The 56,389-nt window shown below is 70.3% G+C and carries 54 protein-coding genes (1 of these 54 cut by a window edge); 8 read left to right on the forward strand and 46 right to left on the reverse strand.

Annotation, left to right across the window (positions count from 1 at the left end; translation table 11 throughout):
- Window positions 1–464: 464 nt before the first annotated feature.
- The 3 genes from HF323_RS04370 to HF323_RS04380 all read right to left on the reverse strand — a co-directional run bounded on the left by HF323_RS04370 (window position 465) and on the right by HF323_RS04380 (window position 3,666).
- Entirely contained in the window at window positions 465–1,307 is an 843-nt protein-coding gene (locus tag HF323_RS04370; protein ID WP_169581381.1) for a DUF4184 family protein, read from the reverse strand.
- A 39-nt stretch (window positions 1,308–1,346) separates the two neighbouring features.
- Window positions 1,347–2,651, reverse strand: coding sequence for a tyrosine--tRNA ligase (tyrS, locus tag HF323_RS04375; RefSeq protein ID WP_317450998.1), 1,305 nt, complete (start codon window positions 2,649–2,651; stop codon window positions 1,347–1,349).
- Window positions 2,652–2,712: 61 nt separating this feature from the next.
- Window positions 2,713–3,666, reverse strand: a complete 954-nt coding sequence (locus tag HF323_RS04380; RefSeq protein WP_169581383.1) for an aldo/keto reductase — start codon at window positions 3,664–3,666, stop codon at window positions 2,713–2,715.
- Window positions 3,667–3,719: 53 nt separating this feature from the next.
- Between HF323_RS04380 and HF323_RS04385 the strand changes: the two genes are divergently transcribed.
- Together HF323_RS04385 and HF323_RS04390 are read left to right on the forward strand one after the other, a co-directional pair.
- The gene (locus HF323_RS04385; protein WP_169581384.1) at window positions 3,720–4,106 is read left to right on the forward strand and encodes a MerR family transcriptional regulator; all 387 of its coding nucleotides are present in this window, start codon (window positions 3,720–3,722) and stop codon (window positions 4,104–4,106) included.
- Window positions 4,107–4,276: 170 nt separating this feature from the next.
- The gene (locus HF323_RS04390; RefSeq protein ID WP_169581385.1) at window positions 4,277–4,882 is read left to right on the forward strand and encodes a DNA-binding protein; all 606 of its coding nucleotides are present in this window, start codon (window positions 4,277–4,279) and stop codon (window positions 4,880–4,882) included.
- Here HF323_RS04390 and HF323_RS04395 read toward each other — a convergent pair.
- The gene (locus HF323_RS04395) at window positions 4,863–6,785 is read right to left on the reverse strand and encodes a PKD domain-containing protein (protein ID WP_169581386.1); all 1,923 of its coding nucleotides are present in this window, start codon (window positions 6,783–6,785) and stop codon (window positions 4,863–4,865) included. The genes HF323_RS04390 and HF323_RS04395 overlap by 20 nt on opposite strands.
- Window positions 6,786–6,994: 209 nt before the next feature.
- Here HF323_RS04395 and HF323_RS04400 point away from each other — a divergent pair, with 209 nt between their 5' ends.
- Window positions 6,995–7,591, forward strand: coding sequence for a hypothetical protein (locus HF323_RS04400; protein ID WP_169581387.1), 597 nt, complete (start codon window positions 6,995–6,997; stop codon window positions 7,589–7,591).
- A 27-nt stretch (window positions 7,592–7,618) separates the two neighbouring features.
- On the opposite strand, the gene argH is transcribed toward HF323_RS04400, so the two are convergent.
- From argH to infC, 18 genes are all read right to left on the reverse strand, one after another.
- Window positions 7,619–9,049, reverse strand: a complete 1,431-nt coding sequence (gene argH, locus HF323_RS04405) for an argininosuccinate lyase (RefSeq protein WP_169581388.1) — start codon at window positions 9,047–9,049, stop codon at window positions 7,619–7,621.
- Window positions 9,046–10,167, reverse strand: coding sequence for a heparan-alpha-glucosaminide N-acetyltransferase domain-containing protein (locus HF323_RS15700; RefSeq protein WP_317450999.1), 1,122 nt, complete (start codon window positions 10,165–10,167; stop codon window positions 9,046–9,048). The genes argH and HF323_RS15700 overlap by 4 nt, the downstream gene beginning before the upstream one ends.
- Before the next feature lie 13 nt (window positions 10,168–10,180).
- Complete coding sequence (argF, locus tag HF323_RS04415) at window positions 10,181–11,104, reverse strand: ornithine carbamoyltransferase (protein WP_169581390.1); 924 nt, start codon at window positions 11,102–11,104, stop codon at window positions 10,181–10,183.
- Window positions 11,101–12,315, reverse strand: a complete 1,215-nt coding sequence (locus tag HF323_RS04420) for an acetylornithine transaminase (protein WP_169581391.1) — start codon at window positions 12,313–12,315, stop codon at window positions 11,101–11,103. The genes argF and HF323_RS04420 overlap by 4 nt, the downstream gene beginning before the upstream one ends.
- Entirely contained in the window at window positions 12,312–13,211 is a 900-nt protein-coding gene (gene argB / locus HF323_RS04425) for an acetylglutamate kinase (protein ID WP_169581392.1), read from the reverse strand. The genes HF323_RS04420 and argB overlap by 4 nt, the downstream gene beginning before the upstream one ends.
- Window positions 13,208–14,365: a bifunctional glutamate N-acetyltransferase/amino-acid acetyltransferase ArgJ gene (gene argJ, locus HF323_RS04430; RefSeq protein WP_169581393.1), complete on the reverse strand. Its 1,158-nt coding sequence runs from the start codon at window positions 14,363–14,365 to the stop codon at window positions 13,208–13,210. Before argJ ends, argB begins: the two co-directional genes overlap by 4 nt.
- A complete protein-coding gene (argC, locus tag HF323_RS04435) occupies window positions 14,362–15,408 on the reverse strand; it encodes an N-acetyl-gamma-glutamyl-phosphate reductase (protein ID WP_169581394.1) in 1,047 nt (348 codons plus the stop codon). The genes argJ and argC overlap by 4 nt, the downstream gene beginning before the upstream one ends.
- Before the next feature lie 225 nt (window positions 15,409–15,633).
- Window positions 15,634–16,614, reverse strand: coding sequence for an NAD-dependent epimerase/dehydratase family protein (locus HF323_RS04440; RefSeq protein ID WP_169581395.1), 981 nt, complete (start codon window positions 16,612–16,614; stop codon window positions 15,634–15,636).
- A gap of 335 nt (window positions 16,615–16,949) precedes the next feature.
- Window positions 16,950–19,487: a phenylalanine--tRNA ligase subunit beta gene (pheT, locus tag HF323_RS04445; RefSeq protein WP_169581396.1), complete on the reverse strand. Its 2,538-nt coding sequence runs from the start codon at window positions 19,485–19,487 to the stop codon at window positions 16,950–16,952.
- On the reverse strand, window positions 19,487–20,536 hold the full coding sequence (pheS, locus tag HF323_RS04450) for a phenylalanine--tRNA ligase subunit alpha (protein WP_169581397.1): 1,050 nt from the start codon (window positions 20,534–20,536) through the stop codon (window positions 19,487–19,489). The genes pheT and pheS overlap by 1 nt, the downstream gene beginning before the upstream one ends.
- Window positions 20,537–20,593: 57 nt before the next feature.
- Window positions 20,594–21,487, reverse strand: a complete 894-nt coding sequence (locus tag HF323_RS04455) for an amino acid ABC transporter permease (protein WP_169581398.1) — start codon at window positions 21,485–21,487, stop codon at window positions 20,594–20,596.
- 58 nt (window positions 21,488–21,545) lie between these two features.
- A complete protein-coding gene (locus HF323_RS04460) occupies window positions 21,546–22,202 on the reverse strand; it encodes an amino acid ABC transporter permease (RefSeq protein ID WP_169581399.1) in 657 nt (218 codons plus the stop codon).
- A gap of 72 nt (window positions 22,203–22,274) precedes the next feature.
- The gene (locus tag HF323_RS04465; RefSeq protein ID WP_169581400.1) at window positions 22,275–23,183 is read right to left on the reverse strand and encodes a glutamate ABC transporter substrate-binding protein; all 909 of its coding nucleotides are present in this window, start codon (window positions 23,181–23,183) and stop codon (window positions 22,275–22,277) included.
- Window positions 23,184–23,312: 129 nt separating this feature from the next.
- Window positions 23,313–24,104 carry an amino acid ABC transporter ATP-binding protein gene (locus HF323_RS04470; RefSeq protein WP_169581401.1) on the reverse strand — a complete coding sequence of 264 codons (792 nt, stop codon included), beginning with the start codon at window positions 24,102–24,104 and terminating at the stop codon, window positions 23,313–23,315.
- 77 nt (window positions 24,105–24,181) lie between these two features.
- Entirely contained in the window at window positions 24,182–24,979 is a 798-nt protein-coding gene (locus HF323_RS04475) for an RNA methyltransferase (protein WP_169581402.1), read from the reverse strand.
- Between the two features lie 155 nt (window positions 24,980–25,134).
- A complete protein-coding gene (rplT, locus tag HF323_RS04480) occupies window positions 25,135–25,518 on the reverse strand; it encodes a 50S ribosomal protein L20 (protein ID WP_169581403.1) in 384 nt (127 codons plus the stop codon).
- A 32-nt stretch (window positions 25,519–25,550) separates the two neighbouring features.
- A complete protein-coding gene (gene rpmI, locus HF323_RS04485) occupies window positions 25,551–25,745 on the reverse strand; it encodes a 50S ribosomal protein L35 (protein WP_045297246.1) in 195 nt (64 codons plus the stop codon).
- A 72-nt stretch (window positions 25,746–25,817) separates the two neighbouring features.
- Window positions 25,818–26,507, reverse strand: coding sequence for a translation initiation factor IF-3 (gene infC, locus HF323_RS04490; protein WP_169581404.1), 690 nt, complete (start codon window positions 26,505–26,507; stop codon window positions 25,818–25,820).
- Between the two features lie 217 nt (window positions 26,508–26,724).
- Here infC and HF323_RS04495 point away from each other — a divergent pair, with 217 nt between their 5' ends.
- Entirely contained in the window at window positions 26,725–27,111 is a 387-nt protein-coding gene (locus tag HF323_RS04495) for a DUF1844 domain-containing protein (protein ID WP_169581405.1), read from the forward strand.
- Here HF323_RS04495 and HF323_RS04500 read toward each other — a convergent pair.
- The 7 genes from HF323_RS04500 to HF323_RS04530 all read right to left on the reverse strand — a co-directional run bounded on the left by HF323_RS04500 (window position 27,104) and on the right by HF323_RS04530 (window position 32,977).
- Entirely contained in the window at window positions 27,104–28,495 is a 1,392-nt protein-coding gene (locus tag HF323_RS04500) for an aminotransferase class V-fold PLP-dependent enzyme (protein WP_169581406.1), read from the reverse strand. The genes HF323_RS04495 and HF323_RS04500 overlap by 8 nt on opposite strands.
- A gap of 181 nt (window positions 28,496–28,676) precedes the next feature.
- Window positions 28,677–29,444, reverse strand: a complete 768-nt coding sequence (locus tag HF323_RS04505; protein WP_169581407.1) for an SseB family protein — start codon at window positions 29,442–29,444, stop codon at window positions 28,677–28,679.
- Window positions 29,428–30,174: a bifunctional 1-(5-phosphoribosyl)-5-((5-phosphoribosylamino)methylideneamino)imidazole-4-carboxamide isomerase/phosphoribosylanthranilate isomerase PriA gene (gene priA, locus HF323_RS04510; RefSeq protein WP_169581408.1), complete on the reverse strand. Its 747-nt coding sequence runs from the start codon at window positions 30,172–30,174 to the stop codon at window positions 29,428–29,430. Before priA ends, HF323_RS04505 begins: the two co-directional genes overlap by 17 nt.
- Before the next feature lie 55 nt (window positions 30,175–30,229).
- A complete protein-coding gene (gene hisH / locus HF323_RS04515; protein WP_169581409.1) occupies window positions 30,230–30,880 on the reverse strand; it encodes an imidazole glycerol phosphate synthase subunit HisH in 651 nt (216 codons plus the stop codon).
- Entirely contained in the window at window positions 30,877–31,485 is a 609-nt protein-coding gene (gene hisB, locus HF323_RS04520) for an imidazoleglycerol-phosphate dehydratase HisB (protein ID WP_169581410.1), read from the reverse strand. Before hisB ends, hisH begins: the two co-directional genes overlap by 4 nt.
- Entirely contained in the window at window positions 31,482–32,576 is a 1,095-nt protein-coding gene (locus tag HF323_RS04525; protein ID WP_169581411.1) for a histidinol-phosphate transaminase, read from the reverse strand. The genes hisB and HF323_RS04525 overlap by 4 nt, the downstream gene beginning before the upstream one ends.
- Before the next feature lie 14 nt (window positions 32,577–32,590).
- Complete coding sequence (locus tag HF323_RS04530) at window positions 32,591–32,977, reverse strand: LysM peptidoglycan-binding domain-containing protein (protein WP_169581412.1); 387 nt, start codon at window positions 32,975–32,977, stop codon at window positions 32,591–32,593.
- Between the two features lie 271 nt (window positions 32,978–33,248).
- Between HF323_RS04530 and lexA the strand changes: the two genes are divergently transcribed.
- Complete coding sequence (gene lexA, locus HF323_RS04535; RefSeq protein ID WP_169581413.1) at window positions 33,249–33,929, forward strand: transcriptional repressor LexA; 681 nt, start codon at window positions 33,249–33,251, stop codon at window positions 33,927–33,929.
- Window positions 33,930–33,986: 57 nt separating this feature from the next.
- On the forward strand, window positions 33,987–35,450 hold the full coding sequence (locus HF323_RS04540) for a hypothetical protein (protein WP_169581414.1): 1,464 nt from the start codon (window positions 33,987–33,989) through the stop codon (window positions 35,448–35,450).
- On the opposite strand, the gene metE is transcribed toward HF323_RS04540, so the two are convergent.
- Together metE and HF323_RS04550 are read right to left on the reverse strand one after the other, a co-directional pair.
- The gene (gene metE / locus HF323_RS04545; protein WP_169581415.1) at window positions 35,447–37,783 is read right to left on the reverse strand and encodes a 5-methyltetrahydropteroyltriglutamate--homocysteine S-methyltransferase; all 2,337 of its coding nucleotides are present in this window, start codon (window positions 37,781–37,783) and stop codon (window positions 35,447–35,449) included. The two genes, HF323_RS04540 and metE, sit on opposite strands and share 4 nt — an antisense overlap.
- Window positions 37,780–38,739 carry a methylenetetrahydrofolate reductase gene (locus tag HF323_RS04550; RefSeq protein ID WP_169581416.1) on the reverse strand — a complete coding sequence of 320 codons (960 nt, stop codon included), beginning with the start codon at window positions 38,737–38,739 and terminating at the stop codon, window positions 37,780–37,782. Before HF323_RS04550 ends, metE begins: the two co-directional genes overlap by 4 nt.
- Window positions 38,740–38,954: 215 nt before the next feature.
- Between HF323_RS04550 and HF323_RS04555 the strand changes: the two genes are divergently transcribed.
- Window positions 38,955–40,874, forward strand: coding sequence for a prolyl oligopeptidase family serine peptidase (locus HF323_RS04555; RefSeq protein WP_169581417.1), 1,920 nt, complete (start codon window positions 38,955–38,957; stop codon window positions 40,872–40,874).
- Here HF323_RS04555 and hflX read toward each other — a convergent pair.
- Window positions 40,871–42,397: a GTPase HflX gene (hflX, locus tag HF323_RS04560; protein WP_169581418.1), complete on the reverse strand. Its 1,527-nt coding sequence runs from the start codon at window positions 42,395–42,397 to the stop codon at window positions 40,871–40,873. The two genes, HF323_RS04555 and hflX, sit on opposite strands and share 4 nt — an antisense overlap.
- 149 nt (window positions 42,398–42,546) lie before the next feature.
- On the opposite strand from hflX, the gene HF323_RS04565 reads away from it, so the two are divergent.
- The gene (locus HF323_RS04565) at window positions 42,547–43,188 is read left to right on the forward strand and encodes a methyltransferase (protein ID WP_169581419.1); all 642 of its coding nucleotides are present in this window, start codon (window positions 42,547–42,549) and stop codon (window positions 43,186–43,188) included.
- A 12-nt stretch (window positions 43,189–43,200) separates the two neighbouring features.
- Here HF323_RS04565 and dapF read toward each other — a convergent pair whose 3' ends face one another.
- The 14 genes from dapF to HF323_RS04635 all read right to left on the reverse strand — a co-directional run.
- Window positions 43,201–44,073, reverse strand: a complete 873-nt coding sequence (gene dapF, locus HF323_RS04570; RefSeq protein ID WP_169581420.1) for a diaminopimelate epimerase — start codon at window positions 44,071–44,073, stop codon at window positions 43,201–43,203.
- 9 nt (window positions 44,074–44,082) lie between these two features.
- Window positions 44,083–45,033, reverse strand: coding sequence for a tRNA (adenosine(37)-N6)-dimethylallyltransferase MiaA (gene miaA / locus HF323_RS04575; RefSeq protein WP_169581421.1), 951 nt, complete (start codon window positions 45,031–45,033; stop codon window positions 44,083–44,085).
- Window positions 45,030–46,580: a tRNA (N6-isopentenyl adenosine(37)-C2)-methylthiotransferase MiaB gene (gene miaB / locus HF323_RS04580; protein WP_169581422.1), complete on the reverse strand. Its 1,551-nt coding sequence runs from the start codon at window positions 46,578–46,580 to the stop codon at window positions 45,030–45,032. Before miaB ends, miaA begins: the two co-directional genes overlap by 4 nt.
- Before the next feature lie 46 nt (window positions 46,581–46,626).
- Complete coding sequence (locus HF323_RS04585; protein ID WP_169581423.1) at window positions 46,627–47,505, reverse strand: ABC transporter permease; 879 nt, start codon at window positions 47,503–47,505, stop codon at window positions 46,627–46,629.
- Complete coding sequence (locus HF323_RS04590) at window positions 47,502–48,437, reverse strand: ABC transporter ATP-binding protein (RefSeq protein WP_169581424.1); 936 nt, start codon at window positions 48,435–48,437, stop codon at window positions 47,502–47,504. The genes HF323_RS04585 and HF323_RS04590 overlap by 4 nt, the downstream gene beginning before the upstream one ends.
- Window positions 48,438–48,535: 98 nt before the next feature.
- Window positions 48,536–49,279, reverse strand: a complete 744-nt coding sequence (locus HF323_RS04595) for a regulatory protein RecX (RefSeq protein ID WP_169581425.1) — start codon at window positions 49,277–49,279, stop codon at window positions 48,536–48,538.
- Window position 49,280: 1 nt separating this feature from the next.
- Window positions 49,281–50,330 carry a recombinase RecA gene (recA, locus tag HF323_RS04600; RefSeq protein WP_169581426.1) on the reverse strand — a complete coding sequence of 350 codons (1,050 nt, stop codon included), beginning with the start codon at window positions 50,328–50,330 and terminating at the stop codon, window positions 49,281–49,283.
- 313 nt (window positions 50,331–50,643) lie between these two features.
- Window positions 50,644–50,868: a DUF3046 domain-containing protein gene (locus HF323_RS04605; protein WP_169581427.1), complete on the reverse strand. Its 225-nt coding sequence runs from the start codon at window positions 50,866–50,868 to the stop codon at window positions 50,644–50,646.
- A gap of 38 nt (window positions 50,869–50,906) precedes the next feature.
- Window positions 50,907–51,215: a helix-turn-helix transcriptional regulator gene (locus HF323_RS04610; RefSeq protein ID WP_169581428.1), complete on the reverse strand. Its 309-nt coding sequence runs from the start codon at window positions 51,213–51,215 to the stop codon at window positions 50,907–50,909.
- A gap of 169 nt (window positions 51,216–51,384) precedes the next feature.
- A complete protein-coding gene (locus HF323_RS04615; protein ID WP_169581429.1) occupies window positions 51,385–51,846 on the reverse strand; it encodes a CinA family protein in 462 nt (153 codons plus the stop codon).
- Window positions 51,843–52,415 carry a CDP-diacylglycerol--glycerol-3-phosphate 3-phosphatidyltransferase gene (gene pgsA, locus HF323_RS04620; RefSeq protein WP_169581430.1) on the reverse strand — a complete coding sequence of 191 codons (573 nt, stop codon included), beginning with the start codon at window positions 52,413–52,415 and terminating at the stop codon, window positions 51,843–51,845. Before pgsA ends, HF323_RS04615 begins: the two co-directional genes overlap by 4 nt.
- Window positions 52,416–52,441: 26 nt before the next feature.
- Window positions 52,442–55,129, reverse strand: coding sequence for a DNA translocase FtsK (locus HF323_RS04625; protein ID WP_169581431.1), 2,688 nt, complete (start codon window positions 55,127–55,129; stop codon window positions 52,442–52,444).
- Between the two features lie 73 nt (window positions 55,130–55,202).
- A complete protein-coding gene (locus tag HF323_RS04630) occupies window positions 55,203–55,697 on the reverse strand; it encodes a GNAT family N-acetyltransferase (RefSeq protein ID WP_169581432.1) in 495 nt (164 codons plus the stop codon).
- Between the two features lie 78 nt (window positions 55,698–55,775).
- Window positions 55,776–56,389, reverse strand: partial view of a ribonuclease J gene (locus HF323_RS04635; RefSeq protein WP_169581433.1) — the 3' portion only. The gene runs 1,063 nt beyond the window's last position; 614 of the gene's 1,677 nt are visible here — the last part of the coding sequence; its start codon lies off the right edge, out of view — the gene reads right to left on this strand; its stop codon occupies window positions 55,776–55,778.

A 56,389-nucleotide genomic window follows, 5' to 3' on the forward strand; every position in this document is an offset into this window, starting at 1 on the left:
GGTCAGGACGAGGTTATTTGGCATTTGACAAGTGCACGCTGTTGAGTTCTCAAGGATCGGACGCACCCACCAACCAGCCACACAGACCAGCACAGCAGGGCAACTTCACAATCTTATCCTCTGGCCGGCCGCTCGTCAAATCGGCGAGGCGGCGGATCCGGAGACCCGAAGCCACGGTCGATCGACCGCGCATCCGGTGAGGATGCTCCCTCCGCCGACTCGGGAGTCGCACCTCTTGACGAGATGTTGGAGGGGGTGTTTTCCGCTTGAGGGGGCGGGGCCTTCGGCCTCTCCGCTCTTCCCTTTGGGGCGAACAAGAAAGACATTACGTGACGTCTGCGGCGCCGTCGAATCGGCATTGCATCCCGGGCGTGTCGCGGTCGCTCTGCCCACTGGCGAGGGGCGGACGAGGCTCCACCGCGACATGAGACCGTTCGGCGCCACCGCCGTGCGTGCCGGCTGGCTCACGCCTCCGCGCGAGTGCCCACGCGCTGCCGGCGCACCAGCTGAACCGCTACGCAGAGGACGAGTGTCGCCGCGCCCCACAGGGCACACGCCGGAGGGAGGACGCGGTAGGCCAGGTGGGCGACCGTGAAGTCATCGTCGAGGGGCCCGAACGCGGCGAGGCCGGCGACCCACGCGACCGCGAGGATCACCGGTAGCGACAGCCACCAGCACCACCGCGCCGCGTCGGGCACCACGCGCAGCGGCACGGCCGATACCTCGCGGCTCGCCAACCACAGCAGCATCCACACGCCGATGGTCACGAGGCCGAGCACGCTCGATCCGTGCTGCAGCCACTTGTACCCGGCGAGCGGACCCCACGGCTCGTCGAGGCCCGGGAGCACCTCCACGCCCCAGCGCCCTTCGTGGGTGAAGAGGTCCCACACGATGTGCGTCAGGACGCCGATCGCGAGCGAGACCACGAGAAGGAGCGCCGTCCGCGCATTCATCCGCCGGGGCCGATCGGCGGACGTCGACGTCTCGCGCTCGATCCCGAGAGTCGCCCGCGCCGAAGCGACGGCCCCCGCGTCCCACTCGACGGGAAACCGCGAGGCGAGCCACCGCGGCGACAGCTCGCGCACCGCGGGCCGGAGCAGACAGCGCCACACGAGCAGAAGCACGAGAGCGAGCGCGATCGTGGCAGGCAGCCAGACGAGGTCGTGGGTCCGTCCGTAGTGCAGCGGCAGACCCCGCACGAACAGCGGCAGGTCGGGCGACATCGCCCCGATCGCGACCGCCGCCGGCACGAGCGGCGTTCGCACGAAGGGGAGCGCCACGACCGCATGACTCGGGGTGAACGGCATGCGCCTCCGTCGACGTCGGGCGGCCGGCGGCCGCGGGGATCAGCGAGTGACGAAGACTCCGGCGAGCGTCTTCTTGCCGCGTCGCAGCACCGACACGCCACCGGGCAGCGCCCCGCTGATCATCGCGCTCTCGTCCTCGACCTTCGCGCCGTCCAGCGACACACCGCCCTGGGCGATCGCACGCCGCGCCTCGGACATGCTCGAGACGAGCCCGACCTCCACGAGCGCCTGGACGACGGACGTTCCTTCGCCCACCGATGCGTGCGGCAGTTCCTCCAGCGCGTGCCGGATCGTGGTCGCGTCGAGCGACGAGAGGTCGCCGTGACCGAAGAGAGCCTCGGATGCCGCGACAACGGCGGCCGTGGCATCCGATCCGTGCACGAACGTCGTCACCTCCAGAGCCAGGCGCTTCTGCGCGGCACGACGGAACGGCTCAGCCGCCACGAGGTGCTCGTACTCCTCGATCTCGGCGCGGGTGAGGAACGTGAACACCTTGAGCCGCGAGATCACATCGGCGTCGTCGGTGTTCAGCCAGAACTGGTACATGCGGTACGGACTGCACATCGCGGCGTCGAGCCAGATGGCATTGCCCTCGCTCTTGCCGAACTTCGTCCCGTCACTGTTCGTGATCAGCGGAGTGCCGATCGCGTGCACGTGAACGCCCTCGACGCGGTGGATGAGGTCCGTGCCGCTCGTCAGGTTTCCCCACTGGTCGCTGCCGCCGGTCTGCAGCACGCAGTCGTACTGCCGGTAGAGCTCCAGGTAGTCCATGCCCTGCAGGATCTGGTAGCTGAACTCGGTGTAGCTGATGCCCGCTTCGGAGTTCAGCCGGGCGGCCACCGCGTCCTTCTTCAGCATCGTTCCGACGCGGTAGTGCTTGCCGATCTCGCGAAGGAAGTCGATGGCACTCAGCGGGGCCGTCCAGTCGAGGTTGTTGACGATGCGCGCGGCGTTGTCGCCCTCGAAGCTCAGGAACCGCTCGACCTGCGAGCGGAGGTACCCCACCCACTCGGCCACCGTCTCGCGCGTGTTCAGCGTGCGCTCCGCCGACGGGCGCGGGTCGCCCACCAGGCCCGTCGATCCGCCGACGAGCCCCAGCGGCTTGTGCCCCGCCAGCTGCAGCCGACGCATCAGAAGCAGCTGCACGAGGTTGCCCAGGTGCAGGCTCGGCGCGGTCGGATCGAAGCCGCAGTAGTACGTGATCGGTCCGTCGGCGAGAAGGGCGCGCAGCGCCTCCTGGTCGGTGGACACATGCACGAGCCCACGCCACACGATCTCGTCCCAGACGTTGTCGAACGTCGGGTCGTTGGCGGGCGCGGTGGCGCTCACGACGGTTTCAGACACGCGGTTCAGGCTATCAGCGGGCGCGCGGATGCCTCGCCCGCTGCAGGGGGCGAGGCATCCGTCACTGCGGCTCGTCCAGACGCGCGACCTGTTCACCCGTGAGAGGAAGCCGGACGGCGTCGAGCGCCGCATCGAGCTGCTCGAGCTTGCTGCCGCCGAGCATCGGCCGGACCCCGTGCGCGACGTGCCAGGCGAGGACCGTCTGTCCTCGGGTCGCGCCGAGCTCGCCGGCGACCTCGTCGAGCACGGCGAGGCGTCGCTCGTTCCCCGGGTGGTCATAGACCTCGGGGATCTGCTTGCCCGGATTGTCGTAGGCCCCGGACAGCAGCGGTGTGTACGCCCACACGTCGAGTCCGTTCGCCTCGGCGAAGTCGCGCTGCTCGTCGCTGAGCACGCCGAAGCGGTGCTCGACCCCCGGCGGACGGGTTCCCGGGCGGACGCGCAGATAAGTGGCATTGAGCTGAAGGGCGTCGATGGGGATCGATCCGACGGAGCGCGCGTGCGCACGTGCCCGTTCGACGCGCCAGGCGGGGTGATTGGATGCCCCGACCCGCCGCACGCGTCCGGCGGACGTCAGCTCGGCGAGCGCGTCCACGGTCTCCTCGATGGGGGTGCTGCGGTCCTCCTGGTGCAGCCACAGCATGTCGACGGAGTCCAGGCCGAGGCGGTCCAGGCTTCCGGCGAACGCCTCGAGGACCGCGCGTCGTGACAAGCCGGCGCGCCGATCGGGCCACGAACCGGCCCACTGCGGCTCCGCGCCCAGCTTCGTGGCGATCCGCACGCGATCGCGCACACCCGGCCGGGCTCTGAGCCAACGCCCGATCACGCGCTCGCTGTCACCGCCCTGTCCGCTGGCGCTGGCCCAGAAGCTGTAGCAGTCGGCGGTGTCGATCCAGGATCCGCCGCGCTCGACGAATCGGTCGAGGAGCGCGAACGAGGTGGTCTCGTCGATCGTCGTCCCGAACATCATGGCGCCGAGGACGAGAGGCGAGGAAGGTGCGGTATCAGCGGTCATGCTGACACTCTGCAACCTGGAGTTCGCTCCAGGTCAAGGGCTAGTCTTCGCTCATGACCACCTACACGCCGGCCGAGGCCGCCGCGATCTCGGGGTTCTCGCTCGACACCCTCCGTTACTACGAGCGCGAGGGCATCCTTCCGCCGGTGGCCCGTACCGCGGGAGGGCACCGCGCCTACTCCGAGGCCGACGTCGGCACCCTGGGTTTCCTCAAGTGCCTGCGAGAGACCGGGATGCCGATCGAGAAGCTTCGCCGTTACGGCGAACTGTGCCGCGACGAGGGGACCCTTCCCGATCGCATCGCTCTGCTCGAGGAGCATGCCGAGGCGGTGCAGCGCGAGCTGGACGCCCTGCGCGCCCAGCAGGAACGGCTGGACGAGAAGCTCGCGTGGTATCGGGGCGAGCTGTCTGCCCGTCAGACGGCGGCGATCTCTTCGTAGGAACCGGTCATGTCGCCCTCCGAGTCATGTCGCCCTCCGAGTCGCGGAGGCAGACGCCTCGCGTGTGAAGGCGGGAGACTCATCTCCGCCTACTTGAGGCTCAGAGCTTATGCATATCAAGCCTTTAGGCTAAAGTAGGCGCAATCAAGTCCATGACCTGAAGGAGGGCGATGTTCGTCATCACGGCTGATCAGCGGGGAAGCCGCACCGGAGCCGACCTCGTCCCGAGCGGTCTGGCGGCGATCACCGGAGTCGGTGGCGCGCGCCTCGCGCTGGCGCCCGAGCGCACGGCCGGCGACGAACTCCAGGTCGCGGTCCCCGACGCGCGGGCGGCGCTGGAGATCGTGCTGCACCTCACCCGGACGGGCGCGTGGAGCGTCGGCGTCGGCGTCGGCGCTGTGGAGGAGCCGTTGCCCGCGAACGTACGCGCGGCACGTGGCGACGCGTTCCTGCATGCGCGCGAAGCAGTCGAGCGCGCAAAGCGAACTCCGACGCGTGTCGCGATCGTCGGGGGCGCGCAGGGGGCGGATGCCGAGGCGCTCGTGCGCGTTCTGATCGAACTGCGCGACCGCCGAACCACCGAGGGCTGGGAGGTTTCCGACCTCCTCGAGGAGGGCCTTTCGCAGCGGGATGCCGCCGCGCGGCTCGGCATCACCGAGAGCGCGGTCTCGCTTCGCGTGCGCAACGCGGGACTGCGCACCGAGGAAGCGGCGATCCCCGCCCTCGAGCGCGTCCTTCAACGGGTGGACGAGCTCCTCACTGCCCCTCCTCGGTGAGGAGGGCCAGCTCCCCCCGGATCTCGCGCAGCTCCTCCGACGGCGTCGACGCCGACGAGACCGCCGCCTCGGCCTCGGTCATCAGCGCGGCGAACGAGACGTCGATGCCCGACGGCAGCGTCACCGTGTCTTCCCAGGAGATGGCACCGCTCGCGAAGTGCAGCCACGCGCACAGCAGCTCCGCCCGCGCGAGCTCGCGCGCATCGTCTCCCCGCGGCGAGAGGATGCGGATCGCATCCGACGTTCCGGTGAGCGGGTCCGCCTCGGAGAAAACGGACGACACCGCCGCCACCGCACGCAGATAAGCCGACGCGGTGGCCGGATCGATGTCGGGCTGGCCGGCACCGGAGAACTCGTGGATCCACCAGCCGGCGCCGTGCCGCTCGATGGACGCACCCGTCACCACGACAGCGGCCGAGGCATCCGTCCGGGCACCGTCGTCATCGGCGACCGACACCTGCAGCGCCTCGACCCCCACCGATGCGAACTCATGCTCGACGGATGTCGCCGTCTCGGGCAGGGGCCGACCGAAGGGGCTCTGCGGCGCATCCGGAGCGATGCCGTCGCGCAGGAACGTGCGACCCCGTCCATTCGACCACGTGAACACGAGATCATCGGTTCCGGGATCGGTGGCGCGAGCCGTGGCGACGAGCGTAGCGCCGGCAGCCACCACGGCGTGGTCGCCGCCGGGAAAGGGCACCGTGCCGGGAACGTCGAGGACGAGGTCGGGATCCACGCTGGCGATCTCCATCGCCACCGCGTGCGCACCGACCCCTCCGTCGTCGTCGGTGGCGGTGACCGTGACCGTGTATGCGCCGTCGTCGCCGTAACCGTGGTCGACCCCCGCAGCCAGGTCGGCGATCGTCACCGCCTGCGCAGCAGACCCGTCGCCCCAGTCGATCTGCGCCGTGACGGTGTCGTCGCCGGGCTCGGACACCGTCGCCCGCACTCGCCCCACTCCGCCCTCGTCGGATCCGATCGTCACCGCATCGACTCTCGGCGGCACGTTCCGCACCGCGACGGTCTGCGACACTGTGTCGGCGAGACCTTCCACCTGGTCGTACGCCGTCAGCGAGACGACCCCTTCGAAGTCGTCCCGCACCGGGAAGCTCGCGTGCGGCCCGGCAGCAGCCCCCTGCCCCGGCAGCGACCAGCGGAATGTCAGCGGCGCCCCCTCGGGGTCGACGCTGGCGGACGCATCGAAGACGAGCGCTTCCCCCTCGTCGATCTCGACGCCGTCGCCGCCGAAGGCAGCCGTCGGCGGTGCGTTCTCGCACGGTGCGCCGACGTGCTGCCCGGGAACGAGACGATCCTCGGCGATGCCGCACACCCGCGCGGAGACGCGGGACGCATTCTGGGCGGCGCCGTCATCGGAGCGCCACTGCAGCGGCGGCGACGCCGGAACAGCGACCTCCCACAGAAGCAGCGCTCCCCGACCCGGCGTGGCCTCCGCGGCGACGCCGACCGGCGCACCGGAGTCGATCCATTCGCCTTCTGCCGACGTGCCCGCGAGGTCGAGTCCGGAGTATTTCGAGTACTCCCCGTGCGGATGCTCGATCCAGACGTAATCGGCGGCGGGCTCCGCGACGTCGTGCAGCGCGCGGAGCCATCCCGACGCGGCGGCCACGATGGTCGCGCCCGGTGCCGTGCCGACGACCATGACGAGGCCGGCCGTGCTCTCCGCGCCCGACACCTCAGCGGCGACGCCGTCGCCGACCGGAAGCCGGTAGATCCCCTCGGATGCCGCGACCGCGGTGTGATCGGCGATCAACGGGCCCTCGACGAGCGTGTCGGCGGCCGCCGCGCCTGTCCAGATCGCGATCAGCCCCGCCGTCGTCACGGCTGCGGTCAGCGCCGCGCCGGCGCGCAACGCGCTCGCGCGCGTCCCTCGTGTGCGTGACACGTACTCCCCCAGTCCCCTTTCGGCCCGCGCTCAGCGACGGACCGTCAGAACGACGGTGGGCGTGCGTCCTCGTTCGCGTCCCCAGACGCATGACGCGGCGCCCCCACGCCGTTCTCCCCTGCCGCACAAGGTACGCCGTTCGCGGCGGGACCGCCAGAGCGCCCTCGAATCTCGCAGGCGCGTCACAGGTGCGTGCGAAACTGATCCGCATGACCCTGGCCCCGGAGCTGATCGCGATCTCGATGTCCCTCCTCCTGTTCGCGACGCTGGGCGCGGCGCTGGTCATCGTCGCCCTCAGCACGCGGCGGCCTCGCGACATCCCCCTGCTCGTCGCCGGTGCGCTGGTCGTCCTGTCACTGGTCGTGGTGGTCGTGCTCCCGGTGAACGTTCCGCTCTTCGCCGCGGTCGGCATCGCCCTGCTCGGTGTTGCGGTGGCGACGGTGGGCGGGAGCCCGGTGACCCGGCGCGTGCTCGAGGCCGCCACTCACGGTCGCGTCGCAGAAGGCGACAACGGAGGCATCATGCTCCGGCCCGCAGCCGTCCCGGGTCTCGTGCCCGATGACGCGCCGGCGCGGGAAGTGCTGCGCGGGGGAACGACCATCGGCTACCTCGAGCGGCTGGGTGTCGCGCTCGCCATCGTGGTGGGCTTCCCCGAGGCGATCGCCGTGGTCGTGGCCATCAAGGGCGTCGGCCGGTTCTCCGAGCTCGCCGCCGCGGAGGCGCGCGAGCGCTTCATCATCGGCACCCTCGCGAGCCTGCTGTGGGCGTGCGTCGCCGCGGGTGTCGTCCGGCTCGCCGTATGGTGACGCGACGTCCGACGAGCGGAGACGGCGCTAGAGTCCGAGCGCGTGCGCGGCGGTCTGCACGCGCTCGACGAGGTGCGCCCGCTGCTCGGCCACACGCACGGGCGCGGTGCCGCCGGCGCCGGTTCGGCTCGCCACGGAGCCCTCGACCGTGAGGATGTCACGCACCTCGGGGGTGAGCTGCGCCGAGACCGAGCGCAGCTGTTCGTCACTGACCTGATGGAGCTCGATGCCGTTCTCCTCGCACACGCGCACCAGATGCCCGGAGATCTCGTGCGCGTCGCGGAACGGCACACCGCGTTTGACCAGCCACTCGGCCACGTCCGTCGCAAGGGAGAAGCCCTGCGGAGCGAGCTCGGCCATGCGCCGGGTGTCGAACCGCATCGTGCCGATCATGCCGGCGAACGCCGGCAGGACGGTCTCGAGAGTGCGAACCGAGTCGAATACCGGCTCCTTGTCCTCCTGCAGATCGCGGTTGTACGCGAGCGGAAGCGCCTTGAGCGTCGCAAGCAGGCCGGTCAGATTGCCGATGAGCCGACCTGCCTTGCCCCGCGCGAGCTCGGCGATGTCGGGGTTCTTCTTCTGAGGCATGATGCTCGACCCCGTGGAGTAGCCGTCATCCAAGGTGACGAAGCCGAACTCCCGTGTATTCCAGATGATGATCTCTTCGGCCAGGCGCGAGACGTCGATGCCGATCATCGCGGCGATGAAGGCGAACTCGGCGACGACGTCTCGGGAACTCGTTCCATCGAGCGAGTTCTCCGCGGGCCTGTCCAGACCGAGTTCGTTCGCCACGAGCTGCGGATCGAGTCCCAGCGTCGACCCGGCGAGCGCTCCACCACCGTACGGCGAGACCGACGCGCGCGCCGACCAGTCGCGCAGCCGCTCCAGGTCGCGGACGAGCGGCCACGCGTGCGCCTGAAGGTGGTGAGCCAGGAGAACCGGCTGGGCATGCTGCAGGTGGGTGCGTCCCGGCATCACGGCGTCGGGGTGCGCTTCGGCCTGCGCCACGAGCGCATCGACGAGACGAAGGATGTCGCGGGCGATGGTGCGCGAGTGATCCAGCAGGTACATGCGCACGAGCGTCGCGATCTGATCGTTTCGGCTGCGTCCTGCGCGCAGCTTGCCCCCCAGCTCGGGGCCGACCGCGCGGATGAGCGCCTGCTCCAGCGCACCGTGAACGTCCTCGTCGGAGGGTGACGGCCGGAGCGTCCCGTCGGAGAGCGCCCGCGCGAGGACATCGAGCCCCTCGTGCATCGCCGTCTCCTCGTCGGCCGTGAGGTAGCCGGCCGCGGCGAGCGCCTTCGCGTGCGCGTGCGAGCCCGCGAGGTCGTACAGCGCCAGGTCCCAGTCGAAGTGCGTCGAACGGCTCAGCTCCGCCAGCTCGGGCGACGGTCCTGTCGCGAAGCGGGCGCCCCAGAGCGCGCCCTCGTTGGTTCCCTCGCCCTTGCTGTCGCTCACGGCACCAGCCTATCGACGCTCCGACCGGCCACGAGGCGCGAGGAGCGATCGATGACCCACTCCAGCGGCCCCCGTCCGACGAGCAGCGCCCAGGCTGTGCACACGGCCACGGTGCCGAGGGCCAGGGGCCAGAAGGGCTCGAGGTCGCGGAAGCCCGCGAGGTCGCCCGGTCGACCGAGAACGGCCACCGCGACCGACGCCCACACGAGGAGCTGACCCACGTACGCGGTGAGCGGCATCGCGCCCACCGCGCGCAACGGCAGCACGACCCACACGAAGACGGTCCGGCACACGAGCAGGCACAAGCCCATCGCGGCGAGCGCGAACCCACCCGAACCCACGATCTCGAGGAGGCCGCTCGAATGCGGCTGCGCCGTCCACAGCGCCGAGGCGAACGAGGCTTCGTCCGAACCCGACGCGCCGGTGGCGGCATCCGCCCCATAGCCCAGCACCGCGAGCGCCGCGCCCACCGCGACCATCCGCACCTGGACCGCGGCGCGGGTCACCCCCGCGCGAGCGACGCCGAGGCCCGCGACGAGGAACACGATCCATGTGGTGAAGGGATAGTGCCAGCCGATCGCGAGCGACAGTGCGGAGCCGGAGACCGTGGCCCACACCGGAAGATCATCGAGCGCGACCTGCACGACGGGCATGACGACCGCGAGCACCGCCGCGAGGGTCAGCAGGGCACGTGCACCGAGCGGGAGGAGCGGCACGGCGAGGAAGAAGAGAAGGGCGTAGGCCGGCAGGATCACGTACACGGGGACGCCGGTGAGGATCAGCAGGATGCCGAGGATCCAGAGCAGCACGGCGCGCACGATGAGCCGCAGCCGCGCCGTGCGGAGATCCTCGCCGCGAAACGGCTCACGCCCACCGGTGACGAGTCCGATGGAGACGCCGGCGAGAGTCGCGAACAGGATCGAGGACCGTCCCTCGACGACCGCGACCCACGTGGAGGCATCCGTCCAGTCGAACGGCGCGCTGATCCACAGCAGGTGGGCGGCGAACATGCCGAGCACGGCGAGGCCGCGCGCCAGATCGATGCCGGCGACACGGCCGGGGCCGTTGAGCCGCTCCCATCGTGACGCGAGCCACGATCCGTCCCGCGAATCCCTCACCCCCCGCCGGCCCTCAGTCCTGCCGCAGCAGCCAGACGAGGAGCGCCTTCTGGGCGTGGAGCCGGTTCTCGGCCTCGTCCCACACGACACTCTGCGGCCCGTCGATCACCTCGGCGTCGACCTCGTAGCCGCGGTCGGCGGGCAGGCAGTGGATGAAGATCGCGTCGTCCCTGGCCAGCGCCATGAGGTCCTGCGTCACCTTGTAGCCGCCGAGGTCGCGCAGGCGCGCCAGCTTCTCCTCCTCCTTGCCCATCGACACCCAGGTGTCGGTCACGATGACGTCGGCGCCGGCCGCCGCCTCGTTGGGGTCGGTGTACAGCGTCACCGAGCCGCCGGTCTCGGCCGCTCGGCGGTCGGCGTCGGCGATCACGTCGTCCCGCGGGGCGTACGCCTCGGGCGACGCCACCCGCACGTGCATGCCCGCCGTCACCCCGGCCAGCACGTAGGAGTGCGCCATGTTCGACATGCCGTCGCCGAAGAAGGCGAGCGTGAGACCGGAGAGCGCGCCCTTGTGCTCCTTGATCGTGAGCAGATCGGCCAGCAGCTGGCACGGGTGGAAGTCGTCGCTCAACGCGTTGATCACGGGCACGCGGGTGCCGGCGGCCATCTCCTCGAGGCCCGCCTGCGCGTACGTGCGCCAGACGATCGCCGCGACCTGCCGCTCGAGCACGCGGGCGGTGTCGGAGGGCGTCTCCTTGCCGCCGAGCTGGCTGTTGGCCGTCGAGATGATGAGCGGCGAGCCCCCGAGATCGGCGATGCCGACGGCGAACGAGACCCGCGTGCGGGTCGACGACTTGTCGAAGATCACCGCGACCGTCTGCGGGCCCTCGAGGGGCGTGAGCTTCCAGCGGTCCTTCTTGAGCGCGACGGCCAGGTCGAGGATCTCGTTCTGCTCCTCCTGGCTCAGGTCATCGTCGCGGAGCAGGTGGCGGGTCATGCGTGGACCTCCGTGGGTGTCTCGAGCAGCAGGGCGTCCTCGACGGTGCGCAGCGAGGCGGCGAAGAGCTCGATGAACTCGTCGATCTCGACATCGCCGATCGTGAGGGCGGGGACGAGCCGGATGGTCTCGTCGTTGGGGGCGTTGATGACGAGTCCGTGCTGCTGCGCTGCGGCGACGACCGCCTTCGCGACGGGGTGCGTGAGACCCACGCCCAGCAGCAGGCCCCGGCCGCGCACGTCGCCGACGAGGGCGGAGTCGATCTCGAGGATCGCCGCGCGCAGCTGCTCCCCGCGCTCGGCGGCGTTGCGCACCAGGTCGGCGCGCTCGATCTCACCGAGCACGGCACCGGCGACCGCCGTACCGAGCGCGTTTCCGCCGAAGGTCGAGCCGTGCGTTCCGGGGTAGAACAGATCGCTTGCGGCGCCGAACGTGATGAGCGCGCCGATCGGGAATCCTCCACCGATGCCCTTGGCGACGGTGATCGCGTCGGGTGTGATGCCGGCGTGCTGGAAGGCGAACCACTCCCCCGTCCGGCCCGCTCCGGTCTGGATCTCGTCCACGATCAGCAGCGCGCCGTGCCGGGCGGTGATCTCACGGGCCGCCGCGAGGTAGCCGGGCGGAAGGTCGATGACCCCCGCCTCGCCCTTGACCGGCTCGACGAACAGCGCGGCGACGCGCTCGTCGATCGCCGCCTCGAGGGCCTCGGCCGTCGAGGCGATGAACTCGACGCCTGGCGTCATCGGCAGGAACGGCTCCTGCATCCAGGGCTTGCCGGTGAGCGCGAGCGTGCCCATCGTGCGGCCGTGGAAGGCGTCCTTGAGCGCCAGGATGCGCGGACGCTCGGCACCGCCGTGGAGGCGCGCGAGCTTGAACGCCGCTTCGTTGGCCTCCGCCCCGGAGTTGCCGAAGTAGACGCGTCCGCTCTCGCCGGTGCCGGCGAGACGCTTCAGTCGCGCCGCCAGTTCGAGCTGCGGCGGCGTCGCGAAGTAGTTCGACACGTGTGCGAGCGTCGCCGCCTGGTTCGCGAGCGCCGCGACGAAGACCGGGTGCGCGTGCCCCAGCGAGTCGACCGCGATGCCGGCGAGGAAGTCGAGGTACCGCTTGCCGTCGGCGTCCCACAGGTGGGAGCCCTCGCCGCGCACGAACATCGCCATCCGCTCGCCGAAGCTCCGCACGAGGTCGCGCCCCGCGTCTTCCTGCCACGTCATCCGAGCACCACCTCTGTTCCGATTCCCTTGCTGGTGAAGATCTCCACGAGGACCGAGTGCGGCACCCGACCGTCGATGATGGCCGCCGTCTCCACGCCGCCCTCGACGGCGTCCAGGCACGCCTGCATCTTCGGGATCATGCCCGACTCGAGCGATGGCAGCATCGCCTTCAGCTCGGTCGAGGTGAGGTGGGACACGAGCGAGTCGCGGTTGGGCCAGTCGGCGTACAGACCAGGGACGTCGGTGAGGACCACCAGCTTCGCGGCTCCCAGGGCGACGGCGAGAGCGGATGCCGCGGCATCCGCGTTCACGTTCAGCGAATGCCCGGGGTTGTCGAGATCGGGAGCGATGCTCGAGACGACCGGGATGCGCCCGGCCGCCAGCTGGTCGAGCACCGGTTGCGGGTCGACTTCGACGACGTCGCCCACGCGACCGAGGTCGTGCTCCACGCCCTCGATGAGGATTCCCCGGCGGCGACCGCCGAACAGACCCGCGTCCTCGCCGCTGAGCCCGGCCGCGTGGGGCCCGTGGGCGTTCATCTTCGCGACGAGCTGCGGATTGATCTGCCCCGTGAGCACCATGCGCACGACCGAGATGGCCTCGGCCGACGTCACCCGGTAGCCGCCCTTGAACTCGCTCGGGATGGCGAGCCGGTCGAGCATCGCAGAGATCTGCGGCCCGCCGCCGTGGACCACCACCGGCTTCACGCCGACGTAACGGAGGTACGCGATGTCGGCGGCGAACGCGTCCTGCAGCTCGTCGGAGACCATGGCGTTGCCGCCGTACTTGATCACGATGATCTGGTCGCTGAAGCGTCGCAGCCACGGCAGCGACTCGATGAGGGTCGCCGCCTTCCGGCTGGCTTCCTGCGAATCGGTGTCCTGGATCTCGGTCATGAGGAGTACGCGCTGTTCTCGTGGACGTAGTCGTGGGTGAGGTCGTTGGTGAGGATCGTCGCGGTCTCGCCGCCGACCTTGAGGTCGATCACCAGATCGGTCGCCCGCGGCGTGAGGTCGACGTCCTCGCGCGGGGCGTCGGGCCCGCCCTGCGAGCACACGCGCACGCCGTTCATCCAGACATCCACGTCGTAGGGGTCGAAGGCGGCCCGGGTCGTGCCGATGGCCGCGAGCACCCGGCCCCAGTTGGGGTCGTTCCCGAAGATCGCCGCTTTGAAGAGGTTGTTGCGCGCGACGGAGCGCCCGACTTCGACGGCATCCTCCTCGGACGCGGCGTTCACGACCCGGATGGTGATGTCGTGGCTCGCGCCCTCGGCGTCGCCCTGGAGCTGGGCCGCGAGGTGCTGGCACACCTCCGCAAGCGCCGCGGCGAACTCGTCGGGGTCGGGCGTGATGCCCGAAGCGCCGCTCACGAGAAGCGTCACCTGGTCGTTGGTCGACATGCAGCCGTCCGAGTCGAGCCGGTCGAACGTGCGGCTCGTCGCAGCGCGAAGGGCTGCGTCGGCCTGCGCAGCGTCGAGCACCGCGTCGGTGGTGAGGACCACGAGCATCGTCGCCAGGCCGGGCGCGAGCATCCCCGCCCCCTTGGCCATCCCGCCGATCGACCACCCGTCGCGCGTGACGGTCGCGCGCTTGGGTCGCGAGTCGGTCGTCATGATGGCGAGGGATGCCGCCTCCCCGCCGTCCGCGGAGAGCTCGGCGATCGCCTGCTCGGTGCCCGCCAGCACCTTGGCGCGGAAGACCTCGTCGCCGGTGCCGATGAGCCCCGTCGAGCAGACCTGGATGTCGCCGGCGCTCACGCCCAGCAGTTCGGCTGCCTTCTCAGCCGTCTGATGGGTGGTCTGGAAACCGAACGAACCGGTGAAGCAGTTGGCTCCCCCGGCGTTCAGCACCACCGCTTCGACGACGCCGTCCCGGATGGCCTGCTGCGACCAGAGGATGGGGTTGGCCTTCGCGCGATTCGACGTGAACACCGCCGCGCCGACCTTGAGCGGACCGCGGTTGACGACGACGGCGACATCCGGCTTGCCGGTCGACTTGAGCCCGACGGCGACGCCGGCGGCTTCGAAACCCTGCGGCGCGGTGACACTCACGGCGCGACTCCGTTCACGCTCAGCGCCGTGCCTTCGGCCAGGCCGAGCGCGATGTTCATGGACTGCACGGCGGCTCCCGCCGTGCCCTTCACGAGGTTGTCGACTGCGGTCACCACGACGACCCGGTTCGCGGCGCGGTCGATCGCGAGCCCCAGAAGTGCCGTGTTCGCGCCCAAGACGTCGCCGGTGCGAGGGAAGTCTCCGGCGGGCAGGAGCTGCACGAAGGCCTCGCCTGCGTAGGCGTCCTGCCAGGCTGCGCGGATCTCGGCATCGGACACACCGGCCGGAATCGGCGCCGTCGAGGTGGCGAGGATCCCGCGCGCCATCGGCACCAGCACCGGCGTGAACGAGATCCGGATGTCGCCGGTGGCGCCGGCTCCGCGCAGCGCTTGCGCGATCTCGGGGATGTGACGGTGCGTCCCGCCGACGGCGTACGGGTTCGCGGTGCCGAGGATCTCGCTCGCGAGCAGGTTCGGCTTGAGAGCCTTGCCCGCCCCCGACGGTCCGACCGCCAGCACGGTGACGATATCGGACGGGTCGATCACGCCGGCAGCGACCCCCGGCGCCAGGGACAGCGACACCGTCGACGCATTGCAGCCGGGGGCGGCGATGCGGGATGCCCCGACCAGCCGTTCGCGCTGCTTCCCGCCGTCCACCGGCAGCTCGGGCACGCCGTAGGTCCACGGCTCGTGGAAGGCACCGCCGTAGAAGGCGTTCCAGTCGGAGGCCGACTCCAGCCGGTGGTCGGCGCCGGCGTCGATGACCAGCGGCGTGTCGCCGAGGGCATCCGTGTACTGGCCGGACTGCCCGTGAGGCAGGGCCAGGAACACGATGTCGTGCCCGGCGAGCACCTCGGGCGTGGTCTCGGAGAGGGTGAGGTGTGCGAGCGAACGCAGGTGCGGCTGGTGCTGGATGAGCGGCTGTCCCGCGTTGGAATGGGCGGTGACGGTGCGGATCTCGACGTCGGGATGCGCGGCGAGGATCCGCAGGATCTCGCCGCCCGCATAGCCGGATGCGCCGGAGACGGCGACCGAATATGTCATGGATTCCACCTTAGAGTCTGGGTGCAGAGGCCGGAGACGGCGACGCCCGCAGGGTCCACGACAGGACCTCTCGCAGGGTCGCCTAGAGTCGGCGCCCGCCCAGACGGCGTCGGCGCGCGGGAGCGGCGCTCGAGACGAGCGACGCGAACTCCTGGGCGGCCGAAGGCATGCGGTGACGATAGCGGGCGGGTCGCGGCATCCGCAAATCCGCCTCGTCACACGGCGTCAGCTGCGAAGCGCCTCGAGCAGGGCCAGTTCCTCGGAGCGGGCGAGCCCGGACCGTCGGTCACGGTCCAGGCCGCGCTCACGCTCGTCGGCGAGTACGCGGGTGAGCGTCTCCGCGAGCGGACGCAACCGGCCGCCCAGCAGACGGTAGACCGCGTTCGACCGCGTCCAGAAGCCGGACATCCCGGCCGGCAGCCACAGCGGGAGCGACCGCGGACCCATCCAGTAGGCGACATCGTGGGCTTCGAGCCATTCGTCGCCGGCGGGGCGCCTCGTGCCGGTGTGCCCGGCGACCCCGGCGGCGTCGTCGAGGAGCCGGTCGAGCGGCACCGGGTCGCCGACCGCGTTGGCGACGCCGGTCCACCGCTCGCGGCCGACGGCCACCACGAAGTCCGCCAGGTCGTCGACATCGATCACCTGTGCGCCGCGACTCTCGGTCGTCGGCGTGAGCACGTCGCCGTCCCCGGCGAGCGCGAGCCGCGCCACCCAGTAGCCGAAGCGATCGGTGGGGTCGCCCGGGCCCACGATGAGCCCGGGGCGCACGATGGCCGCGCGGCGGCCGAGGGCCGCACGGACGGATGCCTCGGCACGCGCCTTCGCGCGACCGTAGTCCTCCTCCTCATCGGGTCCGGGAGGCAGAAGCACCTCGGCCGACTCATCGGCGCCCGGCTCGTCGTTCGAGGCGTAGACCGACACGGTCGAGACGTAGGTCCAGTGCTTGGTCCGATGCGCGAGGTCCTCGATCGCTGCCGCCACGTGCACGGGGTTCGACGAGATGTCGACGATCTCGTCCCACTCGCGTTCCGCGACGGCTGCATAGGCGTCGGGCTCGTCGCGATCGCCGACGACGAGCGTCGTGCCGTAGGGGGCGGGGCGGCCGCCGCGCGCCAGGCAGGTGACGGATGCCGAGGCATCCGCCCACTTCTCGGCCACGCGGCCGCTCAACCATCCGGTGCCGCCGAGGATGAGGACATCTGTCATGGCACCACCCAACCAGACCCGGGGCCGGTCGGGCAGGGAAATCCGCCTGCGGCGGAGCGGACGGCTGCGGAGCCGCCGGGACGTGCACAACTCCTCCCCGCCGGGTCCTGCCGCCGCTCGAACGACGGCACGGCATCGTCGAGCAGGAGTTGTGCACCCGGCTTCGGCAAGCGGCGGCGCGGGGCGCGGCGGCGCAGGTCCGTGCGGACGGCGGCGAGGGCCGCCAGGACGTGCACAACTCCTGCCGAAACAGTCCCCGCCCCGCCCCCACGACGGTGCGGCGTCGTCGAGCAGGAGTTGTGCACCCGGCTTCGGGGAACGGGGCGGGGCGAGCTCTACTCGCGGAGCGTCGCGCCGAAGCGCGCCGCCGCCGCGGCCACGCCCGCGAGCTTGGCCTCGGTCGCCTCGGCCGCCGTGAGCGTGCGGTCCGGGGCGCGGAAGCGCAGCGCGAACGTCAGGCTCTTCGCCCCCTCGGGCACTCCCTGACCGCGATAGTCGTCGACCAGTCGCAGGGACTCGAGCAGCTCGCCGGCGCCCTCGCGGAGCGCCTCGCGCACCTCGGACGCCGGGACATCGGCGCCGAGCACGAGCGAGACGTCCTGTGTTGCGGCGGGGTAGCCCGACAGCGACGCGGCGACGACCTTCTCGCCGGCGAGGGAAAGGACGAGGTCGAGGTCGAGTTCGGCGACGATGACACGACCGGGCAGATCGGATGCCTCGGCGACGGCGGGCAGGAGCTCGCCGACGTAGCCGACCTCGGTGCCCGCCACCGACAGCACGCCGGTGCGTCCGGGGTGCAGGGCGGCACGCTGGCCCTGGGCGACGTCGATCGATACGCCGGCGGCCGAGGCGATCGTCCGCACGGCGTCGAGGGCATCCGCCAGATCGGCGGCCACAGGGGCGATGCCGGGCTGCTTGGCGACCACATTCCCTGCGAGGAGGACCGCGACGAAACGTCGCTGCGGCGGGATCGACGCGTCGAGCTCGGCGAGCGTGGCGGCATCCGGTCGCACGGCCAGGGGCGGGACATGCGCGGTGCCGTAGATCACGCCGGGTTCGGGGAGGAAGACCGAGCCGGTCTCGAACAGGGTGAGGTCGGTCAAGCCGCGCGAGACGTTGCGGTGCGCGACCTGGAGCAGTCCCGGAACGAGGGACCGGCGCAGGAACGGCGACTGCCCGTCGAGCGGATTGGCGAGCTTCACGCTCGGGAGGTGGTCGCCCGAGGCAGAGCCATGGAGGTCGTTGAGCTCGTCGGTCGTGAAGGCGAACGACGGAGTCTCGACGAAACCGGCGGACGCGAGCGCGTTCGCGACGCGGCGGCGTCCCTGCTGCGCGGCGGTGAGGCCGCGACCCGACGGCGGGGTGGGAAGGATCGAGGGGATGCGGTCGTAGCCCTCGATGCGGGCGACCTCTTCCGCCAGCGTCCACTTGTCGGTGAGGTCGGGGCGCCAGGACGGCGGGATGACCTGCCAGCCCGCGGCGTCGTCCTCGTTGGGCACGACCTCGCAGCCGATCAGGCGCAGCGCGTTCTCGATCTGCTCGTCGGTGTACGCCACGCCGATGAGATGCTGCACGAACAGCGGGGGAAGCTCGATGCCTGCGATGAACACCTCGGCGAAGAGGGCGCCGCCGAGCTCGTCGTCGCTCGTGCCTCCGGCGTACTCGACCATGAGATCGGCGACACGGCGGGCGGCCACGAACGGGACGAGCGGGTCGACACCGCGCTCGAAGCGGCGTGACGCCTCGCTCGGGAGCTTGTGCCGGCGGGCGGTCCGGGCGATCGACACGGTGTCGAACGTCGCCGCCTCGATGAGCACGTTGCGCGTCGACGCGCTCATCTCGGTGGTGCCGCCGCCCATCACACCCGCGAGGCCGATGGGGCCGGAGTCGTCGGTGATGAGAAGGTCCTCGCCGCTGAGGGTGCGCACCTTGCCGTCGAGCGTCTCGAGCTTCTCGCCTTCGGCGGCGCGGCGGACGGTGATGCCACCCTGGAGCTTGTCGAGGTCGTACCCGTGGATGGGCTGACCCAGCTCGAGCATCACGTAGTTGGTGATGTCGATGAGGATGCCGAGCGAGCGGATGCCGGCGAGCGTGAGGCGTGCCACCATCCAGGCGGGCGTCGGCTTGGTGGGGTCGACGTCGCGCACCACGCGAGCCACGAACTCGCTCGCTCCGACCCGTCCGCGGATCGGCGCACGATCGTCGACGGCGACCGGGAAGCCCGACCCGGGCGCGACCTCGGACCACTCGCGGTCGGCGGGGTCGCGGAACGCCGCCCCCGTGGCGTGGGAGTACTCGCGCGCGACGCCGCGGATCGACAGGGCGTAGCCGCGGTCCGGCGTGACGTTGATGTCGACAGCCACGTCGTCCAGGCCGAGCAGGGCGATCGCGTCGGTGCCGACGGGCGCGTCGATCCCGAGCTCCACGAGCCGCAGGATGCCGTTGTGCTCGTCGCCGAGACCGAGTTCTTTCGCGGAGGCGATCATGCCGTCCGACACGTGGCCGTACGTCTTGCGCGCTGCGATCGGGAAGGGCCCGGGCAGCACGGCGCCCGGGAGCGTCACCACGACCTTGTCGCCGACGAAGAAGTTGCGGGCACCGCAGACCACGCCGTGCACGGCGTCACCGCCGTCGGCGGCCTTCTCGCCGTCAGGCGCCACACGCACCTGGCACCACCGGATCGTCTTGCCGTTGGACTGCGGCTCCTCGACGAACTCGAGCACCTCGCCGACGACGATGGGGCCCTGCAGTTCGAAGCGGAAGACATCCTCCTCTTCGAAGCCGACCGACACGAGCGCCGCGAGGACGTCCTCGGGCGCGGCATCCTGCGGGACGTCGACGTACTCACGAAGCCAGGAGAGCGGGACGCGCATCAGACCACCATTCCGAACTGCTCGCTGAAGCGGACATCACCCTCGGCCATGTCGCGCATGTCCTGGACGTCGCTGCGGAACATGAGCGTGCGCTCGATGCCCATGCCGAAGGCGAAGCCCGAGTACTCCTCGGGGTCGATCCCCGCCGCGCGCAGCACGTTGGGGTTGATCATGCCGCACCCGCCCCACTCGATCCATCGCGCGCCGCCCTTGAAGGTCGGGTGCCACAGGTCGAGCTCGGCCGACGGCTCGGTGAAGGGGAAGTAGTTGGCGCGGAACCGCGTCTTCGCCTCGGCGCCGAACAGCACCCGGGCGGCGTGATCCAGCGTGCCCTTGAGGTGGGCCATCGTGATGCCCTTGTCGACGACGATGCCCTCGAACTGCGTGAACACCGGCAGGTGCGTCGCATCGAACTCGTCGGTGCGGTACACGCGGCCCGGGCACAGGACGTACAGGGGCAGGTCGCGCTCGAGCATCGAGCGGACCTGCACGGGGCTCGTGTGCGTGCGCATGACGAGATGCCGCTCGACCGGGTCGACGAAGAACGTGTCCTGCATCTGGCGAGCCGGGTGATCCTCGTCGAAGTTCAGTGCGTCGAAGTTGAACCACTCGTGCTCGAGCTCGGGACCTTCGGCGATCTCCCAGCCCATGCCGACGAAGATGTCCGAGATCTGCTCCTGGAGGAGGGAGATCGGATGCCGCGCCCCCACCCGCGCGCGCTGAGCGAGCGCCGTGATGTCGACGCGCTCCGCCTCGAGCCTCGCGGCTGTCTCGGCTTCGGCGAGCTCGTGCTCCCGCGCCGCGAAGGCCTGGTTGACCCGCCCGCGGGCCTGGCCCACGAGCTTGCCGAACTCGGCCTTCTTCTCGTTGGGCACGTCGCGCAGCCGCGCGTTCAGCTTCGCGAGCGGTGAGCCCTCCGCGCTGTGGGCCGAGCGAGCGGCCTTCAGCGCGGCGGTGTCGCCTGCCGCGGCGACGGCGTCGAGCGCGGCCTGTACCGCGGCTTCCACCGCCTCGGGCGTGATCTCAGAGTTCTCGGGTGCGTCAGACACGAAGACCGAGTCTACCGAGAGCGGATGCCTCGCCCCGCCGGATCCGACGCTCCTGTTCTACTTCTCCGGCCCGCGCTGCGCGACGATGAGCTCGGTGTCGGTGATCTCCTGCGTCGGCTGGTTGGCGTCCGCGACGCGCGGCGTCTTGGCCGAACTGCGGAGGCGCTTCTCGACGGTGTTCGCGACGAACGACAGGATCAGGCAGAGCCCGATGTAGATCGCGCCGACAACGATGGTCGCGGGCACGATCGGCGAGTCCAGCACCGCCTGCGATCCAAGGAACCGTGCGTAGAAGAGCAGTTCCGGGTAGGTGATGATGAAGCCGAGCGCGGTGTCTTTCAGCGTCACGACGAGCTGCGCGATGATCACCGGCATCATCGCGCGGATCGCCTGGGGCAACAGCACGAGCCGCATCACGCCCGCCTTGCGCAGGCCCATCGCGTATCCGGCCTCTCGCTGACCGCGCGGGAGGGACTCGACGCCCGCCCGGATCACCTCGGCGAGGACCGATCCGTTGTACGCGATCAGAGCGATGACGACGGCCCAGTAGGACGGCATCCGAATCCCGATCACGGGCAGCCCGTAATAGAGCAGGAACATGAAGATCAGGACGGGAACCGCGCGGAGGACCTCGACCACTGCACCGACCGGGATCCGGATCCACGCGTGGTCCGACATCCTTCCGATCGCAAGCAGGAACCCGAGGATCAATGCGCCGATCGCGGCGACGATGAAGGCAGCAAGGGTGCGGAGGGTGGCCAGACCCAACTGGACCCACACGTTCGTGTACGTGAACGCGGCCCACTTCTCGGCTGAGAACTGGCCGGTGACCGCCAGTCGCCAGACGAAGAATCCGACGATTGCGGCGACGACGATGACGGTGATGACGCCGAGGATGCGGTTGCGGACGATCGCGCGGGGACCGGGGACGTCATAGAGAACCGAGCTCATCGGATCCCACCCTTCGTTCGGTCTGCACGCTCTCGCGCGCCGGACGGGTGTCGCGCACTCATCGCGCCACCCTCCATCGGTTCTCGAGCGATCGCTGCGCCCAGGAGAGCAGCAGGACCATCGCCACGAAGATGGCCATGACCCACACGATCACGAAGAACTGATTCTCGCCGCGCTCACTCAGATAGTTGCGCATGGAGCCGAGATTGACGACCGAGAACCCGGCGGCCACCGTGGTGTTCTTCAGCAGCGCGATGAAGACGCTCATCATCGGGGGGATCACAGAGCGGAAGGCTTGCGGCATCACGACGAGCGTCATCACCTGACCGAATGTGAGTCCGATCGCGCGGGCAGCTTCAGCCTGGCCGACCGGCACGGTGTTGATGCCAGAACGGATGGTCTCTGCGACGTAGGTCGCGGTGTAGATGCCCAATGCGCAGATCGCCAGCGTGAGCGACACCGGCGCTGTCAGACGGAGCCCGAGAAGCGGGGGCAGAGCGAATGCGAACGCGAAGAAGACGAGCGTGAGAGGCGTATTGCGGATCGTGTTCACGTAGAGCGAGCCCACGCCCCGGGCTACCGGGATCGGCGAGACCCGCATCGCGCCGACGATCGTGCCCAAGATGAGCGCCAGCAAGCCGCCTGCCAAGAACAGGATGAGCGTGCCGACCAGGGTCTCCACCCAAAGGTCGATGTTGTCGGTGATGACGCCCACGCGTGCTCCTTATGCGCTGATGTCCGCGGTGAGAGAAGGAAGGGGCGGCCCTGGGGCCGCCCCCGGGATTGCTTACTGGTCGACCTCGGGCTGCTCACCTTCGATGCCCGCGGGAGCCAGGTGCTCCTCGAAGAGCGCCGTCCAGACATCGCCGCCCTCGGTGAGGAGCGTGTTGATGTGCTCCTGAAGAGCGGTGTCGCCCTTGGCGAGGCCGATGCCATAGCGCTCCTCGCTGAACGGCTCACCGGCGATCTTGAGCGCGTCGGGCTCGAGCGCCACGTAGCCGGCGAGGATCGCCTCATCGGTCGTGATCGCGTCGACGGACCCCGCCTTGAGCTGCTCCACGCACTGCGAGTACGTGTCGTACTCGACGGTGTCGCCCGGGTTGTACTCGTCCCGAATGCGCTGGAGCGGCGTGGAGCCTGTCACCGAGCAGACGATCTTGCCCTCGAGGTCGTCGGGGCCGTTGATGTCCTCATTGTCGGCGGCAACCAGCAGCCCCTGGCCTGTCAGGAAATACGGACCGGCGAAGTCGATCTGCTCCTTGCGCGAGTCGGTGATGGAGTACGTACCGACGTAGTAGTCGATGTCGCCGTTCACGATCGCCTGTTCGCGGTTGGCCGAAGGGATCGTGACGTACTCGATCTGATCCTCGTCGAACCCGAGGGACGCGGCGACCCACCGGGCGATGTCGACGTCGAAGCCAGACCGCTCCCCCGTGGTCGGGTCCTCCATACCGAGCCCCGGCTGGTCGTTCTTCACACCCACGACGACGCCGCCGCGCTCCGTCATGGTGTCGAAGGTCGGGCTGCCTTCGAGCGAGACATCCGTCTCGACCTCCCAGAGGGCGCCGCTGCCGCTGTCGCCGCCGTCGCCGCCGTCAGTGGGGTCGGCGCCCGGCGTGCCGCTGTTGCAGGCCGTGAGCGCGAGCAGGGCGATCGCGGAGACGCCGATGCCCGTGATGATCCGTGATTTACGCATGTTTCCTCCTGGTTGCTGTGTGCGTACTGGTTCCGTATGTCCGACGTTTCGGGTCCGTGCGGAGTGTTCGTGCGTGTGGTGGTGCTTCGGGTTCCCTCCCTGGGTGACGCGAGACGCTTCCCGACCTGATCAGTGGGTCAGGAGCTTCGAGAGGAAGTCCTTCGCCCGGTCGCTCTTCGGGTTCGTGAAGAACTCCTCCGGCGTGGCCTCCTCGACGATCTGCCCGTCCGCCATGAAGACCACCCGGTCCGCAGCCTTCCGCGCGAAGCCCATCTCGTGCGTGACGACGATCATCGTCATGCCGTCCTGAGCGAGGCCGACCATGACGTCGAGCACCTCGTTGATCATTTCGGGGTCGAGGGCGCTGGTCGGCTCGTCGAAGAGCATGACCTTGGGCTGCATCGCGAGGGCCCGCGCGATCGCGACGCGCTGCTGCTGGCCGCCGGAGAGCTGTGCGGGGAGCTTGCTCGCCTGCTGCTGCACTCCGACGCGCTCGAGGAGCTGACGACCGAGCTTCTCGGCGTCGGCCTTCTTCATGCCCTTCACCTTGATGGGGCCGAGTGTGACGTTGTCGAGGATCGTCAGGTGCGAGAACAGGTTGAAGGACTGGAAGACCATGCCGACGTCGGCACGCAGGGCAGCGAGCTCTTTGCCCTCCTTGGGCAGCTCCTTGCCGTCGATCGAGATCGTGCCGCTCGTGATCGTCTCCAGCCTGTTGATCGTGCGGCACAGCGTCGACTTGCCGGAGCCGGACGGGCCGATCACGACGACGACCTCTCCCCGGTTGACGGTGAGATCGATGTCCTTCAGCGCCTGGAAGTCGCCGTAGTGCTTCTGGACGTCGTTGATCTCGACGAGCGGATCGCCGCGGCGAACGTTGATGTTCGACGTCTTCGGTGCAGCGCTGTCATCGATCGTCATATGACGACCCTAGAGCCGCTCGCCGACCCTCGACCAGTGATTGAGTCGCGTCTTAACCGTGTTGTAACAGCGACGGATCAGCCCGCGCGCTGCGCGAACGCCGTCTCGTACAGGCAGACGCTCGCGGCCGTGGCCAGATTCAGCGACTCCGCCGCGCCGTAGATCGGGAGGCGGAGCGAGAGGTCGACCAGGCCCAGCGCCGTGTCATCGAGCCCGCGCGCCTCGTTGCCGAAGAGCCATGCCGTGGGCTCGGCGAGCAGGTCGCGGGAGGCGAGGAAGTCGCCGCCCCCGACGTCGGCGGCGATCACGCGCACGCCTGCCGCATGTGCTTTGTCGACGGCGGTCGCGAGGTCGACTCCCACCGCGACCGGCACGTGGAACAGCGAGCCGGTGGTCGCGCGCACGACCTTGGGATTGTAGGGATCGACGGTGCGGCCGGTGAGGACCACAGCGTCGGCGCCGGCGGCATCGGCCGCACGGATGATCGTGCCGAGATTGCCGGGGTCGCGGACCTCCTCGCAGATGGCGACGAGCCTCGGGGAAGCGGCGAACACGTCGCGCAACGACGTCGGAGCCTGCCGGGCGACCGCGACGATCCCCTGCGGCGTCACGGTGTCCGCCATCGCGTCGAGCACGTCCTCCGTGGTGAAGATCACATCAAGGCCGGCGTCGCGCGCGGCATCGCGCACGTCGACGTGGCGCTCCATCGCGGTCGGCGTCGCGAAGATCTCCACGAGGGTGTCGGGGCGGTGGCCGAGCGCTTCGCGAGCGGCCTGGGGACCCTCCAGGAGGAAGAGTCCGGTCTCCTGACGGGCGCTGCGCTTCGTCAGTTTCGCGACGGCGCGGACGCGCGGAGAGCGAGGGTTCTCGAGCACGGCATCAGTCTAGGGTCGCGGGGCGGAGCCCACGCGCGGCGAAACCTGGACGCAGGCGCCGCCGCAGGCGACATATGAGGACGTCCTTGGGCTCCGGGTACACAGAAAGGGCGTCCTCCGTGCGGAGGACGCCCTTTCTGGATTCAGCTGATGCGTCAGGCGCTCTTCGGCGCGTTGACGTTCTCGGGCAGCGCAGCCTTGGCCGTCTGCACGAGCGACGCGAAGGTGGCCGGCTCGTTCACGGCGAGCTCGGCGAGCATGCGACGGTCGACCTGCACACCCGCGAGACCGAGGCCCTGGATGAAGCGGTTGTACGTGATGCCGTTCTGACGGCTCGCAGCGTTGATGCGCTGGATCCACAGGCGACGGAAGTCGCCCTTGCGCTTACGACGGTCGCGGTACGCGTAGACGAGCGAGTGGGTGACCTGCTCCTTCGCCTTGCGGTACAGGCGCGAACGCTGACCCCGGTAGCCCGAGGCGCGCTCGAGGATGACGCGACGCTTCTTGTGGGCGTTGACGGCCCGCTTGACTCTAGCCATTTCGTTTGTTTCCTATTCGTGCGTCGGTGCGCTCAGCGACCGAGGAGCTTCTTGGCGACCTTGGCGTCGCCGGGAGCGAGGACCTGCTCCTGCGAAAGGCGACGTGTGCGGCGGCTGGGCTTGCCCTCGAAGTTGTGGCGAAGGTTCGCCTGCTGCTTCATGAGCTTCCCGCTGCCGGTGACCTTGAAGCGCTTCTTGGCGCCCGAGTGGGTCTTCTGCTTCGGCATCTCTTCATTCCTTCGTTTCACGTCCCGCCCAAGCGGGAGTCGGTATCCCGCGGTGCGGGAGTCTGTGGGGGCCTACTCGGCCGTGGCCGTCTCGGCCTCGGCCGGAGCCGGGTCGTCAGCCGCGGGAGCCGCACCGGTGCGGGCGGATCGCGCTGCCTCCTTGTTCGCGGCGCGCTGAGCGTTCTGCTCGGTCTTCACCTCGGACTTGTTCTTGTGCGGTGCGATCACCATCACCATGTTGCGACCGTCGATCGTCGGGTTGGACTCGACCGTGCCGAACTCGGCGACGTCCTCTGCGAACTTGCGGAGGAGGCGCACACCCTGCTCGGGGCGCGACTGCTCGCGGCCGCGGAACAGGATCATCGCCTTGACCTTGTCGCCGGACTTGAGAAAGCCCTCGGCGCGCTTGAGCTTGGTGATGTAGTCGTGGGCCTCGATCTTCAGACGGAACCGGACCTCCTTGAGGACGGTGTTCGCCTGATTGCGACGCGCTTCCTTGGCCTTCTGCGCAGCCTCGTACTTGAACTTGCCGTAGTCCATGATCTTGACCACGGGGGGCTTCGAGTTGGGGGCCACCTCGACGAGATCGAGGTCGGCCTCCTGGGCCAGGCGCAGCGCCACCTCGATGCGGACGACGCCGACCTGCTCACCCGCGGGTCCGACGAGGCGGACCTCGGGGACGCGGATGCGGTCGTTGGTGCGGGGATCGCTGATGCGGAACTCCTTGGGTTGCGGCTGGTGATCACCGCGACACGGGAGCATCGCGGGCGGAAGAGGTTCTCATTCCACCCGGCTGGCGCACGGGCGCCGGCTCTTCGCACCCGGTTCCCGCTCGCCAGCGGCTACCCCTCGCGCAGAACGGTCGGAGCGGAGTGCATGACCCGGTAGCCTGGAGCGGCAAGCGCGGGTGGGATGTGATCCTCTTTCGGTCCGGCACAGATCGCACCGGAATCCGCACAAGTCTAGCAGAGAGAAGCGCGTGACCACGATTCCGCCCTCCGACGACGACCGCCACGCCCGCTGGGAGGAGCAGGAGCGCGCCGCCGCGTCAGCCTCCCGAGACATCGCCGACGTCCCGGCCGTGGAGGTCATCACGACCGCTGCCGTCCACCTCATGAGCGCAGCCGCCGTCAAGGTGGGGCTCGCCGACGACCCGGCCACGCAGACCGACCTCGACGAGGCCCGCAAGCTCATCAACGCCCTCGCCGGCCTCATCACGGCGGGAGCCCCGGAGATCAGCGACATGCACGCACGGTCGCTGCGCGACGGACTGCGCTCCCTTCAGCTGGCGTTCCGCGAGGCATCCGCCATCCCCGACCCCATCGGCAAGGGGCCGGGCGAGAAGTGGACCGGGCCGGTCACCTGAGCCCGAGGGCGGCGGCGCCCCGCGCCACGGCGTCGACCGTGCGGCTCACGGCGGCGGCATCCGTCCCGAAGTTGCTCACGGCGAAGCGCACGACCGCTCGCTCGCGCCACGTCGAAGACGACGCCCACACGGTCCCCTCGTCGCGCAGCCACTCCCCCAGCGCCAGCGTCGCGGCGTCGTCGCGCGCGGCGAGGCACACCTGCGTGAAGACGACGTCGTTGATCACCTCGAGTCCGGGGATGCTGCGGAACCCCGAGGCGAGCGCGGTCGCGGCATCCGCGAGTCCGTCCACGAGACCCACGACGCCATCGCGCCCGAGCGACCGGAGCGCCGCCCAGACGGTGACTCCCCGCGCGCGGCGCGAGAGCTCGGCGACCCGGTCGTAGGGATCCGAGACGCTCGCCACCGCGGGCAGATACGCCGCGTGCGCGCCGAGCGAGGCGGTCATCGCGGCCTCGTCGCGGACGATCGCGACGCCGCAGTCGTAGGGAACGTTCAGGGTCTTGTGCGCGTCCGTCGCCCACGAGTCGGCGCGCGCGAGACCCGCTGTCAGCCGCTGAAGGCGAGGGCTCACCGCCGCCCACAGCCCGAAGGCGCCGTCGACGTGCACCCACGCCCCCGCCTCGTGGGCGACCGTGATCGCCGAGGCGAAATCGTCGAAGGCGCCGGAGTGCACATCGCCCGCCTGCAGCGCCACGATCGCGGGCGCCTCGTCGTCCGCCAAGGCCCGCGCGAGTCCGTCCACATCGATGCGACCCTCCTCGTCGGCGCCGACGGTCGCGGGAACCCCGAGCCCCGCAAGCCGGCCGGCGAGCACCACCGACGTGTGCACGGCTCCGCCCGCGAGGAAGCGGATGCGGGGTCCTGCCTGCAGTCCCGCCAGCGGATCGGCTCCCGCCCGCCGCAGGACCGCGTCTCGCGCCACCATGAGGCACGACGTGTTCGCCATCGTCGCGCCGGTCGTGAAGCCCACACCGCTCTCGGCCGGAAGCCCGAGGAGATCGAGGAGCCACTCCGCCGCGACCTCCTCGAGAGCTGCGGTCGCCGGCGTCGGCTGCCGCGAGCCCGTGTTCTGATCCCACGCCGACACCAGCCAGTCGGCCGCGAGCGCGGCGGGGTAGGCACCGCCGATCACGAACCCGAAGAACCGCGACGACCCCATCGCCATGAGGCCGGGAGCGGATGCCTCGACCAGCTCCTCGACGACGGCGGCGGCATCCCTCCCCTCATCGGGCAGCACCCGTGCAAGGCGCGAGAGGATGACGTCCACGTCGGCGTCCGGGCGGATCGGTCGCTCCTCCACCGATTCGAGCCACGCCTGCGCGTGACGGTGCGCGGCTTCGAGCGCCGCGCCGTACTGGTCCCTCATCGTGCCGCCGTCCATTGCTCGCCTCCCTGGTCGCGAGGCGCCAGGACGCGCAGGAGGACGTCGGCCCGTACGGCGCGCCTCGACGACTCGATCGCACCGATCCTCCGCCGGAGCGCCGGGCGGGGCAAGAGGCCGCACCGACACCGGTGGCCGGCGGCGGCGTCCGGGTGCCGGTGGCCGGCGCCGGCAGCGAGCGTCAGGCGCGCACGAGCTTGACGGTGAGCGAATCGACCAGCACCGCGATGCGGTCATCGGCGGCCCACCGCGCGGCGAGGCGCGAGAGCACCGCGTCGAGCTCTTCCTTCTCGAGCCCGTGGATCAGCTCGAGGCGGACGACGAGTTCCGGGCCGCGCAGGCGCGCGTCGGGATCACCAGCCTCGACCGAGAGGTCGATCACCGCGAGCTCGCCGCCGATGCTCTGCTGGAGCCCCGCGAAGACCTCGGGCGAGACGAAACTCGGTTCCCAGGGTTGGCCCTGAGCGATCGCCCAGACCGCCGGGCGGCGGATGACGAACTCGGTCGGCGAGCCGGGATCGATGACGATCAGGTCGGTGTCGTCGGCGGAGGCCGCAGCGGCCGTGCGCACCCCCTCGGCGGGGACGGGGCGCGCCGAGGCATCCCATCTCCCCATCGCCTCGACCGACGTGAAGACCGGCAGCACGCGCCGGCCGTCGGGGGCGGCGACGGTGACGATCGACAGCTCCTGCGTCTTGTCGACGGCGAGGCCGTGCGCTCCGATGCCTTCGTCGCCCTTCTCCGCGAGGAGAGGGATGAGCAGTCGCGCGGTGCGGTACGCGTCGATGACCTCGCTCTGGCCACCGCCGCCCGCCCGGAAGGACGTCAGCGCGGCGAGGAGCGCCGGATCGGCGCTGCCGTCATCCCCCGCATGCGGGTTCGCGTGGAAGCTGCGCCCCTCCCAGGGGACGCCTGCCGAATCGGCGAGAGGATCAGTGTCCGGCGACATCCAGAGCCTCGGCGAGCGTGAAGGCACCCGCGTAGAGCGCCTTGCCCACGATCGCGCCCTCGACACCGAGTGGCACGAGCTCGCGCAGTGCGGCGATGTCGTCGAGGCTCGAGACACCACCCGACGCCACGATCGGCTTGGGGGTGCGCGTGGTGATCTCGCGAAGCAGGTCGACGTTGGGGCCCTGCAGCGTCCCGTCCTTGGTGACGTCGGTGACGACGTAGCGGCTGCACCCGGCCGACTCGAGCCGGTCGAGCACGGTCCACAGGTCGCCGCCCTCGCGCGTCCACCCGCGGGCGGCGAGCGTCGTGCCGCGGACGTCGAGGCCCACCGCGATGACGTCGCCGTAGCGGCCGATCACGTCGGCGGCCCACTCGGGGTTCTCGAGCGCCGCGGTGCCCAGGTTGATGCGCGCGGCACCGCTCTCGAGCGCCGCCTCGAGCGTGCGGTCGTCGCGGATGCCTCCCGACAGCTCCACCTGCACGCCGCGCACCTGCTTGATGACCTTGCGCAGGATGCCGGCGTTGGAGCCGCGGCCGAAGGCGGCATCGAGGTCCACGAGGTGGATCCACTGCGCACCCTGGCGGGCGAAGTCGAGCGCGGCGTCGACGGGATCGCCGTAGCTGGTCTCGGTGCCCGCCTCCCCTTGGGTGAGGCGCACCGCCTTGCCGTCGGCGACGTCGACGGCGGGCAGCAGGATCAGCTCGGGCGTAGAGGCGAAATCGTTCATGGCTCCTCGTGCGGGAAGGTCTCGGGAGGAGGGAGCTCCCGTAGACGGCACGATCTCAGAGGGTAGCCCCGCCGAGGCCGTCGATCCAATTCGCGAGAAGACGGATGCCCGCGTCCCCCGATTTCTCGGGGTGGAACTGTGTCGCCGAGAGCGGTCCGTTCTCGACGGCCGCGAGGAACGGCTGCCCGTAGGTGCACCAGGTCAGCGTCGGCTGCGGGAACGGCGGCTGGACGTCGAGCAGCCACTTCTGCGCGGCGAACGAGTGCACGAAGTAGAAGCGCTCGTCTTCGAGTCCGCGGAACAGCCGCGATCCGCTTCCCGGCTCGACCGTGTTCCAGCCCATGTGCGGAAGCACGGGCGCGTCGAGCTCGGTGACCACGCCCGGCCACTCCCCGAGGCCTTCGGTGTCGACGCCGCGCTCCACACCGCGCTCGAAGAGCACCTGCATGCCGACGCAGATGCCGAGGACCGGGCGGCCGCCCGCGAGCCGGCGCCCGATGAGCTCGTCGCCCCGGATCGCCTTGAGCGACTCCATGACGGCGCGGAAGGCCCCGACGCCGGGGACCACCAGTCCGTCGGCGTCGGCGATCATCCCGCGGTCCGCAGTGAGACGGGCGTCGGCGCCCGCCGCGTCGAGCGCCTTGACGGCCGAGTGGACGTTGCCCGATCCGTAATCGAGGACCGCGACGACCGGCTTGGAGCTCACAGAGCGCCCTTCGTGCTGGGGATGCCGTCCACGAGCGGGTCGAGCGCCTTCGCCTGACGGAACGCGCGCGCGAACGCTTTGTACTCCGCCTCGGCGATGTGATGGGGGTCGCGGCCCGAGATGACGTTGACGTGCACCGTCAGCGCGGCGTTGAACGAGATCGCCTCGAACGTGTGGCGCACGAGCGACCCGGTGAAGTGGCCCCCGATGAGGTGGTGCTCGAAGCCCGCCGGCTCGCCGGTGTGCACCAGATAAGGACGGCCGCTGATGTCGACGACGGCCTGTGCGAGCGCCTCGTCGAGCGGGACGAGGGCGTCGCCGTAGCGAGAGATGCCGGCCTTGTCGCCGAGCGCCTCGCGGATCGCCTGACCGAGCACGATCGAGATGTCTTCGACGGTGTGGTGGGCGTCGATGTCGGTGTCGCCCGAGGCGCGCACCGTCAGGTCGGTGAGCGAGTGCTTGGCGAACGCCGTGAGCATGTGGTCGAAGAACGGCACCGTCGTGTCGATGCGGCTGCGGCCGGTGCCGTCGAGGTCGAGTTCGAGCTCGACGGTGGACTCGCTGGTGGAGCGTCGGACGGAGGCGGTACGCGATGCGGCGCTCATGCGTCAGATTCTAGCGAGGCAAGGGCGTCCAGGAACGCGGTGGTCTCGTCCTCGGTGCCCGCTGTCACGCGGAGGTGGTGCGGTATGCCGACGTCGCGGATCAGCACGCCGCGGTCGTACAGACGCTGCCACGTCACGGCCGGATCGGTGACGCCGCCGAAGAGCACGAAGTTCGTCCACGTCGTGTGGGGAACGTAGCCGAGAGCCTCCACCGTCGCCGAGATGCGGTCGCGCTGGGCGACGATGTCGTCGACCATGCGCAGCATCGTCGGAGCGTGACGAAGAGCAGCGGATGCCGCGGCCTGGGTCAGCGCGCTCAAATGGTAGGGCAGGCGTACGAGCCGCAGGGCGTCCACGAACGCCGGGTCGGCGGCGAGATAGCCGACGCGCGCGCCCGCGAACGCGAAGGCCTTGCTCATCGTGCGGGAGACGACCAGACGTTCGCGCCCGGGAAGCAGCGTGAGCGCGGACCGCTCGTCGCGGGGCGCGAACTCGAAGTACGCCTCATCGACCACGACGACGCCTCTCGACGCCTCGTAGACGGCCTCGATCACGTCGAGACCGAGCGGGGTGCCCGTCGGATTGTTCGGAGAGCAGAGGAACACGACGTCGGTCGCGGCGTCCGCCACCTGTGCGGCCGCGTCCGCCGCATCGACGACGTAGTCCGCACCGCGCGTGCCGGCGACCCACTCCGCTCCCGTCGCACGCGTGAGGAGCGGATACATCGAGTAGGTCGGGCCGAAGCCGAAGGCGGTGCGCCCCGGTCCGGCGAAGGCCTGCAGCACGTGCTGAAGCACTTCGTTCGAGCCGTTCGCGGCCCAGATCTGCTCTCGCGTGACCCCGTGCCCGAGATACTCGGCGAAGCCTTCGCGCAGGGCCGTGAACTCGCGGTCGGGGTAGCGGTTCACGTCGCGAAGGGCCAGCGCGATCGAGTCCATGATGTCGTCGGCGACGTCCTGCGGCACGGGATGCGTGTTCTCGTTGACGTTGAGCGCCACCGGCAGCGGGGCCTGGGGAGCGCCGTAGGGAGTCATCCCCCGGAGGTCATCGCGGAGGGGAAGGTCGTCGAGGCGGGGACTCACCCCTCCCATGGTAGGGCGCGGGATCAGCGGGTCGGTGCGTATTCCGCGGGGATCGCCAGGCTCTGGCCAGCTTGCAGCGTCGCGCCGTCGAGCGCGTTCAGCCGGACGATCGCGTCGACGACGTCGCGCGGATCTGCGGCCGGCGCGACCTCTTCGGCGATCGACCACAGCGAGTCCCCTGACGAGACCGTGACCGTCACGAAGGAGCCGGCTGCAGCGCCGGCGTCGCGCGAGGCCAGGGCGCTGCCACCGGAGACCATCGCGATCGCGATCGCCGCGATGGCGGGGAGAGCCGCGATCGTCGCCAGCACGCGGCGCCCGCGCACGGTCAGCCGCAGGCGCGTCGAGGCGCCCGCCCGTGCGAACGGGATGCTGCCGAGTGCTGGGGTCGTGATGCTGATCGCGGTCATGATCTGCTCCTCCTGTGGGGAGAGGTTCGCACCCTCCGCTCGGCCGGGAGCGGAGAATGCGAATCTCTGTACCGAAGTTATCTTCGATGTTCTACGATGTCAACAGCCGCATTCGGCGGTGATTCCTCGAACGCGACACGCGGTGGTGCTGCGCCGATCGAACACCGAAGCCGGATACGGTTTCGATACGAGAACCCCACCACGGGCCTCCGACATTCGAAGACCGCTGCAGTTCCCCGGGGCATCCGGGGCGCGCGAGACAGGAGCCGACATGAGCGACGCCACCGGGCGCGAGCGCCCGCAGACGCGCCGACGCAAGAGCCTGAGCGACAAGCAGCTCGCGATCCTCGAAGTCATCCAGCGCTCCATCGCACGGCACGGGTATCCGCCGAGCATGCGCGAGATCGGTGACGCCGTCGGCCTCAAGTCGCTCTCGAGCGTCACGCACCAGCTCAATCAGCTCGAGCTCAGCGGCTACCTCCGCCGCGACGCCGGCAAGACCCGGGCCATGGAGGTGCTGATCGACCTCCCCGGCAGCGCGGCCGAGAACCCCGCCGACTCGGCGCCCTCCGTCGGCGACGCTGCACTGGTGCCGCTCGTGGGGCGTATCGCCGCCGGTGTGCCCATCACCGCCGAGCAGCAGGTGGAGGAGATCTTCCCCCTGCCTCGCCAGCTCGTCGGCAAGGGCGATCTCTTCATGCTCAAGGTGTCGGGTGAGTCCATGATCGACGCCGCGATCTGCGACGGCGACTGGGTGGTCGTCCGCGCGCAGGCGACCGCCGACAACGGCGAGATCGTGGCGGCGATGCTCGACGGCGAGGCGACCGTCAAGACGTTCCGGCAGCGCGACGGACACACGTGGCTGCTCCCCCGCAACTCCGCCTTCGAGCCGATCCTGGGCGACGACGCCGTCGTGCTGGGCAAAGTCGTGGCGGTGCTGCGCGCGGTCTGATCACCCGCGGCGGGTGATCCTTAACGTAACGCGCGCTGCGTCCGCCAGAATGACGCCATGAGCGACACTGCGCCGTCGGACGCCCTGGATCTCGAGGCCCGTATCCGCGAACTCGAATCCGAGAATGCACGCCTCGCCGCCGCCGCGGCGCCGTCGACCGTCCAGCGCCGGGCCGGCGGGCGCTGGCGATCCGTCGTCTCGGCGATCTGCATCGTCGTGGCAGCCGTTCTCGTGCCGGTCTCCATCGTCACCGCGTGGGCGCGCGTCCAGCTCGTGGAGGAGGATGCGTTCGTCTCGACGCTCGCACCCCTGGTGAGCGACGCCGCCGTACAGGACATGGTCATCGACGAGACGATGAAGGCGATCAACGCCCGCGTCGACTTCCAGGACTTCACGAGCAGCGTCTTCAGCGGCATCGCCGGCATCGACGGCTTCCCGCCGCGCGCCGCGCAGGCGCTGACGCTGCTCGAGGCGCCCGCTGCCGACGGCCTGGAGAACCTCGTGACGGAGGCCGTCACGCGCGTCGTCGAGTCGGAGGCCTTCGCCGACGTCTGGGCCACCGCCACCCGTGCCGCCCACCGCGCCCTGACGACCGCCGCGACGTCGGACGGCGGCGGACTCGTGGTCCGGACAGAAGAGGGCGTCGGGATCCAGCTGGGCATGATCGTCGAGACCGTGAAGCAGCGTCTCGTCGACAACGGCGTCAACGCAGCGCAGCTCATCCCGGAGATCGACCGCGTCGTGATCGTCGGCAAGGGCGACAATCTGGCTGCGATCCGCACCGGGTACGCGCTGGCCACGACGCTCGGGTGGTGGCTCCCGGTCCTCACGCTCGTGCTGTTCGGCGTCGGGATCGCCGTGGCACGTCGACGCAGCACGGCGGTGCTGGGCACCGGCATCGGCCTCGCCCTCGGGTCCGGTGCGCTGGCGCTGGCCCTGTCGATCGGCGACGCCGCCATGCCGACGGTGGCGACCGACCTCGACCTCTCGCCGTCCGGGCTCGACGTGATCTACGAGCAACTGGTCGGCGCGATGAGGCACACGGCGATCGTGCTCCTCGTGCTCGGGATCGTCGTGGCTGTGCTGGGCTGGGCGATGGGACGGTCTGCGGCGGCGACAGGGGTACGCGGCGCCGTCGGCGGCCTGAACGCCACGGCGCGGCGCCAACTGGCCTCACGCGGCCTCGACACCCGCGGGTTCGGCGCGTGGCTCGCCCGCTACCGAGTCGTCGTGCGGGTGGTCATCGCCATCCTTGCGGTGCTGTGGCTCATCGCCCTGCAGCCGCTGTCGATCGGCGACATCTTCCTCGTGGTGATCGTCGCTGTCGTCGTCCTGTGGCTGCTGGAGCTCCTCCAGCGCCGCAGCGACGAGCTCGCGCCGTCCTCGGACGATCCGGTCGCCGCGGACGAGGTCGTGCCCGCTGAGCCGGTGCCGGACTCCGTGGATGACGAGGCACCGGATGCCTCGGCCGCGCCGGCCGGGGCATCCGGTGCCTCTTCCCAGAAGTCCGCGAAGGGCTAGACCGCCGCGCCGACCTTGTCGCGGATCGAGCGCGTCGCCTCGATGATGTTGCGCAGCGACTCGACAGTCTCGTCGTAGCCGCGCGTCTTGAGGCCGCAGTCCGGGTTGACCCACACCTGGCGCAGCGGCAGCTCGGTCGCCGCGCGGTCGAGCAGCTCGGCGACCTCGGCCACCGAGGGCACGCGGGGCGAGTGGATGTCGTAGACGCCCGGGCCGACGCCGTGGGTGAAGCCGGACTCCGCGATGTCGGCGATCACCTCGCCGCGACTGCGGGCCGCCTCGATCGACGTCACGTCGGCGTCCAGTGCCGCGATGGCATCGATGACGACATCGAACTCGGAGTAGCAGAGGTGCGTGTGCACCTGCGTCGCCGGGGCAGCGCCCGCCGTCGCGAGGCGGAACGAGCCCACCGACCATTCGAGGTAGGACGGCTGGTCGGCCTTCTTGAGCGGAAGCAGTTCGCGCAGGGCCGGTTCGTCGACCTGGATGACGCCGATCCCGGCGGACTCGAGATCGGCGATCTCATCGCGCAGCGCGAGGGCGACCTGGTTCGCCGTCTCGGACAGCGGCTGGTCGTCGCGGACGAACGACCAGGCGAGGATCGTCACCGGGCCGGTGAGCATGCCCTTCATCGGCTTCTCGGTGAGCGACTGGGCGAACGCCGACCAGGCGACCGTGATCGGCGCCGGACGGGACACGTCGCCCCACAGGATCGACGGGCGCGTGGCGCGCGAGCCGTAGGACTGCACCCAGCCGTTCTGGGTGACGTCGAAGCCGTCGAGGTTCTCGGCGAAGTACTGCACCATGTCGTTGCGCTCGGCTTCGCCGTGCACGAGGACGTCGAGGCCGAGGTCCTCTTGCAGCGTCACGACGCGTGCGATCTCGTCCCGCAGGAACTGCTCGTACTCCTCCGTCGTGATCTCGCCCTTTCCGTGGCGTGCGCGCGCGCGGCGGATTTCGCCGGTCTGCGGGAACGACCCGATGGTCGTCGTCGGCAGCACCGGCAAGCCGAGGGCGGCCTCCTGCGCCGCCACGCGTGCCTCGTAATCGCCCCGGTCGAAGTCGTCCTGCGTGAGGGCGGCGGCGCGCTCGCGCACGGCGCCGTCGCGCACACCGGGTGCGTTCCGGCGATCGGCGAGGGCGGCGGATGCCTCGGCCACCTCGGACTCGATCGCCGCGGCTCCGTCGGCCAGGCCGCGGGCGAGCGTGACGACCTGTGCGGTCTTCTGATCGGCGAACGCGAGCCACGACACCAGGCGCGGGTCGAGGGCCGCCTCTTCGTCGACGTCGTGGGGCACGTGCTGGAGCGAGGTGGACGTGCCGGCGGAGACCTGCGCGGCGCCGAGCGCCTGGAGCGCCTCGAGCTCGGCCCACGCGCCGGCGAGGTCACCGCGCCAGATGTTGCGGCCGTCGATGACGCCGCCGACGAGGGTCTTGCCTTCGAGGCCGGCGGCGGGCGCCGGAACCGAGCCGCGCGTGAGGTCGATCGCGAGCGCCTCGACCGGTGCGGCGGCGAGCGCCGTCCACGCCTCTGCCGAGAGCTGCGCATAGCCGGCCGTCACGAGGATGGCCGGACGCTCCGTCGCTGCGCCGAGCACGGCGTACGCGCGCTCGGCCGCGGCGGCGAGCGTCGCGGCATCGGCCGGGAGGCTCTCGCTCACGAGGGCCGGCTCGTCGAGCTGCACCCACTCGGCGCCGGCGGCGCGCAGCGCGGCGAGCAGTTCGGCGTAGACGGGCAGCACGTCTTCGAGACGGCTGAGCGGGTCGAAGCCCGCGGGAGCGCCGTCCGTGGCCTTCGCGAGGGCGAGAAGCGTCACCGGGCCGACGACCACGGGGCGGACGGTGAAGCCGTCCGCCTTGGCCTCGGCCACCTGGCGTGCGAACCGGTCGCTCGACAGCGCGAAGACGGTCTCGGGGCCGATCTCGGGGACGAGGTAGTGATAGTTCGTGTCGAACCACTTCGTCATCTCGAGCGGGGCGTTCTCGCCGGCGCCGCGTGCGGCGGTGAAGTACGCGTCGAGGCCGATCGTGCCGTCATCGCGGCGCAGGTCGGCGAAGCGCTCCGGCAGCGCGCCGACCGTGACGGCGGCGTCGAGCACCTGGTCGTAGTAGGAGAACGACTCAGGGATCGCCGAGTCGGTGCGGCCGAGGCCGAGGCCGGCCAGGCGCTCGCGCGTTGCGCGTCGCAGCTCTGCCGCTGTGGCCTCGAGGGTGTGCTCGTCGATCGCACCGCTCCAGTGCGACTCGACGGCGCGCTTCAGTTCGCGGCGGCGGCCGATGCGGGGGTAGCCGAGGATCGTTCCGCGGGGGAACTCGGGGGTCGTGTCGCTCATCGTGCGGGTTCCTTTTCGAGGGGAGGGGTGAGGATGCCGGCGTCGCGGAGCACCGCGAGCACCGTGTCGTGGCTGTTGAAGGCGTAGAGGTGGACGCCCGGCGCGCCGCCGGCGACCACATCGCGTGCGAGGTCGGCGGCGTAGGCGATGCCCAGTGCGCGCTGACCCTCGGGTGTGGGTTCGACCTCGAGCGCGATCGCGAGCTCGGAGGGCAGCTCCTCGCCGCTCAGCTCGAGCACGCGGCGCAGTCGCGACGGCGAGGTGATCGGCATGATGCCGGGGAGGATCGGGATCGTCACGCCGGCCTCGCGCGAGCGCTGCACGAACGCGAGGTAGTCGTCGGCGTGGAAGAACAGCTGCGTGATCGCAAGCGTCGCTCCCGCCGCCTGCTTCGCCAGCAGCGCGTCGATGTGCTCGCGCGGATGCCGCGACCGCGGGTGCCCGTTCGGGAACGCCGCGACGGCGATGTCGACCTTCGGCCGCGCCTCGACGCGGACGGCACCGGGCACGCCGGGGATGGGCTGCTCGGTGTAGGGGGCCCGCTCGGCCTGGACACGGTCGATCAGCTGCACGAGCTGCGCCGAGCTCTCGAGATCGCCCAGGTACACCTCCTCTTCGGAGACGCCCGCAGGCGGGTCTCCGCGCAGCGCGAGGAAGCTCGTGACCCCCGCGTCGAGGAACTCGCGGATGAGCGCGTTGGCTCCCGCATACGTGTTGCCGACGCAGGTCAGGTGTGCCAGCGGCGCGACGGATGTCTCGCGCAGGATGTGCCGGAGGAGGTCGAGCGACCGCCCGCCGGTGGAGCCGCCCGCGCCGTAGGTCACGGAGATGAACCGGGGGCCGACGCCGGCCAGCCGGCGGATCGTCTCGTGCAGCGCGACGATGCCGGCGTCGGTGCGCGGCGGATAGATCTCGAACGAGAACGGCACCGGCGGGGCGCTGAGGTCGATCGACATGGCGTGCTCTCGGATGGGGGACGGAAAGGCCGGGCGGCCGCGGACGGGTGCACCACCGGGTGGACCGGAGGTGCGGTGTCATCGCGGGCGGGTGCCGGGCTCGGCTGTCGCTCCCTGCCCGGCGTGACGACCCCGGGCGACGATGGGACAAAGCTAGCCGAGCGGCGCTCGCAACCCTCTCCCTGTGACCTTGTGTTTCGCCGTACCGTGGTGACGTGACGACCTCACTCCCCTACGGATCGTGGCCCTCCCCGCTCTCGGCGAAGGCCGTGTCGGCGGCGTCGCCGCGGCTGGAAGGCGCCCGGTACGTGGGCGACGAGATCTGGTGGGGCGAGACCGTGCCGGAGGAGGGCGGGCGTACGACGGTGCGGCGGGCCGCGGCATCCGGAACCGTGTCGAGCCTCCTCGAGGCGCCGCGGAGCGCGCGCTCGCGCGTCCACGAGTACGGCGGCGGCGCCTGGACCGCCGTCGACGGCAGGCTCGTCTTCGTCGAGAAGACCGATCAGCGCGTGTGGTTCGTCGGCGACGCCGACCGCCCGCGGCCGCTCACGCCCGCCGAGGGCGGAATGCGGTTCGGCGGACTGACGTGGCAGGGCGGGCGCCTGCTGGCGGTGCGCGAGACGCATGGCGACCCGGCGGGTCCGCACCGCGACATCGTCGAGGTTCCGATCGACGGCAGTGCGGCTCGGGATGCCTCTGCCCTCACCTCTCTCGTCGAGGACAGCCGCTTCGTCGCCCACCCGGCCCTCTCGCCCGACGGCACGCACCTGGCATGGATCGCGTGGGACCACCCGGCCATGCCGTGGGACCGCGCGGAACTGCGCGTAGGTCGTATCGAGGATGGCGTGGTGGCGGAGTGGGCAACGGTCGCCGGCGGCGATACCGCGCCGCTCCAGCCGGCCTGGATCGGTGACGACGACCTGCTCTACGCCGACGATCCGACCGGACGGTGGAACCTCTGGCGGCTGAGACTGACGGCCGACCTGCAGCGAGCGCCGGTCGCGCCCGCCGACGCCGACACCGGCGGTCCGCTCTGGTCGCTCGGCCAGCGCTGGTTCGGCGTCCTCGAAGACGGCAGGTTCGTCGCCGTGCGGACCCAGGGCGCGGACGAGCTCGTCGTGATCGACGCGGCGGGGAACGCGCGCGCCGTCGGCCTGGAAGCGGTCGCCGGCCTCTCGATCGAGGACGTCCGCGGGTCGCGCGTGCTCGTGAGCGGATCGGGCGGCGGCGGGTCCGAGCTGTGGGACGTCGACGTCGACGATCCGGCATCAGCGCGGCTGGTGGCCGGCGGCGAGTCCCCGTGGGGCGCGGAGTGGATGCCGCGCTCCCGCGCGGTGACGTACGACGGTCCGCACGGACCCGTCCACGCGTACGACTTCCCGCCGACGAACCCCGACGTCACGGCCCCCGCTGACGAACGGGCGCCGTACGTCGTCTTCGTGCACGGGGGGCCGACGGCGCACGTCGGCGGCGCGGCATCCGCAAAGATCGCCTTCTTCACGAGCCGCGGGATCGGCGTGCTCGACGTCAACTACGGAGGTTCGAGCGGGTACGGGCGCGCGTACCGGGAGCGCCTGCTCGGGCAGTGGGGCGTCGTCGACGTCGACGACGTCATCGCCGCGGCCGGCGGCCTCGCGGCGCAGGGTGGAGCCGACCCCGACCGCCTCGCGATCGCGGGCGGCTCGGCCGGCGGCTGGACCGTGCTGTGCGCTCTGTCGCTCTCGGACGCCTTCGCCGCCGGGATCAGCCGCTACGGCGTCGCGGACCTCCGTCGGCTGGCCGAGGACACCCACGATTTCGAGGCGCGTTACCTCGACAGCATGGTGGGGCCGCTTCCCGACGCCGAGGTTCTCTACGTCGCACGGTCTCCGCTCTCACGGCTCGACCGCCTGCGGACGCCGCTGCTCATCGAGCAGGGCCTCGACGACGAGGTCGTCCCGCCCTCGCAGTCCGAGGCGGTGCGCGATGCCCTGCGGCAGAACGGCGTTCCGCACGCGTATCTCGCGTTCGAAGGCGAGGGACACGGGTTCCGCCGTGCGGAGACCGTGATCCGCCAGCTCGAGGCCGAGGTGGCGTTTCTGGGCCAGGTGCTCGGTTTCGAGCCCGACGGGATCCCGCCCCTCGACCTCGACTAGCTCGCGGGGCGGACGAACGGCGCCAGACGCGCGGCGAGATGCGCGCCGACGCGGGCGTGCACCGCGGTGCCGCCCTCCTCGTGGGCCTGCGACAGGATCATGCCCTGCTCGTGGATCGCCGAGACCAGGTCGCCGCGGTCGTAGGGGACGAGCACGTCGACCTCGACCGCGGGCAAGGGCAGTGCGGCCTCGATCGCGGCGCGCAGCTCGTCGAGACCTTCGCCCGTCCGTGACGACGCGAAGAGCGCCTTGGGCTCGAGTCCGCGCAGCACGAGCCGGGTGTCGTCGTCGATCAGATCGGCCTTGTTGAAGACCACGATCTCGGGGATGTCGCGTCCGCCGACGTCGCCGATCACGTCGCGCACCGTCGCCAGCTGCGCGGCAGGGTCGGGGTGCGCCCCGTCCACGACGTGCACGATGACGTCCGCGCCGCCGACCTCCTCCAGCGTCGAGCGGAACGCCTCCACCAGCTGATGGGGCAGGTTGCGCACGAAGCCGACCGTGTCGGTCAGCGTGTAGACGCGGCCATCGCCGGTCTCCGACCGGCGGACGGTCGCGTCGAGCGTCGCGAACAGCGCGTTCTCGACGAGCACTCCCGCGCTCGTGAGCCGGTTCAGGAGGCTCGACTTGCCGGCGTTGGTGTAGCCGGCGATCGCGACCGAGGGGATCGTGTGCCGCTTGCGCTCGGCCCGCTTCGCGTCGCGCGCCGGTGCGAACTCGCGGATCTGGCGACGCAGCTGCGCCATCCGCGTGCGGATGCGACGGCGGTCCAGCTCGATCTTGGTCTCACCGGGACCGCGTGAGCCCATGCCCGCGCCGCCGGCGCCGACCTGGCCACCGGCCTGCCGGCTCATCGAATCACCCCATCCGCGCAGACGCGGAAGGAGGTACTCGAGCTGAGCGAGCTCGACCTGCGCCTTGCCCTCGCGGCTCTTGGCGTGCTGACTGAAGATGTCGAGGATGACCGTGGTGCGGTCGATGACCTTCACCTTCACGACGTCTTCGAGCGCTCGGCGCTGGCTCGGCGCGAGCTCGGTGTCGGCGATGACGGTATCGGCGCCCACCGCGGCGACGATGTCACGGAGCTCCTCCGCCTTGCCGCGACCGACATACGTGGCGGGGTCCGGGTGCGGGCGACGCTGCAGCACGCCGTCGAGGACGACCGCGCCGGCCGTCTCGGCGAGTGCGGACAGCTCGCGCAGCGAGTTCTCGGCGTCTTCCTGCTCACCCTGCGGGTGCACCCCCACCAGCACGACGTTCTCGAGCCGAAGCTGCCGATACTCGACCTCGGTGACGTCCTCGAGCTCGGTGGACAGTCCCGGAACGCGCCGCAGCGCCGCGCGCTCCTCGCGATCCCACTGCTCACCGTCGGTGTCGGGCGTCGCGACGGTGGACTCGTCCTGAAGCGCCTGCGCCGCACCGAACACGCGCACCCCCGAACGCGCCTCTGCGCGCGCGAGCACGCGATCCACCGGGTCCACCGGCGTCTCGTCGGTGCTCTGGGGTGTTGTCGTATCCGTCATTCGTTCCTCTCGGGATGCCGTTTTCCGCCGTTGATCGGCGGTTCGAGGCATCCGTGAATTCTAGTCCTGTGTGCGACCGCGGCCCATACCCTCACGGCGGCGTTGAGGCCCTCGCACCGCGCGGCGGTCCTCCGCTAGGCTCGTCGATCATGGTGTCCGACCACTACTTCAGTGCGACGCCCGCCAGTCCCGAGAATCTGCGACGAATCCGGGTGACCCTCGCCGGCCGCGACGTCGAAGTCACGACCGCCGGAGGCGTGTTCAGCCCCGATCACGTGGACTCCGGTACGGGCGTGCTGCTGGCCAACACTCCCCCACCTCCGCCGGGCGGCAACCTGCTGGACCTCGGCTCGGGTTGGGGACCGATCGCCCTCACTCTCGCGATGGAGTCACCGCACGCCACCGTCTGGGCGGTCGACGTGAATGAGCGTGCGCTCGACCTCGTCCGCCGCAACGCCACCGCGCTCGGTCTCGACAATGTCAACGCGGTGCTCCCCGACGAAGTTCCCGACGACATCGTCTTCCGCACGATCCGCTCCAACCCGCCCATCCGCGTCGGCAAGAACGAGCTGCACGGCCTGCTCGAGCGGTGGATCCCCCGGCTGGACGAGCGCGCGGACGCGTGGCTCGTCGTACAGCGCAACCTCGGGTCGGACTCGTTGCAGCGCTGGCTGGCCGCCACCTTCGATCACGGATACAGCGTGCACCGCGCGGCGACGGGTCGCGGCTTCCGGGTGCTGAAGGTCCGGCGGCATGGCACGCCGCCGACCACGCCTATCGACCTGCCCTGAGGGCACGGCACCTCACGCGAGCGTGACCTCGCCCGAGTAGACCAGAGTCGCGGGGCCCGAGAGCAGCACGTGCCGTTCGTCCCCCACAGTGGGCATGCGCACGCCGAGCGTGCCCCCCGGCACGTCGACCGTCCAGTGGTCGGGTGCAGCCGGACCTGCCCAGTGGCGCACGGCCAAGGCAGCCGCCGCCACGCCCGTGCCGCAGCTCAGCGTCTCGCCGACGCCGCGCTCGAACACGCGCATGCGGATCGACCCCACGCCGTCGCGCACCAGCGGGTCGCTCGGCACGACGAACTCGACGTTCGCCCCGTGGGGCGGCTCGGGGTGCAGCTGCGGCAGCGCCGTGAGGTCGAGGCCCTCGAGTTCACGGGTATCGGGAAGGGCCACGACGATGTGGGGATTGCCGACATCGATGCCGAGGCCGGGTCGCGGCGCGCCGATGCCGCGTGCCCGCACGAGCACGTCGTCCGTCTCGACACGCCACGGACCGAGGTCGACCTCCAGTCCGAGGTCACTGCGGGTGATCGTCTTGACGCCGGCGCGCGTGCCGACCTTGAGCGGATCACCGTCCAGCGTCGCCCAGCCGACCTCGGCGAGATAGCGGGCGAACACCCGGATGCCGTTGCCGCACATCTCGGCCTTCGAGCCGTCGGCGTTGCGGTAGTCCATGAACCATTCGGCACCGGATGCCGCGGCATCCGCCCCCTCGTCGATCGCGCTCGTGCGCACCACCCGGAGGATGCCGTCGCCGCCGATGCCGAACCGGCGATCGCACAGCACGGCGACCTGGTCGTCGGAGAGGTCCAGCGCGCCGTCCGGATCGGGCACGATGACGAAGTCGTTGCCCGTGCCGTGGCCCTTGGTGAACCCGATGGTCTGCGGCATCCCCCAAGTCTAGGGGCGGTCGGCGGGCCCCTCGTCCGCCACCGCGGCGATGAGGTCGGCCGCCGGATGTGCGGGCTGCACCCATCGCACCTCGGCGTAGCGCGTGAACCACGACACCTGCCGGCGCGCGTAGCGCCGTGTGAGCGCCTGTGTCTCGGCGATCGCTTCGGCTTCGGTGCGCGTGCCCTCGAGCTGCGCGAGCGCCTGCGCGTAGCCGATCGCGCGCCGAGCGGTCACACCGCGCTCGAGCCCCCGGTCGCGCAGCGCTGCGACTTCGCCCACGAGTCCGTCGCGCCACATGCCGGCGACGCGTTCGTCGAGGCGCGCGACGAGCTGCGCGCGCGGCACGGCGACGCCGATCATCGTGGTCGGCTCGTGCCACAGCACCGGCACGTCGGGGAGGGCGGCGCCGTGGGTGTCGGCGCCCTGCGCCAGAACCTCGAGGGCACGGACGATCCGGCGGCCGTTCTTCGGGTCCACGCGGGCCGCCGTGACCGGATCGGCCTCGCGCAGGCGGGCGTACAGCATGCCCGGCCCGTGGGCGTCGAGCTCGGCTTCCAGTTCGGCCCGCAGACGCTCATCGTGCGGCGGGAAGCGGAAGTCGAAGACGACACTGGACACATAGAGGCCGGAGCCGCCGACGAGGATCGCGTCCGCGCCGCGCCCATGGATCCCGGTGATCACGTCGCGCGCAGCGCGCTGGTACCAGGCGACGGCCGCGTCCTCGGTCACCTCGAGCTCGTCGAAGAGATGGTGAGGGATGCCCCGGCGCTCGCTCACCGGGAGCTTGGCGGTGCCGATCTCCATGCCGCGGTACAGCTGCATCGCATCGGCATTGACGATCTCAGCCGGCTGCCCCCGCGACGCCAGCGCCTCGGCCAGGTCGAGGGACAGCGAGGTCTTGCCGGTGCCGGTGGCACCGACGACCGCCCAGAGCCGGCGTCGACCGGGCGCGGTCACTCGCCGATGCGCAGCGTCGGCAGTCCGAGCGACACGGCACGCGGCGCGCCGGAGGTGGCTGCCGGGGCGGGAACGCCGCAGGACTCGGCCTGCGTCCTGTCCCACGCGTCTCCCGAACGTGTGCGGCGGATGCGCAGCGGCGCGCCATCGGGCGAATCGGCGAGCAGGTGGAAGGGCGCGGCGTGGGTGACGACGACCGACACGACGTCGCCGGGACGCGGGAGGTCGGAGCCCTCGGGCACCTCGAAGTGCACGAGGCGGTTATCTTCGGCGCGCCCCGTCAGACGGTGGGTCGCCGCATCCTTCTTTCCTTCACCCGTCGAGACGAGCACCTGCAGCTCACGCCCGAGCTGCTTCTGGTTCTCTTCGAGCGAGATGCGCTCCTGCAGTGCCACCAGCCGCTCGTACCGCTGCTGGACGATCTCCTTCGGCACCTGATCGGGCATGGTCGCCGCCGGGGTGCCTTCGCGGATGGAGTACTGGAACGTGAACGCGCTGGCGAAGCGGGCCTGCTCGACCACGCGCATCGTGTCTTCGAAGTCTTCGTCGGTCTCACCGGGGAAGCCGACGATGATGTCGGTCGTGATCGCGGCGTCGGGGATCTTCGCCCGCACGCGGTCGAGGATGCCGAGGAACCGCTCGCTGCGGTACGAGCGGCGCATGGCCTTGAGGATGCGGTCGCTTCCGGACTGCAGCGGCATGTGCAGCTGCGGCATGACCGCGGGGGTATCGGCCATGGCGTCGATGACGTCGTCGGTGAACGCCGCGGGATGCGGGCTCGTGAAGCGGATCCGCTCGAGCCCCTGGATCTCGCCGGCTGCACGAAGCAGCTTGCCGAAGGCCTGGCGGTCTCCGAACTCGACGCCGTAGGAGTTGACGTTCTGACCGAGGAGGGTCACCTCCAGGGCGCCGTCGTCGACCAGCAGCCGGATCTCGTTGAGGATGTCGCCGGGGCGGCGGTCCTTCTCCTTGCCGCGCAGGCTCGGGACGATGCAGAAGGTGCAGGTGTTGTTGCAGCCGACCGAGATGGACACCCAGCCGCTGTAGACGCTGTCGCGCTTGGTGGGCAGCGTCGAGGGGAAGATCTCCAGCGACTCGAGGATCTCGAGCTCGGCCTCGCCGTTGTGGCGGGCGCGCTCGAGCAGGCTCGGGAGGGATCCCATGTTGTGAGTCCCGAAGACCACGTCGACCCACGGCGCCTTCTGCTGGACGGCGTCCTTGTCCATCTGCGCGAGGCATCCGCCCACGGCGATCTGCATTCCGGCGCGCTTGTCCTTGCGGGATTTCAGATGTCCCAGCGTGCCGTACAGCTTGCCGGCGGCGTTGTCGCGGACGGCGCAGGTGTTGATGACGACGACGTCCGCCTCTTCGCCGGCGTCGGCGCGCACGTACCCTGCGCTCTCGAGCGAGCCGGAGAGGCGCTCGGAGTCGTGAACGTTCATCTGGCAGCCGAACGTGCGCACTTCGTAGGTGCGTGCGCGGCCGTCGGCGCCGATCGCGGCGTCGGAGGGCGCGATGAGCGTCGGGGAGCTGAGCGGGGTGGTCATGATGCAGTCATTCTACGAGTCGCGCCTGAGACCGGTGCCGGGAGCGTCAGCGGATGCGGGCGCGAATGCGACCCGCCGACAGGGCCGTGAAGCCGAATGCCATCGCGAGGAGTACGCCGAACGCTATGGAGGCCGGCAGAACGAACTCGCCGACGTACGCGTCGATGCCGTAGAACTCGCGGATGGCCTCGCCGGCCTCAGCGCTCTCGCCGACCATGGCCGACAGCGAGTCGGCCGTGAACTCACGCCGAAGGAGCATCGCCCCCTGAGCGAAGGGCAGCGCATTGATCGTCGTGGCGACCGCGACCGGGAGCGATCCGACGGGGATGTAGGCACCAGCGATGAATCCGAGCACGGTCCCGATCACCGTCGCGAAACCCGAGAAGGCGGCGGTCGTGCGGATGAACGTGACGATGAGCGCTGAGAGCGCGGTGAACCCGGCGCAGCAGAGCAGCGTGATGCCCGCAATGCGGATGACGGTCAGCGGCGTGAGCCACACCCCGTCGACGACGCCGAGGTACAGGATGCTCAACGCCAGCACGATCATGGACATGACGATCGCGACGGTGACGGCCGCGATGAGGTAGCCGAGGACGAGCTGCGTCCGGCGCACCGGGGAGACCAGGAAGTCGCGGAAGCGACCCGTCTCGCCATCGTCGACGAGCGTGACGAGGGCGCCGAGCCCGGTGGTGATCGTCGACAGCATGACGATCCCGGCGAACATCCAGGTGTCGACGAATGTGCGGATGTCCTGCTCGGACGCCTGCGGAAAGGTCTCCTGCAGGCCGTCGATCTGAAGCCGCGCGAGGAACAGCGTGTACAGGACGAACAGGATGAGCGCCCCGAGCAGCGAGAAGAAGACGTTCATCCGATCTCGGAAGAAGAGGCGCAGATTGCGCCGCACGATGGCGAGGACGACGGTCATGATCGTGCACCCGGCTGGGGCTCGTCGTCATCGACGATGCGACCGGTGAGGGCGAGGAAGACGTCATCCATGCGTCCGTGGCGGAACTCGAAGTCGCGTACCTTGTCGCCGTGCGTCGCCAGAAGCCCCTGGGCTGCCGCGGCATCCGGCACGGCGATCACGACGACATCGCCGTCGACCGCCACCTCGCCGCCGTGGATCGAGGCGAGGCGGGCGAGCCCCGCGACGTCGCTCGTGGTCACCGTCAGGATGCTGTGGCTGTGCTCGGCGCGCAGCGCCGCGGGAGTGCCATCGGCGACGATCTCGCCGCGATCGATGATGCACACGCGGTCTGCCTCCTCGGTCTCCTCCATGTAGTGAGTGGTGAGGAAGACCGTGAGTCCCGTCTCACGGCGCAGTCCGTGAACCGTCCGCCACAGGAGCGCGCGGCTGCGCGGGTCGAGGCCCGCCGTCGGCTCGTCGAGGAAGAGGATCGCCGGCTCGTGCACGAGTGCGCGCGCGATGTCGACGCGCCGACGCTGGCCGCCGGAGAGGGCGCCGTAACGCCGGTCGAGGAACGTGTCGACCTCGATGAGCTCTGCGAGGTGGGCAATGCGCCGGTCGGCGCGCGCACGCGGCACCTTCGCGAGCGTGGCACGCAGGCGCAGGTTCTCGCGCACGGTGAGCATGGGGTCGAGCACCGAGTCCTGGAAGACGACGCCGATGCGCTCGCGCACCCGCTCCCCTTGGGTGACGACGTCGTGATCGGCGACGCGGACCGTCCCGGCGTCGAACGCCAGGACGCTCGTGAGGCAGTTGATCGTGGTCGACTTCCCGGCTCCATTGGCCCCGAGGAAGGCGAAGACGGACGCCTCGGGTACCGAGAACGTGAGGTCGTTCACCGCCGTGGTCGTGCGAAAGCGCTTGGTCAGCCCTTCCACGCGGATCGCCATGGTCCTCCTCGAATCGGCGTGGAGCCAGTCTGGCATCCCGCCGCACCCCTGCGGCTCGTCTGCGAGCGGGTGGAACAGCCGGTCAGTGGAACAGCCGGTCAGCGGAACCGCACGCCTCCGATGTCCTCGGGTCGTTCGTCGAGAGCGATGCGAGCGGCAGTCATCGCGAGGGATCCGTTGTACCCGCGGCGCGCAAGCTGCCCGGACAGCCTGCGCAGTGCCGTCTCACGATCGAGCGAGCGGAGCGAACGGACCTTGCCCTTCGCGTACTCGATCGCCCGCTGCAGATCATCGTCGGGGAGCGCCAGCAGGGCGCCGTCGGCGATGTCGCGGGGAATGCCGCGCTTCGCGAGTGTCTGAGCGATCAGTTGACGTCCCTGACCCTTGCGGTCGACGCCGACATGCACGAGCTGCTCTGCCAGCGCTGCGTCGTCCAGATAGCCGTAGCCGGTCAGGGACGTGATGACGGTCTCCATCGAGACGTCGTCGAGGTCGTGCTCGCGCAGCAGAACTCGCGCTTCGGACACGGACAGCGATCGCGTGCGCAGCCTCTTGAGCAGTGCCTTCTCGGCTGCCTCGAGGCCGGGAGGGGCGTCGGCGGCCTCGAGGGCGCCGTAGACGGCATCACCCTCTCCCCCGTGTGCGCTGGACACGCTCGCGCCCGTCCATGTCGGATGCCAGGCGGGGACGCCGTCGCTCTCGACGGCGCAGTCCTCGTCGCTGTCCGCGGCGTCCGATCTGCTGGCGGCCCTCCTGGGTTCGGGCCGCTCGGGTACCGGACCGCCGAAGAGCGGGATCACGGGGGCGAGCGAGTCGCGCTCGCCCCCGTCTTCACGACTCATGTCAGGCGGGGCGCCGTGCGGCCAGGTCGTCCGCAGGGGCTTCGACGGCCTTCGGCTGGCCGATGCCGAGCTTCGCCTTGATCTTCGACTCGATCTCGGCCGCGACGTCCTCGTTCTTGAGGAGGAAGTTGCGCGCGTTCTCCTTGCCCTGACCGAGCTGATCGCCGTCGTACGTGTACCAGGCACCCGACTTCTTGACGATGCCGTGCTCGACACCGAAGTCGATCAAGCTGCCCTCGCGCGAGATGCCGACACCGTAGAGGATGTCGAACTCCGCCTGCTTGAAGGGCGGCGCCATCTTGTTCTTGACCACCTTGACACGGGTGCGGTTTCCCACCGCCTCGGTGCCGTCCTTCAGGGTCTCGATACGGCGGATGTCGAGGCGCACCGAAGCGTAGAACTTGAGCGCCTTTCCACCGGCGGTGGTCTCGGGCGACCCGAAGAAGACGCCGATCTTCTCGCGCAGCTGGTTGATGAAGATCATTGTGGTGTTGGTCTGGTTGAGACCACCGGTGAGCTTGCGGAGCGCCTGCGACATGAGGCGGGCCTGCAGACCCACGTGGGAGTCACCCATCTCGCCTTCGATCTCCGCCTTGGGCACGAGGGCGGCGACGGAGTCGATCACGACGAGGTCGATCGCACCCGAACGCACCAGCATGTCTGCGATCTCGAGCGCCTGCTCACCGGTGTCGGGCTGGGAGACCAGAAGGGAGTCGATGTCGACACCGAGCTTCTGCGCGTAGTCGGGGTCGAGCGCGTGCTCGGCGTCGATGAACGCGGCGATGCCGCCGGCGCGCTGCACGTTGGCGATCGCATGGAGCGTGAGCGTCGTCTTACCCGACGACTCCGGACCGTAGATCTCGATGATGCGGCCGCGCGGAAGGCCGCCGATCCCGAGTGCGACGTCGAGGGCGATCGAGCCCGTCGGGACGACTTCGACAGGAGCGCGCTCGTCGCTGCCCAGCCGCATGACCGAGCCCTTTCCGAACTGCCGGTCGATCTGTGCGAGGGCCGATTCGAGGGCCTTCTCGCGGTCAACTGCTGAGGGCATGACGTGCTCCTAATGCTCGCGTTCCGTCGCCTGTAGGCTGTCGCGCCCCGCCCCGGTGGGACGGATGCTGCGACAAGGCGTGAGGTGTCGTTCGACGTCGTCCACGCTAGAGAGGGGCTCCGACATCGGCCTACACTCCCCCGCTCCCGTGGACAGACGCGTCCTCGACACCTGCTGTGCAGGAGCCTACGCCGGAATCGAACACACCTTCGATACGACACGCCGCATGGCGGCGGCGACCTGGGTCCCGAGCAGGAGCGCGCAGCGCTCCCTGCGGAGGGCGACATGACGCCCCGCCCCGCAGCAGGGTCTTTCAGCGCTTCTTGGGTTCGAGGCGTCCGGCGCCGTAGCGGCGTTCGAGCGGCACGTCCATCTCGGCGCACAGCGCCAGCCAGACGTCACGCGGGGGGAAGCCGGCGTCGAGCGCCTCCACCGCGGTGCGATCGCCGACGGCCGACAGCACGAGGTCCGCGATCAGCGCGCTGCCGCGGGGACCGAACTCGTCGGTGACGGCTCGGTCGAATTCACTGCGGCGCATGAAGGCGTGCGGCTCCGGAGAAGACGGGGCGATGCGCGTCAGCGCAGCGAGAGCTCGGCGTCGACGGACGCGACGAGTTCGTCGGGGACGACGTCGGGGAAGGTCTGGATGCCCTCCAGCACGGAGATGCGGTCACCCACCTCGCGCATGATGGTGGAGATCGGAACGTCGAGCGCCTCGGCGACCGAGGCGAGGATCTCGCTCGACGCCTCTTTCTGCCCGCGCTCGACCTCGCTCAGATAGCCGAGAGCCACGCTCGCGCGGCTGGCCACCTGCCGGAGGGTGCGCCCCTTCTGCTGGCGGAAATCACGAAGAACTTCGCCGATCTCTTGACGAACCAGAATCATTGTGGCCCCCTCCTCACTTCTGATTCCGCTTCCCGGGGTGGACAACAGTACCGCACCGGACGATGCCAATCTAATGCCGCCAACTGGGGAATGGGTGGGAATCACCGAATGTAACCGAGAAGAAACACGGTGTGTTCCCGAGTGGCCGGAATCGATCGGATGCCTCGCGCTAGACCAGTCCGAGGCACGCCGTCAGCGCCGCCTCCGTCGCAGCCGCCCTGATCGCGGCTCGGCCACCGCCGAACGAATGAGTGGCCACCGCCTCGCCCTCGGGCGTCACCACCGCGATGCAGACGGTTCCGACCGGCGTGCCATCCTGCGGGTCGGGGCCGGCGACGCCGGTGGTGGCGATACCGACATCGGCCCCCAGGAGGCGGCGCACGCCCTCGGCCATCTGCCTGGCCACTCCGGGGTCGACCGCGCCGACCGAGGCGAGAAGTTCGCCGTCGACACCGAGGACGCTCCGTTTCACGTCCGTCGCGTAGGCGACCACTCCCCCGCGGAACACCGCCGACGCGCCCGGGACCTCCACGATCGTCGAGGCCACCTGTCCTCCGGTCAGCGACTCCGCAACGGCGACGGTCCATCGCCTCGCCGCGAGACGGCCGAGGGCGGCCGCGGCATCCGTCACGCCGTGCCCTTCGTCCGGCGCGCGCCGCGCGTCTCGGTGATGACGTAGTCCATCCCGCTCGCCACAGTGAGGATGACGGCGATGGCCATGGTGACCCCGTTCACCCAGAAGATCCAGTCTCCGACCACCGTCCACAACGGAAGCAGCGCCAGAGACAGGGCGACCCCCTGCGCGAGTGTCTTGAGCTTGCCCATCCATGCGGCCGCGACGACGTGATCGCTCGCGACGATCAGCCGGTGGATCGTGATGCCGACCTCGCGCACCAGGACCAGCGCCGTGATCCACCAGGGCAGCTCGCCGAGGATCGAGAGCCCGATGAACGCGAAACCCGTGAGCACCTTGTCGGCGATGGGATCGAGGAGCTTGCCGAGGTCGGTGACGATGTCGTTCCTGCGGGCGAGATAACCGTCGATCCCATCCGTGGCGATCGCCACGATGAAGAGCGCCGCCGCCCACCACCGCAACGGGCCGTCCGCGCCGCCGTCGGCCAGCAGCATCCAGAGGAAGACCGGTGCGCACAGGATGCGCACGATCGTGATCGCGTTGGGAAGCTGCCGCGGGATCGCCATGGCCCGAGCCTAACGGGCGAGGTGCGTCATTCGCGGCCCGTGAGCCCCCAGGCGTCCTCGGACCCGTCATCGGCGTCGACGACCGGGTAGCCGTCGTACTGCGCCGCGACCGCATCGGCACCGTAGGCGTCGGCAGTCGCCGCCGGCGTGGGCGCGGCCTGCGGCACGTCGTCGCCGCGCAGTCGCGCGAGCACCGCCGGCAGCTGATCGGGCGTCACGAGAACGTCACGCGCCTTCGAGCCCTCCGAGGGCCCCACGATCTCGCGAGACTCCAGGAGGTCCATCAGGCGACCGGCCTTGGCGAAGCCGACGCGGAGTTTGCGCTGGAGCATCGACGTCGAGCCGAACTGCGTCGAGATGATCTGCTCGGCGGCTGCCAGCAGGAGTTCGAGGTCGTCCCCGATATCGGCGTCGATCTCCTTCTTCTCGGCGACCGCCTGGACGTCGGGGCGGTATTCGGGCCGAGCCTGCGCGGTGACGTGCTTGACGACCTTCTCGATCTCCTGCTCGCTGACCCACGCTCCCTGCACGCGGAGCGCCTTCGACGCGCCCATCGGCAGGAAGAGGCCGTCGCCCTGACCGATCAGGCGATCGGCGCCGGGCTGATCCAGGATGACGCGTGAGTCGGTGACGCTCGTGACCGCGAAGGCGAGACGTGACGGCACGTTGGCCTTGATGAGACCGGTCACGACGTCGACCGACGGGCGCTGGGTGGCAAGCACGAGATGGATGCCCGACGCGCGCGCGAGCTGCGTGATACGCACGATCGAGTCCTCGACGTCGCGGGGGGCCACCATCATGAGGTCGGCGAGCTCGTCGACGACGACGAGCAGGTACGGATACGGCTTGAGGATGCGCTCGCTGCCCGCCGGCAGGGTGATCTCACCCGCCACGACAGCCCTGTTGAAGTCGTCGATGTGACGGAAGCCGAAAGACGCGAGGTCGTCATACCTCATGTCCATCTCCTTCACGACCCACTGCAGCGCTTCGGCCGCCTTCTTCGGGTTCGTGATGATCGGCGTGATCAAGTGCGGCACACCCGCGTAGGAGGTGAGCTCGACGCGCTTGGGGTCGATGAGCACCATCCGCACGTCGGAGGGCTTGGCGCGCATGAGCAGGCTCGTGATCATCGAGTTCACGAAGCTCGACTTGCCCGAGCCTGTCGAGCCGGCCACGAGCAGGTGGGGCATCTTGGCGAGGTTCGCCACGACGTATCCGCCCCCCACATCCTTGCCGACGCCGATCGTCATCGGGTGGGTCGACTGCTGGGCGTTCTGCGAGCGCAGCACGTCGCCGAGCGTCACGATCTCGCGGTCGGTGTTGGGGATCTCGACGCCGATCGCGCTCTTGCCCGGGATCGGCGCGAGGATGCGCACCTCGTTGGATGCCACCGCGTAAGCGATGTTGTTGGTGAGCGCTGTGATGCGCTCGACCTTCACGCCGGGGCCGAGCTCGATCTCGTACTGCGTGACGGTCGGCCCACGCGAGAAGCCGGTCACGCGGGCGTCGACAGAGAACTGGTCCAGGACGCTCGTGATCGCGCGAACCGTCTCGTCGTTGGCCTGCGAGCGCGCGACGTGCGGCGTGCCGGCAGCGAGCGCGTGGACCGAGGGAAGCCGGTACGGCGCGGCCGCGGCGCCGGCTGGAAGATCGGTTCCGATGCCGTCGAGTCCGGGCAGCAGGCCGTCGTCCAGCGGATCCTCACTGTCGTCGCGCAGCGACGTGCCGCCGGCCTTCGACTTCGCGGCTGACGCGACGCCCGGATCGATGACCTCGGTCAGCGCGTCGGCGGGTGCGACCGGAGCCGGCGGCGCGGGGGGCTCCAGCACCTGCTCGAATCCGCCCTGGGAGGCACCCGGGTTGAGGAGCGCCGTGAGGTCGTCGGACCCGAGCGTGCCGTCCGTGTCCTGCTCGCGCCCCGTCTTGTTGCGGCGCCACCACGGCAGAGCGGGGTCGCTGTCGTCGTCGGCGGGAGCCGAGGCATCCGTCGCCTGCTCGGCACGCGGCTCGGCGCCGAACATCCAGGCGTACAGATCGCCGAGGCGACGCCCGATGCGGTTGGGGGGAGTCTTCGTCACGATCAGGATGCTGAGCGCCGCGAGCAGGGCGAGCACGACGTAGGCGCCGACATCGGTGAGCACGAGGGCGAGCGGCTCGCCGATCATCCAGCCGAAGAGGCCACCGGCGGTGCTGAGCTCGGGCAGGCCCTGGTTCGGCTGCGGACGGCCGCCCGCGACATGGCAGAACCCGGCGATCGTCAGGATGAGGAGCCCGAAGCCGATGCCGATCCGGCCGTTGTCGTGCACCGAAGACGGGTGGCGGAACATCCATCCGGCGAGCAGGAGGAGCAGGACGGGGAGGATGAAGGCCTCGCGTCCGATCAGCCCGCCCACGGTATAGGCGCTGATGGCGCCGGCGACGTCGTTGCCGATGAAGAACCACTCGTTGACCGCACCGGCGACCGCGAGCAGCACGAGGAGGAACGGGAAGCCGTCACGGCGCTGATCCTTCTCGAGCGTCTCGGGCCCGAAGGCACGGAAGAGCGCCCCCGTCGCGTGGGCGAGACCGAGCCAGGCACGCACGATCACCGGCGGCCTGTCGGACTCGCCGACATAGCGCTTCGGCGCCGGCTCGGGCTTCTTGGCGCGCGACGATGACGCCTGCGTGCGGGAAGGCGCGCGACCGCTCTTGGTCGGGCTGGAGCTCCTGGCCATTCCCCCAAGGTAAGCCGGGCCCCCGACTTTTCCGGGGAACCACGCGGCGCTTCGGCGGGCCCGCGCCGGGGCGTCAGCGCAGGCGCTTCACCATCGTGTCGCGGCCATGCGCCGCCTCGACGACGGCGAATCCCTCGCTCCGATAGAGCGTGGCGGCGAAATTGCCGCGCTCGACGCTCAGGCTGATCCGCCCGTACCCCTGCGATCGGGCGTGGTCGCACAGCCGCTGCAGCAGCGCACGACCGACACCGTGGGCGCGCCAGATCGGACGCACGCCGATGATCAGCTCGGGCACACCCGTCCCGACGTAACCGAACCCCGGATCGGTGCGAGGCAGCATCCGGTACCACGCGGCGCCGATCGGCTCGCCGTTGGCGTCCTCGGCCACGAAGCCGGCGTCACCCGGACGCATCCAGCCCGAGACGTACCGGCTGTGGTCGGACCCCGTGATCACCTGGTGCTTCGGGCGCCCGCCGCCGGGGCGCCAGTTCGCCGCCTCGACGACCATGTCGCCGAGGAACCCGCCGTCCGCCTGGGTGGCGGCGCGAACGCGGAAGGAGGCGGGCATGCGGCGATCATAGCGACGGAGAGCGGATGCCTCGGCTCCCCGCCCGCCGGATGACGCCGGGAAGCGGTCGGCTGCCGCCTACGCCTCGATGACGAGCGGCACGATCATGGGCCGGCGACGCAGCGACTGGTTCACCCAGCGGCCGATCGTTCGGCGGACGATCTGCGACAGCGCGTGCTGGTCGCGCACGCCCGACTTCGCGGCCTCGGCGAGCGCCGCCGCGATCTTCGGCTTGACGTCGTCGAACACCGCGTCGTCCTCCGCGAACCCGCGCGCGTGGATCTCCGGACCCGAGATCACCTTGCCCGTCGAGGCGTCCACCACGACGATGACCGAGATGAAGCCCTCCTCGCCGAGGATGCGCCGGTCCTTGAGGTCGGCGTCGGTGATCTCTCCGACCGTCGAGCCGTCGACGTAGACGAAGCCGAGATCGAGCTGACCCGCGACGCGGGCATCGCCGTCCTTGAGATCGATGACCGTGCCGTTCTCGGCGAGGATCGTGCGATCGGCGTCGATGCCGGTGTCCTGCGCGAGCCGCGCATTGGCCATCAGGTGGCGGTACTCGCCGTGAATGGGCAGGACGTTGCGGGGCTTGAGGATGTTGTAGCAGTAGAGCAGTTCGCCTGCGGCCGCATGCCCGGAGACGTGCACCTTGGCGTTGCCCTTGTGCACGACGTTCGCTCCGAGCTTGG

It is taken from the genome of Microbacterium sp. MF43 (assembly GCF_012847295.1).
Lineage (GTDB): Bacteria > Actinomycetota > Actinomycetes > Actinomycetales > Microbacteriaceae > Microbacterium.

What these genes read in the sequence shown, in the direction of transcription:
- HF323_RS04370 (WP_169581381.1), bottom strand. Translation starts at nt 1,307, where the DNA reads ATGCCGTTCACCCCGAGTCATGCGGTCGTGGCGCTCCCCTTCGTGCGA.
- HF323_RS04380 (WP_169581383.1), bottom strand. Translation starts at nt 3,666, where the DNA reads ATGACCGCTGATACCGCACCTTCCTCGCCTCTCGTCCTCGGCGCCATG.
- HF323_RS04385 (WP_169581384.1), top strand. Translation starts at nt 3,720, where the DNA reads ATGACCACCTACACGCCGGCCGAGGCCGCCGCGATCTCGGGGTTCTCG.
- HF323_RS04390 (WP_169581385.1), top strand. Translation starts at nt 4,277, where the DNA reads ATGTTCGTCATCACGGCTGATCAGCGGGGAAGCCGCACCGGAGCCGAC.
- HF323_RS04400 (WP_169581387.1), top strand. Translation starts at nt 6,995, where the DNA reads ATGACCCTGGCCCCGGAGCTGATCGCGATCTCGATGTCCCTCCTCCTG.
- argF (WP_169581390.1), bottom strand. Translation starts at nt 11,104, where the DNA reads ATGACCCGCCACCTGCTCCGCGACGATGACCTGAGCCAGGAGGAGCAG.
- HF323_RS04420 (WP_169581391.1), bottom strand. Translation starts at nt 12,315, where the DNA reads ATGACGTGGCAGGAAGACGCGGGGCGCGACCTCGTGCGGAGCTTCGGC.
- argB (WP_169581392.1), bottom strand. Translation starts at nt 13,211, where the DNA reads ATGACCGAGATCCAGGACACCGATTCGCAGGAAGCCAGCCGGAAGGCG.
- argC (WP_169581394.1), bottom strand. Translation starts at nt 15,408, where the DNA reads ATGACATATTCGGTCGCCGTCTCCGGCGCATCCGGCTATGCGGGCGGC.
- HF323_RS04440 (WP_169581395.1), bottom strand. Translation starts at nt 16,614, where the DNA reads ATGACAGATGTCCTCATCCTCGGCGGCACCGGATGGTTGAGCGGCCGC.
- pheT (WP_169581396.1), bottom strand. Translation starts at nt 19,487, where the DNA reads ATGCGCGTCCCGCTCTCCTGGCTTCGTGAGTACGTCGACGTCCCGCAG.
- HF323_RS04455 (WP_169581398.1), bottom strand. Translation starts at nt 21,487, where the DNA reads ATGAGCTCGGTTCTCTATGACGTCCCCGGTCCCCGCGCGATCGTCCGC.
- HF323_RS04465 (WP_169581400.1), bottom strand. Translation starts at nt 23,183, where the DNA reads ATGCGTAAATCACGGATCATCACGGGCATCGGCGTCTCCGCGATCGCC.
- HF323_RS04470 (WP_169581401.1), bottom strand. Translation starts at nt 24,104, where the DNA reads ATGACGATCGATGACAGCGCTGCACCGAAGACGTCGAACATCAACGTT.
- rplT (WP_169581403.1), bottom strand. Translation starts at nt 25,518, where the DNA reads ATGGCTAGAGTCAAGCGGGCCGTCAACGCCCACAAGAAGCGTCGCGTC.
- rpmI (WP_045297246.1), bottom strand. Translation starts at nt 25,745, where the DNA reads ATGCCGAAGCAGAAGACCCACTCGGGCGCCAAGAAGCGCTTCAAGGTC.
- infC (WP_169581404.1), bottom strand. Translation starts at nt 26,507, where the DNA reads ATGCTCCCGTGTCGCGGTGATCACCAGCCGCAACCCAAGGAGTTCCGC.
- HF323_RS04500 (WP_169581406.1), bottom strand. Translation starts at nt 28,495, where the DNA reads ATGGACGGCGGCACGATGAGGGACCAGTACGGCGCGGCGCTCGAAGCC.
- HF323_RS04505 (WP_169581407.1), bottom strand. Translation starts at nt 29,444, where the DNA reads ATGTCGCCGGACACTGATCCTCTCGCCGATTCGGCAGGCGTCCCCTGG.
- priA (WP_169581408.1), bottom strand. Translation starts at nt 30,174, where the DNA reads ATGAACGATTTCGCCTCTACGCCCGAGCTGATCCTGCTGCCCGCCGTC.
- hisB (WP_169581410.1), bottom strand. Translation starts at nt 31,485, where the DNA reads ATGAGCGCCGCATCGCGTACCGCCTCCGTCCGACGCTCCACCAGCGAG.
- HF323_RS04525 (WP_169581411.1), bottom strand. Translation starts at nt 32,576, where the DNA reads ATGGGAGGGGTGAGTCCCCGCCTCGACGACCTTCCCCTCCGCGATGAC.
- HF323_RS04530 (WP_169581412.1), bottom strand. Translation starts at nt 32,977, where the DNA reads ATGACCGCGATCAGCATCACGACCCCAGCACTCGGCAGCATCCCGTTC.
- lexA (WP_169581413.1), top strand. Translation starts at nt 33,249, where the DNA reads ATGAGCGACGCCACCGGGCGCGAGCGCCCGCAGACGCGCCGACGCAAG.
- HF323_RS04540 (WP_169581414.1), top strand. Translation starts at nt 33,987, where the DNA reads ATGAGCGACACTGCGCCGTCGGACGCCCTGGATCTCGAGGCCCGTATC.
- metE (WP_169581415.1), bottom strand. Translation starts at nt 37,783, where the DNA reads ATGAGCGACACGACCCCCGAGTTCCCCCGCGGAACGATCCTCGGCTAC.
- HF323_RS04550 (WP_169581416.1), bottom strand. Translation starts at nt 38,739, where the DNA reads ATGTCGATCGACCTCAGCGCCCCGCCGGTGCCGTTCTCGTTCGAGATC.
- hflX (WP_169581418.1), bottom strand. Translation starts at nt 42,397, where the DNA reads ATGACGGATACGACAACACCCCAGAGCACCGACGAGACGCCGGTGGAC.
- HF323_RS04565 (WP_169581419.1), top strand. Translation starts at nt 42,547, where the DNA reads ATGGTGTCCGACCACTACTTCAGTGCGACGCCCGCCAGTCCCGAGAAT.
- dapF (WP_169581420.1), bottom strand. Translation starts at nt 44,073, where the DNA reads ATGCCGCAGACCATCGGGTTCACCAAGGGCCACGGCACGGGCAACGAC.
- miaB (WP_169581422.1), bottom strand. Translation starts at nt 46,580, where the DNA reads ATGACCACCCCGCTCAGCTCCCCGACGCTCATCGCGCCCTCCGACGCC.
- HF323_RS04585 (WP_169581423.1), bottom strand. Translation starts at nt 47,505, where the DNA reads ATGACCGTCGTCCTCGCCATCGTGCGGCGCAATCTGCGCCTCTTCTTC.
- HF323_RS04590 (WP_169581424.1), bottom strand. Translation starts at nt 48,437, where the DNA reads ATGGCGATCCGCGTGGAAGGGCTGACCAAGCGCTTTCGCACGACCACG.
- HF323_RS04595 (WP_169581425.1), bottom strand. Translation starts at nt 49,279, where the DNA reads ATGAGTCGTGAAGACGGGGGCGAGCGCGACTCGCTCGCCCCCGTGATC.
- recA (WP_169581426.1), bottom strand. Translation starts at nt 50,330, where the DNA reads ATGCCCTCAGCAGTTGACCGCGAGAAGGCCCTCGAATCGGCCCTCGCA.
- HF323_RS04605 (WP_169581427.1), bottom strand. Translation starts at nt 50,868, where the DNA reads ATGCGCCGCAGTGAATTCGACCGAGCCGTCACCGACGAGTTCGGTCCC.
- HF323_RS04610 (WP_169581428.1), bottom strand. Translation starts at nt 51,215, where the DNA reads ATGATTCTGGTTCGTCAAGAGATCGGCGAAGTTCTTCGTGATTTCCGC.
- pgsA (WP_169581430.1), bottom strand. Translation starts at nt 52,415, where the DNA reads ATGGCGATCCCGCGGCAGCTTCCCAACGCGATCACGATCGTGCGCATC.
- HF323_RS04625 (WP_169581431.1), bottom strand. Translation starts at nt 55,129, where the DNA reads ATGGCCAGGAGCTCCAGCCCGACCAAGAGCGGTCGCGCGCCTTCCCGC.
- HF323_RS04630 (WP_169581432.1), bottom strand. Translation starts at nt 55,697, where the DNA reads ATGCCCGCCTCCTTCCGCGTTCGCGCCGCCACCCAGGCGGACGGCGGG.